At 65.8% G+C, this 56,865-nt stretch carries 52 protein-coding genes (2 of these 52 running past the window's edge); 20 read left to right on the forward strand and 32 right to left on the reverse strand.

Annotated features, from left to right (window positions below):
- Positions 1–683, forward strand: the 3' end of a protein-coding gene (locus AC1DV8_RS13345) for a glycoside hydrolase family 38 N-terminal domain-containing protein (RefSeq protein WP_477157770.1). It extends 1,942 nt beyond the left edge of the window; the window shows 683 of its 2,625 coding nt (coding positions 1,943–2,625); its start codon lies off the left edge, out of view; it ends in the stop codon at positions 681–683.
- Between the two features lie 25 nt (positions 684–708).
- Positions 709–3,345 (forward strand): glycoside hydrolase family 38 N-terminal domain-containing protein, encoded by a 2,637-nt coding sequence (locus AC1DV8_RS13350; protein ID WP_477157771.1) that lies wholly within the window; start codon positions 709–711, stop codon positions 3,343–3,345.
- A gap of 16 nt (positions 3,346–3,361) precedes the next feature.
- On the opposite strand, the gene AC1DV8_RS13355 is transcribed toward AC1DV8_RS13350, so the two are convergent.
- Positions 3,362–4,381, reverse strand: coding sequence for a hypothetical protein (locus AC1DV8_RS13355; RefSeq protein ID WP_477157772.1), 1,020 nt, complete (start codon positions 4,379–4,381; stop codon positions 3,362–3,364).
- A 213-nt stretch (positions 4,382–4,594) separates the two neighbouring features.
- On the opposite strand from AC1DV8_RS13355, the gene AC1DV8_RS13360 reads away from it, so the two are divergent.
- Both AC1DV8_RS13360 and AC1DV8_RS13365 read left to right on the forward strand, forming a co-directional pair.
- On the forward strand, positions 4,595–5,518 hold the full coding sequence (locus tag AC1DV8_RS13360; protein WP_477157773.1) for a dihydrodipicolinate synthase family protein: 924 nt from the start codon (positions 4,595–4,597) through the stop codon (positions 5,516–5,518).
- A gap of 42 nt (positions 5,519–5,560) precedes the next feature.
- Entirely contained in the window at positions 5,561–6,880 is a 1,320-nt protein-coding gene (locus AC1DV8_RS13365) for a mandelate racemase/muconate lactonizing enzyme family protein (RefSeq protein WP_477157774.1), read from the forward strand.
- A 147-nt stretch (positions 6,881–7,027) separates the two neighbouring features.
- Here the strand turns inward: AC1DV8_RS13365 and AC1DV8_RS13370 are convergent, their stop codons facing one another.
- The 9 genes from AC1DV8_RS13370 to AC1DV8_RS13410 form a co-directional block, all read right to left on the reverse strand.
- Positions 7,028–8,086: a LacI family DNA-binding transcriptional regulator gene (locus AC1DV8_RS13370; protein ID WP_477157775.1), complete on the reverse strand. Its 1,059-nt coding sequence runs from the start codon at positions 8,084–8,086 to the stop codon at positions 7,028–7,030.
- Positions 8,087–8,110: 24 nt separating this feature from the next.
- On the reverse strand, positions 8,111–9,862 hold the full coding sequence (locus tag AC1DV8_RS13375; protein ID WP_477157776.1) for a glycoside hydrolase family 36 protein: 1,752 nt from the start codon (positions 9,860–9,862) through the stop codon (positions 8,111–8,113).
- 18 nt (positions 9,863–9,880) lie between these two features.
- Positions 9,881–10,720, reverse strand: coding sequence for a carbohydrate ABC transporter permease (locus tag AC1DV8_RS13380; protein WP_477157777.1), 840 nt, complete (start codon positions 10,718–10,720; stop codon positions 9,881–9,883).
- On the reverse strand, positions 10,717–11,622 hold the full coding sequence (locus AC1DV8_RS13385) for a carbohydrate ABC transporter permease (protein ID WP_477157778.1): 906 nt from the start codon (positions 11,620–11,622) through the stop codon (positions 10,717–10,719). The genes AC1DV8_RS13380 and AC1DV8_RS13385 overlap by 4 nt, the downstream gene beginning before the upstream one ends.
- A 103-nt stretch (positions 11,623–11,725) precedes the next feature.
- Positions 11,726–12,973 carry an ABC transporter substrate-binding protein gene (locus AC1DV8_RS13390; protein ID WP_477150697.1) on the reverse strand — a complete coding sequence of 416 codons (1,248 nt, stop codon included), beginning with the start codon at positions 12,971–12,973 and terminating at the stop codon, positions 11,726–11,728.
- A 359-nt stretch (positions 12,974–13,332) separates the two neighbouring features.
- Positions 13,333–16,515 (reverse strand): alpha-mannosidase, encoded by a 3,183-nt coding sequence (locus AC1DV8_RS13395; RefSeq protein WP_477157779.1) that lies wholly within the window; start codon positions 16,513–16,515, stop codon positions 13,333–13,335.
- A gap of 4 nt (positions 16,516–16,519) precedes the next feature.
- Complete coding sequence (locus AC1DV8_RS13400; RefSeq protein ID WP_477150695.1) at positions 16,520–17,332, reverse strand: carbohydrate ABC transporter permease; 813 nt, start codon at positions 17,330–17,332, stop codon at positions 16,520–16,522.
- On the reverse strand, positions 17,332–18,219 hold the full coding sequence (locus AC1DV8_RS13405) for a carbohydrate ABC transporter permease (protein WP_477157780.1): 888 nt from the start codon (positions 18,217–18,219) through the stop codon (positions 17,332–17,334). The genes AC1DV8_RS13400 and AC1DV8_RS13405 overlap by 1 nt, the downstream gene beginning before the upstream one ends.
- Before the next feature lie 91 nt (positions 18,220–18,310).
- Positions 18,311–19,630 (reverse strand): extracellular solute-binding protein, encoded by a 1,320-nt coding sequence (locus AC1DV8_RS13410; protein ID WP_477157781.1) that lies wholly within the window; start codon positions 19,628–19,630, stop codon positions 18,311–18,313.
- A 283-nt stretch (positions 19,631–19,913) separates the two neighbouring features.
- Here AC1DV8_RS13410 and AC1DV8_RS13415 point away from each other — a divergent pair, with 283 nt between their 5' ends.
- Positions 19,914–20,945, forward strand: coding sequence for a LacI family transcriptional regulator (locus tag AC1DV8_RS13415; protein WP_477157782.1), 1,032 nt, complete (start codon positions 19,914–19,916; stop codon positions 20,943–20,945).
- Here AC1DV8_RS13415 and AC1DV8_RS13420 read toward each other — a convergent pair.
- The 3 genes from AC1DV8_RS13420 to AC1DV8_RS13430 all read right to left on the reverse strand — a co-directional run bounded on the left by AC1DV8_RS13420 (position 20,942) and on the right by AC1DV8_RS13430 (position 24,028).
- Entirely contained in the window at positions 20,942–21,739 is a 798-nt protein-coding gene (locus AC1DV8_RS13420) for an alpha/beta fold hydrolase (protein ID WP_477157783.1), read from the reverse strand. The genes AC1DV8_RS13415 and AC1DV8_RS13420 overlap by 4 nt on opposite strands.
- 125 nt (positions 21,740–21,864) lie before the next feature.
- On the reverse strand, positions 21,865–23,004 hold the full coding sequence (locus AC1DV8_RS13425; RefSeq protein ID WP_477157784.1) for an alpha-D-ribose 1-methylphosphonate 5-triphosphate diphosphatase: 1,140 nt from the start codon (positions 23,002–23,004) through the stop codon (positions 21,865–21,867).
- 100 nt (positions 23,005–23,104) lie between these two features.
- A complete protein-coding gene (locus tag AC1DV8_RS13430) occupies positions 23,105–24,028 on the reverse strand; it encodes a helix-turn-helix domain-containing protein (protein WP_477157785.1) in 924 nt (307 codons plus the stop codon).
- Positions 24,029–24,195: 167 nt separating this feature from the next.
- Here AC1DV8_RS13430 and AC1DV8_RS13435 point away from each other — a divergent pair, with 167 nt between their 5' ends.
- From AC1DV8_RS13435 to melA, 4 genes are all read left to right on the forward strand, one after another.
- Entirely contained in the window at positions 24,196–25,449 is a 1,254-nt protein-coding gene (locus AC1DV8_RS13435; RefSeq protein WP_477157786.1) for an ABC transporter substrate-binding protein, read from the forward strand.
- A gap of 90 nt (positions 25,450–25,539) precedes the next feature.
- Positions 25,540–26,430, forward strand: a complete 891-nt coding sequence (locus AC1DV8_RS13440) for a carbohydrate ABC transporter permease (RefSeq protein ID WP_477157787.1) — start codon at positions 25,540–25,542, stop codon at positions 26,428–26,430.
- Complete coding sequence (locus AC1DV8_RS13445; protein WP_477157788.1) at positions 26,427–27,302, forward strand: carbohydrate ABC transporter permease; 876 nt, start codon at positions 26,427–26,429, stop codon at positions 27,300–27,302. Before AC1DV8_RS13440 ends, AC1DV8_RS13445 begins: the two co-directional genes overlap by 4 nt.
- A 53-nt stretch (positions 27,303–27,355) precedes the next feature.
- A complete protein-coding gene (gene melA / locus AC1DV8_RS13450; RefSeq protein ID WP_477157789.1) occupies positions 27,356–28,672 on the forward strand; it encodes an alpha-galactosidase in 1,317 nt (438 codons plus the stop codon).
- Positions 28,673–28,825: 153 nt separating this feature from the next.
- Here melA and AC1DV8_RS13455 read toward each other — a convergent pair whose 3' ends face one another.
- From AC1DV8_RS13455 to AC1DV8_RS13540, 18 genes are all read right to left on the reverse strand, one after another.
- Positions 28,826–29,152 (reverse strand): NIPSNAP family protein, encoded by a 327-nt coding sequence (locus tag AC1DV8_RS13455; RefSeq protein ID WP_477150684.1) that lies wholly within the window; start codon positions 29,150–29,152, stop codon positions 28,826–28,828.
- Positions 29,153–29,250: 98 nt separating this feature from the next.
- On the reverse strand, positions 29,251–29,955 hold the full coding sequence (locus AC1DV8_RS13460) for a ChuX/HutX family heme-like substrate-binding protein (protein ID WP_477157790.1): 705 nt from the start codon (positions 29,953–29,955) through the stop codon (positions 29,251–29,253).
- A gap of 10 nt (positions 29,956–29,965) precedes the next feature.
- The gene (locus tag AC1DV8_RS13465; protein WP_477157791.1) at positions 29,966–31,675 is read right to left on the reverse strand and encodes an ABC transporter ATP-binding protein/permease; all 1,710 of its coding nucleotides are present in this window, start codon (positions 31,673–31,675) and stop codon (positions 29,966–29,968) included.
- A gap of 62 nt (positions 31,676–31,737) precedes the next feature.
- Positions 31,738–34,035, reverse strand: a complete 2,298-nt coding sequence (locus AC1DV8_RS13470) for a TonB-dependent hemoglobin/transferrin/lactoferrin family receptor (protein ID WP_477157792.1) — start codon at positions 34,033–34,035, stop codon at positions 31,738–31,740.
- A gap of 135 nt (positions 34,036–34,170) precedes the next feature.
- Positions 34,171–34,686 (reverse strand): invasion associated locus B family protein, encoded by a 516-nt coding sequence (locus AC1DV8_RS13475; RefSeq protein WP_477157793.1) that lies wholly within the window; start codon positions 34,684–34,686, stop codon positions 34,171–34,173.
- Positions 34,683–35,480, reverse strand: coding sequence for a HugZ family pyridoxamine 5'-phosphate oxidase (locus AC1DV8_RS13480; RefSeq protein WP_477157794.1), 798 nt, complete (start codon positions 35,478–35,480; stop codon positions 34,683–34,685). Before AC1DV8_RS13480 ends, AC1DV8_RS13475 begins: the two co-directional genes overlap by 4 nt.
- Positions 35,481–35,488: 8 nt before the next feature.
- Entirely contained in the window at positions 35,489–36,577 is a 1,089-nt protein-coding gene (locus AC1DV8_RS13485) for an energy transducer TonB family protein (protein ID WP_477157795.1), read from the reverse strand.
- Between the two features lies 1 nt (position 36,578).
- Entirely contained in the window at positions 36,579–37,013 is a 435-nt protein-coding gene (locus AC1DV8_RS13490) for an ExbD/TolR family protein (protein WP_477157796.1), read from the reverse strand.
- Positions 37,013–37,729, reverse strand: coding sequence for a protein TolQ (tolQ, locus tag AC1DV8_RS13495; RefSeq protein WP_477157797.1), 717 nt, complete (start codon positions 37,727–37,729; stop codon positions 37,013–37,015). The genes AC1DV8_RS13490 and tolQ overlap by 1 nt, the downstream gene beginning before the upstream one ends.
- Positions 37,730–37,805: 76 nt before the next feature.
- On the reverse strand, positions 37,806–37,973 hold the full coding sequence (hemP, locus tag AC1DV8_RS13500; RefSeq protein WP_477157798.1) for a hemin uptake protein HemP: 168 nt from the start codon (positions 37,971–37,973) through the stop codon (positions 37,806–37,808).
- 169 nt (positions 37,974–38,142) lie between these two features.
- Positions 38,143–39,216 (reverse strand): VWA domain-containing protein, encoded by a 1,074-nt coding sequence (locus AC1DV8_RS13505; protein ID WP_477157799.1) that lies wholly within the window; start codon positions 39,214–39,216, stop codon positions 38,143–38,145.
- Between the two features lie 20 nt (positions 39,217–39,236).
- Positions 39,237–40,169, reverse strand: a complete 933-nt coding sequence (locus AC1DV8_RS13510; RefSeq protein WP_477157800.1) for a DUF58 domain-containing protein — start codon at positions 40,167–40,169, stop codon at positions 39,237–39,239.
- Entirely contained in the window at positions 40,144–41,163 is a 1,020-nt protein-coding gene (locus tag AC1DV8_RS13515) for an AAA family ATPase (protein WP_477157801.1), read from the reverse strand. Before AC1DV8_RS13515 ends, AC1DV8_RS13510 begins: the two co-directional genes overlap by 26 nt.
- Positions 41,164–41,188: 25 nt before the next feature.
- Positions 41,189–42,019 (reverse strand): S1C family serine protease, encoded by an 831-nt coding sequence (locus tag AC1DV8_RS13520; protein ID WP_477157802.1) that lies wholly within the window; start codon positions 42,017–42,019, stop codon positions 41,189–41,191.
- A 311-nt stretch (positions 42,020–42,330) separates the two neighbouring features.
- Positions 42,331–43,560 (reverse strand): OpgC family protein, encoded by a 1,230-nt coding sequence (locus AC1DV8_RS13525; RefSeq protein ID WP_477150670.1) that lies wholly within the window; start codon positions 43,558–43,560, stop codon positions 42,331–42,333.
- Positions 43,553–45,295, reverse strand: coding sequence for a glucans biosynthesis glucosyltransferase MdoH (gene mdoH, locus AC1DV8_RS13530; RefSeq protein ID WP_477157803.1), 1,743 nt, complete (start codon positions 45,293–45,295; stop codon positions 43,553–43,555). The genes AC1DV8_RS13525 and mdoH overlap by 8 nt, the downstream gene beginning before the upstream one ends.
- Positions 45,296–45,338: 43 nt before the next feature.
- Entirely contained in the window at positions 45,339–45,482 is a 144-nt protein-coding gene (locus AC1DV8_RS13535) for a hypothetical protein (RefSeq protein ID WP_477150668.1), read from the reverse strand.
- The gene (locus AC1DV8_RS13540; protein ID WP_477157804.1) at positions 45,479–47,074 is read right to left on the reverse strand and encodes an OpgD/OpgG family glucan biosynthesis protein; all 1,596 of its coding nucleotides are present in this window, start codon (positions 47,072–47,074) and stop codon (positions 45,479–45,481) included. The genes AC1DV8_RS13535 and AC1DV8_RS13540 overlap by 4 nt, the downstream gene beginning before the upstream one ends.
- Positions 47,075–47,232: 158 nt before the next feature.
- On the opposite strand from AC1DV8_RS13540, the gene AC1DV8_RS13545 reads away from it, so the two are divergent.
- From AC1DV8_RS13545 to AC1DV8_RS13595, 11 genes are all read left to right on the forward strand, one after another.
- Positions 47,233–48,393 (forward strand): hypothetical protein, encoded by a 1,161-nt coding sequence (locus AC1DV8_RS13545; protein ID WP_477157805.1) that lies wholly within the window; start codon positions 47,233–47,235, stop codon positions 48,391–48,393.
- Positions 48,386–48,976, forward strand: coding sequence for a hypothetical protein (locus tag AC1DV8_RS13550; protein WP_477157806.1), 591 nt, complete (start codon positions 48,386–48,388; stop codon positions 48,974–48,976). Before AC1DV8_RS13545 ends, AC1DV8_RS13550 begins: the two co-directional genes overlap by 8 nt.
- A gap of 79 nt (positions 48,977–49,055) precedes the next feature.
- A complete protein-coding gene (locus AC1DV8_RS13555) occupies positions 49,056–49,604 on the forward strand; it encodes an SRPBCC domain-containing protein (RefSeq protein WP_477157807.1) in 549 nt (182 codons plus the stop codon).
- Positions 49,605–49,609: 5 nt separating this feature from the next.
- Positions 49,610–50,419 carry an alpha/beta fold hydrolase gene (locus tag AC1DV8_RS13560; RefSeq protein WP_477157808.1) on the forward strand — a complete coding sequence of 270 codons (810 nt, stop codon included), beginning with the start codon at positions 49,610–49,612 and terminating at the stop codon, positions 50,417–50,419.
- A gap of 12 nt (positions 50,420–50,431) precedes the next feature.
- A complete protein-coding gene (locus tag AC1DV8_RS13565) occupies positions 50,432–50,776 on the forward strand; it encodes an ArsR/SmtB family transcription factor (protein WP_477150662.1) in 345 nt (114 codons plus the stop codon).
- 26 nt (positions 50,777–50,802) lie between these two features.
- Positions 50,803–51,477 carry an SRPBCC domain-containing protein gene (locus tag AC1DV8_RS13570; RefSeq protein WP_477157809.1) on the forward strand — a complete coding sequence of 225 codons (675 nt, stop codon included), beginning with the start codon at positions 50,803–50,805 and terminating at the stop codon, positions 51,475–51,477.
- Complete coding sequence (locus AC1DV8_RS13575) at positions 51,474–51,974, forward strand: SRPBCC domain-containing protein (RefSeq protein WP_477157810.1); 501 nt, start codon at positions 51,474–51,476, stop codon at positions 51,972–51,974. The genes AC1DV8_RS13570 and AC1DV8_RS13575 overlap by 4 nt, the downstream gene beginning before the upstream one ends.
- On the forward strand, positions 51,971–52,405 hold the full coding sequence (locus AC1DV8_RS13580; protein WP_477157811.1) for a YdeI/OmpD-associated family protein: 435 nt from the start codon (positions 51,971–51,973) through the stop codon (positions 52,403–52,405). Before AC1DV8_RS13575 ends, AC1DV8_RS13580 begins: the two co-directional genes overlap by 4 nt.
- 247 nt (positions 52,406–52,652) lie before the next feature.
- Positions 52,653–53,453 (forward strand): alpha/beta fold hydrolase, encoded by an 801-nt coding sequence (locus tag AC1DV8_RS13585; protein ID WP_477157812.1) that lies wholly within the window; start codon positions 52,653–52,655, stop codon positions 53,451–53,453.
- Between the two features lie 197 nt (positions 53,454–53,650).
- Positions 53,651–55,474 carry a DNA helicase RecQ gene (gene recQ / locus AC1DV8_RS13590; RefSeq protein WP_477157813.1) on the forward strand — a complete coding sequence of 608 codons (1,824 nt, stop codon included), beginning with the start codon at positions 53,651–53,653 and terminating at the stop codon, positions 55,472–55,474.
- 40 nt (positions 55,475–55,514) lie between these two features.
- On the forward strand, positions 55,515–56,288 hold the full coding sequence (locus tag AC1DV8_RS13595) for an N-acetyltransferase family protein (protein ID WP_477150656.1): 774 nt from the start codon (positions 55,515–55,517) through the stop codon (positions 56,286–56,288).
- Between the two features lies 1 nt (position 56,289).
- Here AC1DV8_RS13595 and hrpB read toward each other — a convergent pair whose 3' ends face one another.
- On the reverse strand, positions 56,290–56,865 hold the final stretch of the coding sequence (hrpB, locus tag AC1DV8_RS13600; protein WP_477157814.1) for an ATP-dependent helicase HrpB. 1,869 nt of this gene lie beyond the right edge of the window; the window shows 576 of its 2,445 coding nt (coding positions 1,870–2,445); its start codon lies off the right edge, out of view; the stop codon is at positions 56,290–56,292.

Consider the following 56,865-nt stretch of genomic DNA (forward strand, 5'->3'; position numbering starts at 1 on the left):
GCGGCTGGGACGTCGACTACGAAACCGGCGGCGCGGTGGTGAAGCTCGATGACGAGCAACTGCCCTACGCCAGCCGCCACTACATCACCACGCAGCGCTTCATCCGCATCGGCGACAGCCAGCGCGAGTTGACCGTCGCCTGCCCGGATGTGCCGCTCTGGCAGATCGGCGGCTTCACCTTCGGCCGCTTCGGCGATCCCGATGGCCGCGTCGTGCGCGAGAACCCGACGCTGCTCGCCTGGCTCACCAACAACTACTGGAGCACCAACTTCCAGGCCGACCAGGGCGGCGAAACCCGCTTCCGCTTCTGGTTGCTCCCCGGCGCACGGCAGGAGCTCGGCAATTCGGTGCAAGGCGCGCTGGCCCGGGTCCAGCCGCTGGCGGCCCACGTCTACGCCGAACGCGGCGCGGTGAAGTCGACGGCAGCCAGCCTACTCAACCCCGACCTCGGCCCGCTGCTGCTGACCCGCATCGAGGCCGACGGCAACGGCGTGGCACTGACCCTGCTCAACCCGGGCGGCGATACGGTTGAAGCGAGGATCGGCGCCGGCACGCTTGTCCCCGCCAAGGCCAATCGCACGACACTCTCCGGCGAAGTGCTGGAAGCACTGCCCGCCAATGGCGAAGTCCGGCTGAAGGTCGCCCCACGCGCCTGGACCCGCGTCGCCATCTACCCCGCATAAGCCGGCCTGCCGACGGAGGAACGCCATGAGCAAGATCAAGACGATCTACATCTGCAACCACGCCCACACCGATATCGGGTTCACCGACTATCAGGAGCTGGCGCTGCGCCAGCACGGCGAGTTCGTCGGCCAGGCTCTCGACCTGATCGAAGCGACCGATGCCTATCCGGCCGAGGCGCAGTATCGCTGGACCGTCGAGACCACCGGCCCCTTCCTCAAGTACCTGCGGCAAGCGAGCAAGTCCGAGATCGCCCGCTTCCGCCACTGGCACGAGCAGGGCCGCATCGATATCGCCGGCATGCAGTACAACATGACGCCGCTGCTCAATATCGAGCAGATGCACCGCTCGCTCTATCCGCTCCGGGCCCTGCGCGACGAGTTCGGCTTCCATGTCGAGGCGGCGATGCAGGACGACGTCAATGGCGTCTCCTGGCTCTATGCCGACCTGCTGCACGACCTCGGCATCACGTTCTACACCGCCGCCATCAACCCGATCCGCGGCGCGCGACCGAAGCCGTTCCCCGGCGCCTTCCGTTGGGAAGGTCCGAGCGGCAAAAAGGTGCTGGCCTGGAACGGCTACCACTACCTCTTCGGCCGCAGCCAGGCCGGCCTCGGCAACTGGGATTTGGTCGATCGGCTGCTGCCGCGCTGGATCGACGAACTCGAGAACGACGACAGCTACCCGTTCGATTTCCTCTACTGCGAATCCACCCACCCAGTGCGAGTCGACAACGGTCCTCCCGACGCGCGCATGCCGGATTTCGTCCGGCGGTGGAATGACGAACGCAAGAACGTTCAGATGCAGTTCATCACCGTGACGGACTTCGGGCGACTATTGGACAGCAAGTATGACCAATCCATCGGCACCCAGCGCGGCGACTGGACCGATCACTGGGCCGACGGCGTCGGTTCCTCCGCCTTCGAAGTCGGTGTCAACCGCGCCGCCCACGAGATCGTCGGCATCGGCGAAGCGCTCGAGGCTTGGCGCCGCAGCAAAGGGCAGGGCGAGTGGAACGCCGATCGCGCCGCCGCCATCTACGAGTCGATGACGCTCTTCGACGAGCACACCTGGGGCGCCTATTCCTCCGTGGAGGCGCCACACTCGCTGTTCAGCCAGGCGCAATGGAACCGCAAGGCCGGCTTCGCCTATACCGCCGCCATGGAAGGCCACGGCTCGGTCGCCAAGGCCGCCAACGCGCTGGCCGCACCGCTCGGCACCAAGGGCCCGGAAGGCATCTTCAACCTCGGCAATCTCGATCCCAAAGAGGCCTTCAAGCCGTCGGGGATCGATGAGCTGCTGGTGTTCAACACGCTACCCTGGGAGCGCAAGGTCATCGTCGAGGAGCCCGAACCGCGCGGCGGCGCTGCCCCGGTCGGCATGCTCGACACCTTCTTCAATCGCCGCAGCACCTGGGGCGGGCCACGTCCTATTCCCGAGATCCGCCGCGTTGCCGGCACCATCCCGCCGATGGGGTATGCCTTCCTCGACCTGAAAAAGGGCGTTCCCTCCAGCGACCTCAAGGCCGACGGCGATACCATCGAGAACCGGCACTACCGCATCCGCATCGACGCCAAAACCGGCGCCATCGCCGAGCTGTTCGACAAGGCGCAGGGCCACGATTTCGCCGGCAAATACCAAGGCTGGGGCCCGGGCGAGTACGTCTACGAGACCGTGGACTCGCCTGAAGACCGGCTCGCCATCGCCGATATCAGCTTCGACAAGCCGGAGTTCTTCACCGGCCACACGGACACGCCGTGGAAGCGTGAGACGGCGACGAAGGTGACCCTTGATCCTGCGGTGATTTTCGAAGGCCGCGCCTCGATCACCGTGCACATCGCAGCCCCCGGCGTCTCCGCCGCCAGCGCAGTCTACGCACTCGATGCCGATACGAAGTGCGTGGTGGTCGACTGGAGCATCGACAAGCTCGAGCATGCCAACGCCGAGGCGGTGTTCGTCGCCTTCCCGTTCAAGCTCGACGCACACAACTTCCTGCTCGATCTCAACGGCATCCCGTCGGTGCCCAACACGGACCAGCTCGATGGCGGCGCCAAGGACTGGTACCCGGTCGGGCGCTGGGTCGATGTCAGCGACAGCAAGCGCGGTGTAACCGTCGTGCCGCTTGATGCCCCCCTTGTGCATCTGGGCGGGATCACCACCGGCAAGTGGGACCGCACGCTCCAGCCCGAAGGCCCCACCATCATGAGCTGGGCCCTCAACAACCACTGGCTGGTGAACTTCAAGTCGGCGCAGTCGGGCCGCATCCCGCTACGTTATCGACTGACCACCCACGAAGGCCCCGCGGATGCGGCCACTGCCGCCCGCTTCGCAGCCCAAGTCGCCGTGCCGCCGGTGGCGATGCGCGACATCAAGCCCACTGGCAAGACCAGCGACAGCTTCTTCGGCACGGATGAGAAGTCGCCGGTGCTGGTGACGTGCAAGCCAGGCGAGGACAATGGCTGGGTGGCGCTGCGGCTGCAGAACCTCTCGGACAAGCCCGTGAAGCAGACCGTGACCTTCACCGGCAATCCGGCGGCCGCACGAAGTGCCGACCCCATCGAGCATCCGGGCCATGCGCTGGAACTGAAGGGCAAGGCACTGACGGTCGAACTAGCACCACGCGAGATCCGAACGGTGCTGGTACGCTTCGCTCCGCAGGGCTGATGACCACCCGCCGCGGTCAGACGATATCGGCGGGCTCCACAGCGATCCGATAACACGTTATGAACCGCTCGCCGGCAGTGAACCGGCGGGCGGTTTTCGTTCCGCGCCGCGAGATCGGATTATCGGCTGTCGATATCTGCGGGCCCAGATCGAACGCCGAGCAGATCGGCTCGAACCCCAGCGCCAGGTGCCGGCCATTCCACGGCGCCATCTGCCGACCGCGATTGGACATCCACAGCAACGCGCTCGGATAGTGCTCGGGGTTCCACTCGAGCCTAACCCGATAGCCCTCGGCACTGTTCCACAGGGACGCCGTGCCGGTCATATCAAGCAGCTGCAGGATTTCCTCGGTCGCCTGCGGCAGTGGTACGTGGCTGACATCGAGCCGGGTGCCATCGCGCAGCAGCACGTTGTGCCAGGGCGTGAGAAACTGACCCTGCTCGAAGATCGAGGTGTCGTCGACCGGACCGGGAAAGGTGGCGCCGGTGATGTTGCTGCCCACCTCGATGTGCATCGCACCGGGTTTCGCGGGCAGCCGGAACGACGGGTGGAGCCCCAGCGGCAGGGTGCAGTCAGCGCGCACATCGATGGTGAGTTCGAAATCGAGCGCGGTGGTCATGGGGTCTGGCGTGACCCGGCGATGGAGCGTCCGGATCGGGTGACTGTCCGGATACGCGATGCTCAGCGCAATGCCGCCGTAGCCGCCCGCCTCGAACGTCCAGTCGTGGTTAGAGCTGAACCCATGCGGATCGGTATCGACCGTCGGGCTGGCTGTCGCCCCGGGCCATTCGCCCTTCGCCGGGCGATCTCCATCCACTCCGAATGGCACACACGGCCACTCACCGCGCAACCGCTTCAGGATACCGGGCAATGCCTCGCCGCCCGGTTCGTTTGCCCATGGCGCGATCTGGAACGGGGCCACCTGGCGGCCGTCAGGCAGAACGAACAGCGTCGGCCCGATCATCCCGCCGAGGCTCTCGACGCTGACCACGCCATGCGCCCAGACCAGCGATCGTGTTTCGCCGAGCTTGGTCATCGTTTCCCCCGTTTCTCTTTGCCGAGACAGTGGCGCATCGAGGCAATGGCGACAACCGAAGAGTGAGGTTTTTTAGCCGCTTAGGCGCCCAAATCACTGGAACCGGAGACGATCGCGGATGAGCAAATGGTCGACTGGTCACTGCTGAAAGCGGCCGGTACCATCCGCTCCTGCCGCTCGCCGGCGCATGATCCCCCAACGAGGCAAACACCCATGGATCGCAGCACTTTCCGCGGCATCTTCGTCATCGTCACGACGCCGTTCACCGATGATGTCAGGCTGGATGAGGCAGCGCTGGAGCGGACCATGGATTTCTGCCTCGCGGCGGGCGTGCACGGGGTCGTCGCCAATGCGCTGGCCAGCGAGGGCGGCTACCTCAGCGAACCCGAGCGCAGACGGGCCGCCGAGGTCGTCGTCGGCAAGGCCGAGGGCAAGGTGCCGGCGATCGTCGCCGTTTCGGCGCCGCACTACCTGCTCGCCGCGGACTATGCGCGCCATGCCGAGAGCATCGGCGCCGATGCGGTGATGTCGCTGCCGCCGACGCTCCACCCGTCGAGCCCCGCCGACATCAAGGCGCACTACCGCGCCATCGGTGCTGCGACCTCGCTGCCACTGGTGATCCAGAACGTCGCGGGGCAGGGCGCCTCGGCGATGGGCGCGGCGCTGATCGCCGAACTGGTCAACGACATCCCGACGGCCCGCTTCGTCAAGGAAGAGTCGGGCTATCCGGCGCAGACCGTGGGCGAAATCATCCGGCTCTGCGGCGACAAGCTCGAAGGCGTTATGGGCGGCAAGGCTGGGAAGACCCTGATGGAGGAGGTCCGCCACGGTGTGTCCGGCACCATGCCCGCCTGCGAGATCGCCGATGTGCACGTGGCGCTGTGGAAGGCCATCGAGGCCAAGGATGACAAGCGCGCCCGGGACATCTTCCAGCGCCTGCTGCCGCTGCTCGATATGGAGAGCAACTACGGCATGCTGCTGATGAAGGAAGTGCTGAAAATGCGGGGCGTGATCCCGCACGCGGCGGTCCGGCAGTCCGGTTTCCGGGCGCTTGACGATGCCGCTCGGGAGGAGGCGGCGGCCATCATGGACGGGTTGCGGGACCTGATGCTGCCCGCTTACCCGCACCGCCGCTAGCAACAGACTGAACAGAAAAGCAGTGTTAAGCGAGGAGGAATCGTGACTGAAATCCAACTGGGGCGCATGGAAGACGCGGTCAGCACCCACTCGAGCCCATCGGAACTGCGCATCACCGACATGCGCCTCGCCGTCGTGGCGGCGAATTACGACTATCCGATCCTGAGGATCGACACCAACCAGGGCGTCTACGGCCTCGGTGAGGTGCGCGACGCCGGCCATGCGTCGAACGCGCTGCAGTTCAAGTCGATGCTGATCGGGCAGAACCCCTGCCACGTCGACATGATCTTCCGCACCATCAAGCGCTTCGGCAACTGGGGACGCGAGGGCGGCGGCGTCTCGGGCATCGAGATCGCGCTGATGGACCTGATCGGCAAGGTCTACGGCGTGCCGTGCTACCAGTTGCTCGGCGGCAAGCACCGCGACAAGGTCCGCCTCTACGGCGATACCCCGACGCCCGACGATCCGACCCCGGAGGATTTCGTCGACGCCGTGCTGGGCCGCCGTGGTCGCGGCCTGACCTGGATCAAGTTCGACCTGCGTCCGTCACTGTTCGAGACCGGCGACAGCCCGCTGATCGGCAACGAGGCCAGGTACGATTTCGCTTATGAAGAGGGCAGGCCGTTCAAGGCTCCGATGCATGGCCGCGGCGTAAAGCTGACCGAGGCCACCATCGAGCGTGCCGCCCATGTGGTCGGCGAAGTGCGCACGGCGGTAGGCGCCGACGTGCAGATCTGCGTCGATCACTTCGGCGAGGGCTACCTCACCTCCGACGAGGTGATCCGGCTTGGGAAGGCACTTGAGAAGTTCGATCTCGCCTGGATGGAGGACCCAGTGTCGCGCTTCGACATCCCGGGCCACAAGAAGATCGCCGATGCCCTGCTGACCCCGATCGCCGCTGGTGAGGACCTCTATCTCCGCGACGGTTTCCGTGAGGCCATCCGCACGCGCGCCTTCGACATCGTCCATCCGGACCTCTTGACCTCCGGCGGACTGATGGAAACCAAGCGCATCTCCGACGATGCGGAAGAAGAGGGCATTCCGACCGCGCTTCATTGCGCCGGCTCGCCCATCGGCTTCATGGCCAACATCCACACAGCGGCCTCGATCTCGAGCTTCCTCGCCTGTGAGCACCACGGCCTCGACCTGCCGTTCTGGGAAAGCCTCGTCACCGGCCTCGCGCCCGACTACATGGCCGATGGCTACGTCACCGTGCCGGACAAGCCGGGCCTAGGCGTTGACCTCAATCTCGAGGCGATCGAAGCGAATCTACGTACGCCCGGCACGATGTTCCTCCCCACCGACGAGTGGAACACGCCCAAGCTCGGCTTCTGGCGGCCCGACGACCGATGGCCGGAATGAGCCGATGAGGTTCACGGATAGTTTTGCGCTGAGGCGATCTGTCCGCTGGACTCCCGGACGTCATGCGTCTATCAGGACCGCGTTGTCGGGCTTCGCCGCCCGATGACTGAGGCCCAGCTGGAGTTCCACCTCCTAGTCTGGGCCTCTCTATTTCTGGCTCACCGGTCCAGTTGACCCCCGCAGCCGGATCTCCGGCTCGATCAGTACTTCAGTCAGCGGCAGCGCGCGGTTGCCGATCAGCGCCATGATAGCGCGCGTCGTGTTCTCGGCGATCCGCTCGATCGGCTGCCGTACGGTGGTGAGCGGTGGATCGGTGAAATCGAGGATGTAGGAATCGTTGTAGCCGATGACCGAGATATCGGCCGGCACCCGCAGCCCGCTGCGGTGGATCGAGCGGATGGCGCCCAGCGCCATCTCGTCGCTGGAGGCGACGATGGCGCTGACGCCGAGCGCCAGGAGATCCTCCGCCGCGTGCCGCCCGCCCTCGATGCCGTAATACTGGCGGACCACGAAGTCCTCGGAGTTGAACAGCTCGCGCCGGTCCATTGCCTGCACGAACCCCTCGACGCGGCGATCGGCCGGCGTGTTGCCGAACGGGCCGGCGCACATGCCGATGCGGCGGTGGCCCAGGTCGTAGAGATGGCCGACGGCGATCTCGGCGGCGCGCCAGTCGTCGGTCGAGAAGGTCGGGGTCGGGGTATCGGGGAAGCCGCCATTGACGCCGATGAACGGCACCCCGCGCGACATCAGCAACTGCCGGGCCACCGGGTCGGAATGGCGCGTCGTGTTGCTCGACGACAGGAACACCACCGCCGCGACGCCGGCATCGAGCAAGGACTCGATGTAGTCGCGCTCCTGGTTGACGCCTGGGCACACCACCACCCGTAGACCATACGGGGTGATCTGGGTTTCGATCTGGTCGCACATCGCCCCGAAGATCGGGTCGATCAGATTGGGCACGAGGAGGATCACCACCTCGCCGTGCAGCGTGCGCTCGTAGCCGATCTTGCGCAGCGCCTGCTCGACCGCCTCGCGGGTCGCAGCGGAAACGCCGTACTTGCGGTTGAGCACACGGCTGACCGTCGCCTCACTCACCCCCGCCACTTCGGCGATGGCGGCGAGGCTGACATTGCCCGCAGGCGAGCGCGGGCGCTGCCGCGGTGGCGGCTCTTCCACGGGGCCCTTGTTATCCGGCAAGCGTGTCATGCCTCGTTACGCATCCGTTCCGATTCAGCCCTCTTTGACATCGAGCGTGGCGATCCCCGACACCGGAATGGCGAGTTCGCTGAGCCCGGGCTTCGCCTCGATGAGGGACCGCCCGGCCAGATCGCCCGTGACGCTCCGTGCCTCTCCATCAACACGTCTCGCGCCGCCAGTCCAGCGCACGACGACAGTAGCCTCCGCAGTCGCGTTGAGAACGGTGACCCCGTCAATGCCGGTGAGGTCGATCTCCACGACCATCGGCTGGTAGACGCCGACGACGAGCTTGTTCTGGTGTCGGGCCTGGATCACCGGGTAGTTCTCCGACGGCAGTCCGGCACTCAGCGCCCCAAACAGCACAGTTTCGCGTGTCCGCATCCAGCTCGACAGCACCGCGCGGACCGCCCGGCGCTGTTCTTCAGGTAGGGTGGAAAGCTCCATGGATAGCTGCGGCACGCCGAAATAGGCATTGAGCAACTGCCGCGCCGCGGGTTCGGCGCCGGCACGCGGATCCCACAGCACCGGGTCGGCATGCACCACCTGGCCGGCGGCGATCATTCGCGTGTCGACGATCGAGCGGCGGTTGAGGATGGCGTCGCCCGGGCAGTCGCCGGCGCGCAGCAGGTTGCCGTAAGGGGCGGTGGCCGGGCCGATATAGCTCTGGCGGAACTCGATCAGCACCTCGCTGAGCCCGGCGAGCCGCAGGCCCTCCTTCAGCTGCACCAGCGTCGCGTGGATGGCCTGTCCGACGTCCTTGATGTCGCCAGTCGTCTCGGTGCCCTGGTACACCACGGCGCTATCGAGGAAGTCGATCTTCAGCCCATCGATGCCGTAGTCGCGCACCAGCCGCACGCAGGTCTCGACGAAATGCTCGCGCGATTGCCGGTGGCGTGGATCTAGCACCGAGGCCTTGAGCCCTTCCGAGTAGTGTGGTGCGTAGGGTTTCAGCCACGCGGCCGCGGCACTCTTCGGCCCCAGCATCAACGGCGCCACCCACAGCATGACCGAAAGGCCGAGGCCGCGAAGACCAGCCACGTGAGCCCAGAGGTCGGGGAATTTGTCGGTGTCGGGAATCCAGTCCCCGCAACCCGCATACCAGCGGCCCGAGCCGAACTTCTGCCAGCCATCGTCGATGATCACCGCGCGGCACTCGAGCTCGCGAGACAGCGCCGCCTCGCGCATCACCTTTTCGGCGTCGACCGCCTGCGAGTAGGTGTACCAGGTGCTGTAGACCGGCACCGTGCCGACATGCGGCACCGGGAGCGCCGCGCCGACATCCTCGCGCAGCCAGTCGCGGATCAGGCCGATGGTCTCGCCGTGGTCGAGCCCCGGCGGCGCTAGCGCCAGCCGCACCGTGCCCGGCCCCTTGGGATCGTGCTCGTAGTAGACGACAAAGCTCTTGTGCTCCTCGGAGATGCCGAAGCGCAGCACGCTTTCCTCGATCTGTTCGCTGAAGCCGAACGCGAGGATGCTCCGCCCGACCCGGTCGTAGAGGCAGCCGAGCGGGCTCGACGAGATGATGCTGGTCTTGTCGGTCCCCCGCCAATCTGGCGGCAGGGTGCGAAAGTGCCCGGCATTGGGATACCAGTACCCCTCGGCATCGCCGAGCGGCAGCTCGAGCGCGAAGCGGATCGGCCCGCCATCGCCGGTGATGGTGACCACGTCGAGTTTACCCACCCGCTCGCGGGCGGACAGGCGGCAGCCGGTGCCGATCGACACCTCCATGTGCGGGATGTCGAATTCAACGCGCGTCAACAGCGACGCATAGCCTTCCAGCAGCACGGTGCCAGTCTCCTAGGATTATTGTTTCACCGCCCCGGCAAGAATGCCGGCGACGAAATGACGTTGGAGGAAGAGGAACAACCCGAGCACCGGCAGCACCGACACCATGGTGCCTGCCAGCAACTGGCCGTAATCGGTGTCGCTGACGCCCTGCAGCGTCGCGAGCGCTACCGGTACCGTGTAGGCGTCCGAAGTGCGCAGCACGATCAGCGGGTAGACGAAGTCGTTCCATTGGCTGAGGAACATGAAGATGCCCAGTGCCGCGAGCGCAGGCCGCATGGTCGGCAGCACGATCTGGAAGAAGATGCGGAACTCGCCGGCGCCGTCGACACGCGCCGCCTGGATCATCTCGTCGGGCACCGACTGCATGGTCTGCCGCATCAGGAAGATGCCGAACGGCAGCGCCAGGTGGGGCAGGATCAGCGCCTGGTAGGTGTTGAGCCAGTTGAGCTGCACCATGATCTGGAACAGCGGCACCAACGTCACCTGCGAGGGCAGCGCCAGCACCACCAGCACTGAACCGAACAGCAGCCCCTGGCCGGGGAAGCGGAACTTGGCGAAGGCATAGCCCGCCATGGTGCAGATGGCGCCGCCGAACAGCGCGTAGAGCAGGGCGATAAGCACCGAGTTCTGCAGCGCCGCGCCGAAACCGGCCTCGGAGAAGAGGTTGGTGAGATTGGTGAGCAGTTGATCGCCCGGCATCAGGTTGGGCGGGTTGGAAAAGATGTCGCGCGTACGGTGCGTGCTGGCGACGATCAACCAGTAGAACGGCATCAGCATCAGCAGCGCACCGATGGTGACCACGACGGTGACGGCAAGGCTCGCGGCACGGGCCTCGGGGGTCTTCACGGTCCTCATGCCTGCTTCTCCCGCAAGAGCCGGAACTGGATCAGCGCGAGGATGCCGATGATGCCGGTGAGCACGTAGCCGATGGCCGAGGCGTAGCCGAAATCGAAGTACTTGAAGCCGTTCTGGTAGAGGTACATGCCGATGGTCAGGGTGGCGTTGTTGGGCCCGCCATTGGTCAGCACATAGGGCTCGTCGAAGAGCTGCAGCGTGCCGATGGTGGAGAGCACCACGGTGAGGGTGATGGCCGGCCGCAACCCCGGCAGCGTGATGTGCCAGAAGCGCTGCCACGCGCTCGCGCCATCGATCTCGGCAGCCTCGTACAGCTCGCCGGGGATCGACTGCAACTGCGCCAGGTAAATCACCGCGCTGTTGCCGGTGTAGTGCCAGGTCAGCGCGATGATGATCGAGATCTTGGCCCAGAACGGGTCGGCGAGCCATGGGATGCGCGGCAGACCGACGGACTCGAGTGCGAAGTTGACCAGCCCGTAGTGGTTGTTGAGCAGCGTCGAGAACAGGATGCCGTAGGCGACGAGCCCCATCACGATCGGCACGAAATAGGCGGTGCGCCAGATCGCACGCCACTTCAGGAGCGCGGAGCTGAAGGCCACTGCCAGCGCGATGGCGAGGCCCAGCATGATCGGCACCTGGATCACGAGGATCAGCACGGTGTTGCCGAGCGCCTTGTAGAAGATCGGATCTTGCAGCAGCCGCATGTAGTTGTCGGCGCCGACGAAATTGGTCTGCCCGCGGGTGATCTTGGTCAGGCTCAGCCAGAACGCATAGGCGTAGGGGTACACCTTGAACGCCAGGAACAGCACGATGACCGGGAGCAGGAAGAGGTATGGGGTGGCGCGAGGCGAAGCGCCACGCCAGCGCCGGCGGGGTCCCGGCTGCGAAGTCGATGCCGTCATTTTCTGGTTCTCACAGCCGGGAGGCGGTGGCAGGGAGGGAAGACGCCCTGCCACCGACGCGCTCTGGAGGGAGCGCGTTGACTCTTGAACGAGGGTGGGAGCCCTAGTTCGCGACCTTGCGACCGGTCTGCTGCGCAACCAGGGCCGCAGCCTCATCGAGCACCTTCTTGGGGTCGGCGCCGCTCAGCAGCACCTGCGTCTGGGCGTCGTCATAGGCCTTCAGCGCCCGGGCATAATCGGTGGTGTAGTTCACCGTCGGCGTCTTCTGGCCCAGCTCGTCGATGAAGAACTGGTTGATCTTTGCGCCGCCGAAATACTCGTTCGGCTGAACGAACCCCTCGCTCTCGAGCATCGGCTTGAAGCCCGGGAACATGCCGCCGCCCTCGTAGACCAGCTGCTGGCCTTCGAGTGTGCCCAGCGCGAACTTCACGAATTCCCAAGCCGCCTCCTTGTTCGGGCTCGAGCCCGAAACGGTGAGGTAGCTGCCACCCGAGATGGCTGCCGTCAGCCCGCCCGGCTCGACCGCCGGCGGCAGGCGCAGGCCCCACTTGCCAGCCAGTGCGGGTGCCTCCTTCGAGAACACCCCGGCCGCCCACGAGGCGGCCGGAATGACCGCAATGGGGATCTCGCCCTTCACCTGCAGCAGGAAGTTGTTCCAGCCACCGGGGACGTCGGCGACGAGCCCGGCGTCGTTGGCCTGCTTCAGCAGCGTCAGCGAGCGCACCCCGGCGGGGCCGTTCATGGTGATGTCGCCGGCGGCGTTGAAGTAGAACTGGTCCTGCAGCGCGGTCAGCAGCTGCCAGAGGTTGGCGGAGTCCGCGACGGTCGCCGCCTTGTCGAGCGAGATCAGCGAGGCGCCGGTGGCTTCCTTGATCTTCGGCCCTGCCGCCAGCAGGTCGTCCCAGGTCTTGATCGAGTCGATGTCGACCCCGGCCTGCTCGAACAGGTCCTTGCGATAGAAGAAGCCCGAGGTGTTGACCTCGTAGGGAATGCCGTAGACGGCGCCATCGGCACCCGAGCCGCTGGCCCACATGCCCGACGGGAACTGCGCTTCGAGTTCGCCAGCGCCCAGCTCGCTCAGGTTGGCGAGGCCGTTCGGGAACGTCTCGATGTAGTTGCCCATGTAGTCGATGCCGATGTTCATCACATCGGGCAGGCCCGCGCCGCCGGCCGCCATGCCGGTGGTAATCTTGTCCCAGATCGCCGGATTGCCGACGTCCTCGACCTTGATGGTGACGCCGGGGTGCAGCGCCGTGAAGGCGGGGATGGCCGCCGCGATGCCCTTGGCTGGGGTGGTCCAGCTCCACACCGTGATGGTGCCCGACAGGTCTTGGGCGGAAGTCACCGTCACCAGAGCCGCCAGAGCAGTCGTGGTGGCGAGGGCAACCCGCGCGGTGCGCCCAGCCGCCGCAAACAAACGTCCTACCGTGTTGTTCAGTTTTTCCTCCTCAGGATTCCTCAGTCCTGATCGGTGCCGTTCGGCTGGTGGCCAGGCTTCGCTGGCTGATTTTTCGTCCCGCCGTCGGGTCCGATCGTGGCCGAACGCTAACAGCCATGTTTTGATCTTGCAATGCTTTGTTGCAAATTTGCAGAAACGGCTGCAACCGACGCTGGGTGTGCGAGCGTCGGGGCCGCCAAAGCATCAGGGCCACCGGCGAGTTCATCGCCGGTGGCCCTGTGGTGGTGACTTCAGGGAACGAGGAGGGCTGATCAGCCGGCGTCTACTTCCAGAAGCAGCGTCGCGATCTCGAACGGACGCAACTGCAAGGTCACGCTGTTGCCGGTGACCTTTACGGGCTCGCCGCCTTCTTCCATCAGGTTCACGAGCTTTGCCGACTTGATCGGAACGCCGAAGCTGATCGTCGTATTGGCGCGGGCATTGGCGTGTTCGAACACGCGCAGCACCAGCGCATCGCTCTTCTCCGCCTTCTTCACCGTCTCCAGCGTCACGTTCGGCTTGTCCACCGAGGCGAAGGAGAAGCTGGTGCTTTCCCCGGCATTCGAAGCGCGCGCAGACGTATCGCCAACGACCGCGACCGGGTTGTTGAAGCGCTCGGCTGCGACCGGTACGTCGGCGAGGTCACTTACGCCGTCATGCACCAGGAGGGCATACTTGATGCGGTGCTCGCCGCGGTCCGATGCCGGGTCCGGGAAGGTCGCGCCGCGCAGCAGGGTGATGCGCACCAGTTGCTCCACCGCGTCGTAGCCGTACTTGCTGTCGTTGAGCAGCGCGGCGCCAAAATCCGGCTCGCTGATATCGACCCAGCGATGCATGCTCGCCTCGAACCGCGCCCGGTCCCAGCTGGTGTTGCGGTGCGTCGCGCGCTTCACATGGCCGAACTGGATCTCCGAGCGGATCTCCGAGATGTTGAGGTCGAACGGGAACTCGGCCTTGAGCACCGTCTGGCGCTCCTGCCAGTCGACGAAGGTATCGAACTCCACCTGCTTTGCGCCGGCTTCGAGCGACACGACCTGCACCACCTTCGAACTCAGGTACTGCCGCTCGATGCGGAGCGCGGCGCGGTACGGGCCGGTTTCCACCACCTCGATCCTCGCCTTGCTGGCCGAGAGCAGCCAGAACTGCTCCTCGAAATAGCGATCGATGTCCCAGGCGTCCCAGTTGAGCGGCTTGTCCTCGTAGGCGACGAGCCGGTTGGCGCTCTCGCCCTTGGCGATCAACTCGCGGTTGTGCTGCTTGTCGAACACCGAGCTGATCTCGCCATTCCCATCGAAAGCGACGCGGACGAACTCGTTCTCGAGATGCTTGGTCGAAGCCGAAAGGCTCGACTTCGGGGCGCTGCCGCCGGTCACCAGCGAGGCAGAAGCCCAGCCGAGCGCCGGGAGGTTCGCCGGCGCCGCAAGCGTCGACCTGCCATCGGCGCTGATGAGCTTCTGCAACGGCAGTGCCGCACCGCCCTGCGCCAACGCCGAACCATCGGCCGCCCCGTCCACCCGCACCAGCGCCTTGTCGCGCGTATGGCCGGTGAAGTTGAACAGCTGCAGGCCGCCCTTGCCGGTCGGTGCGACGGCCTTCGCCGCGCTGTGCCAGGGGCCGTTGCCCGATGCGAGGGTCGAGAACAGACCGGCGTACTCGGCGTCGCTGTCGACATAGACCTCGGCGATCGAGGTGCCGGGCAGGATGTCGTGGAACTGGTTGATCAGCACCAACTCCCAGAACTCGTTGAGCTTCTCGGCCGGGTAGGGCGCCCCGCTCCGCATCGCCATGGCGCTGAGGAATTCGAGCTCGCGCAACACACGTTCGGCGCGCCGGTTGTTGGCCTTGTTCTTCGCCACATTGGTCAGCGTACCGCGATGGTATTGCAGGTAGAGCTCGCCGTTCCAGGTCGGGAAGCGCTTGGCGTTCTCGTCCATGCGCTTGCTGAGCCGCTTGAGGAACGGACCGATGCCTTCGAGCTTCACCTTCGGCGCGCCGGGAATGCCGCGTTCGAGCCGGGTGCCGCGCTCGATCATGGCGCGGGTCGGCCCGCCACCGCCATCGCCATAGCCGTAGCAGACCAGCACTTCGTCGTTCACCGACTTGGGCTCATAGCGCTTCCATGCGCCCATCACTTCGGAGACCGAGAGGTCGGAATTGTAGGTGGTGAAGATCTGCTCGCTGTCGAACTTCTGCGCCGTGATCAGCTGCGCCTTGGTCTCGGTCCCGTCGATGCCACGCCAGAAGAACGTGTCGTAGGGATGCCGGTCGGTATCGTTCCAGCTGAGCTTCGACGTGATGAAATACTCGAGCCCGGAGCGCTCGAGGATCTGCGGCATGTTGGCCGAGTAACCGAACGTATCGGGCAGCCACACGGTCTTCGGCACCACGCCGAAATGCTCGAGGTGGAAGCGGCGGCCGCGCATGATCTGGCGAACCATGGATTCGCCCGAGACGATGTTCGCGTCGGGCTCCACCCACATGGCGCCTTCGATCTCGAACTGGCCGTTCTTCACCTTGTCGAGTAGGCCGGCCCAGATCTCGGGATAGTCGGTCTTCAGGAAATTGAAGAGCACCGACTGGTTGTACATGAAGACGAACTGCGGGTACTCGGCCATCAGGTTGAGCACGGTGGCGAAGCTGCGGCCGGTCTTGTCGCGCGTGTGCATCACCCGCCACAGCCAGCCGACATCGAGATGGGTGTGCCCCACCGCCGAAATCGTCGGCTGCACTTCGGTATCGACCAGCTTGTAGATCTTCTCGGCGATCTTCTCGGCCGCCGGCAGCGAGGCCTCGAACTCGGGCGTCACGCCACCGCGCCGGTCCAGCGCGCGCAGCGACTGCTCGACGAGGTTGAGCACAGCGTGGCGGCGGCCGTCGTTCTGCGGCAGGCGGGTCGCTACTTCGAGCGGCGTCTGCAGGTCGAAGTACAGCTTCTCGGCGCGCGCATGCCGCACCATCAGCTCGACCTTGAAGCCGACCAACGGCCGGTCGAAGAAGGTGAAGGCATTGACGAGAAGGACGCGCTTCGTCCCCGGCACCGCATCGCGGGCGATCACCAGTTCGTTGTGGTTGCCGTCGAGCGCCTGGGCGATCTTGCCGTCAAGATAGGCGAGGCATTGCGGATCAGTCGAGCCCGGCCGGTCCTGCCACTGCGAGGTGAAGCGCAAGACGAACGTCTTGCCGCGCGCTGCCTCGGGCACCGTCACTTCGGCGGCGAACCAGGTGTGGCCCTGGTGCTTGGCCCAGACGGTGGTCGGCGTGAAGTTCGGCCACTGCCGCCAGTCGGCGGCGAGCGCCGCGGGCGTTTCGATGTCGTCAGGCTGGTAGCGCCAGGCGAAGGCACCTTCGATCGGCGTCAGGATCTTCTCGTGAAGGTCGCGGCAGAGCCGGAACAGCTTCTCCTCGAGCTTGATGTCGTCATCAAGCAGACCGAGCTTGGTGGCGAGACTATTCATCGTTCTATCCTTTGACACCGACGCCGGCGAAACCCGTGTTCATGTTTCGCCGCAACAGGAAGTACACGCCGACCGCCGGCGCTGCGTAAATGATGGAGAAGGCCGCGAGGAAGCCGTAGTCGATGGCCCCCTGCTGGCCGAAGGCCGAGTAGAGGCCGACCGACATCGGGAAACCGGCCTCCGTCCGCGTGAAGATCAGCGGCAGCAGGAACTCGTTCCAGGCGCCGGTGAAGGTGAAGAACCAGACCACAGCGAGCCCGGCCCGCGACATCGGCAGCACCACGTGCCAGATGATGTGCCAGAGGCTCGCACCGTCGACATACGCCGCCTCTTCGAGCTCGATCGGCACCGTGTCGAAGAAGGTCTTCAAGAGCAGCAGCGTGAACGGCAGGTTGAGGATGGTGAGCGCGACGATGACGCCGTAGGAGTTCAGCAGCCCGAGCCGCTGCGCGGTGAAATAGAGCGGCACGATCACGCCGGCCGAGGGCAGCATGCGCAGCAGCACCAAGAGCCACAGGAAGGCGTTCTTGCCCGGGATGGTCATGCGGGCGAGCGGGTAGGCCGCCGCCGCCGCGACGACCACCGACAGCGTTGCAGTGCCGGCGGCGAGGATCAGCGAGTTGAGGAATTGCCGGCCGGCACTGCCGCTGATCGCCCGGATGAAGTTGTCGAAACCAAGCGCTGCCGGCATGCGCAAGGCGCCATTGGCCGTCGGATCGAAGGCGTTTGTGAACAGCCAGAAGAACGGGCTGACCCAGATCAGCGCCAGGAAACTCAGCGCCAGCGCCATGCCGCGGGAAGGGGCGGTACGTTCCATTACTTGGGCTCCCGGAGCAGGCGGACATAGAAGATTGAGAGCAGGCCGACCACGGCCAGCATGGCCACCGAGATGGCGCTGCCATAGCCGATCTTGCCGACCTTGAAGCTCTGTTCGTACATCAGGATCGCCAGCACCTGGGTCTGCCGGCCGGGGCCGCCGCCGGTCATCGCGTAGATCAGCGGGAAGTAGGTGAAGGTCCAGATGGTGATGAACAGCATGTTGGTCGCGATGTGCGGCCGGATGATCGGCAGGATCACCTGCCAGGTCCGCTGCCACAGCGTCGCGCCATCGACCTTGGCCGCTTCGACGATCTCGCGGCCGACGGAGTCGAGCGCTGCGATGAACAGCAGGTAGCTCCAGGCCGTGCCCTTCCAGACATTGGCGATGATCACCACCTGCAGGGCGAAATCGTTGATGAAATTGACCGGTGCGAGACCGGACGGGGTGACGACGAGGCCGTTGATCAGGCCGGTCGGGGAGGTGGTCGCCGACCACAGGAACGCCGCGACAATGTCGGGCAGCAGCCAGCCGAGCATGATCGAGACCTCGACCACCGTGCGCAGCAGCCCATGCTGGGTGCGCAGCGCCGAGGCGAGGACGAACCCCATCACGGTCTGGCCCACAATGGCCGAAAAGAAGGTGAAGGTGACGGTGGTGCCGAGCGCCTCGAGGAAGCCGCGGCGGGTAAACAGACGCTCGTAATTGTCGAGCCCGACCCAGCTCCAGTTGACCGACTTGCGGCCCACCAGTTCGAGATCGGTGAAGCTGAAGGCGAAGGCCCAGCCGGTGAAGTAGATCAGCGCGCCGATGAGGATGATTGCCGGCAGCAATCCGAGGAGCAGTAACCAGCCATTGGAGGCCAGCCAGGGACTTATCTGGCGCATGTAGCGTGATCCGATATACCAGGGCCTACGAAAAGGGCGGCGCGGGKTGGGAGTACCGCGCCGCCCCGGGAGGAGCGGGTGGGGGCCGCTCTTATTCGTAGGTGATGACGTTCTCTTCGCCGAACTCGTCGATCAGCGCCGCCTTGTACTCGGCGATCGCATCGTCAACGGACGAGCCGTCGAGGATCGCGGCCGTCATTTCCTGCACCAGCTTGGAGACCACCTGGTAGCCCGGGTAGGTGTCGCGGCCGGTCGTGTCGGCGGCCATGGCGGTTGCTTTGGCGAGGTACGCGTCAGCCGTGTATTCCGGCGATTCCGAGATATCGGTACGGACAGCCATGCGCTTGTTCTTCACCGTCCAGTCGCCGAAATTGCCCTTGTCGAAGATGGTCGTCAGCAGCTTTTCGGCAGCGGCTTTATCCGCAGCCTTGGCATTGACGCCGATGGCCCAGCCACCCGAGATATTGGTGGTGGTCTTGGCGCCGGGCTCGCCCGAACCGGGCCACGGGGTCCACGCAACGATCTTGTCGCGCTCCTCGGTCGAGGGCAGGTTCACGCCGTTGCAGTCCCACAGGCACGCATATTCCCATGAGCCCGAGGCAAGGATGCCCATCTTGTTGCCGGTCATTTCGGCACGGACGGCAGCGCCGATATCGGTGGCGTAGTTGATCGCCTTACCGGCCAGCTTCTGGTCCTGGTAGACCTTCTTGTAGAGCTCGAGCGTGCGGCGCAGGGCCGGGCTGTCGCCCACCCACTTGCCAGCGTCCCAGTCGCGCAGCCGGTTGCGACCAGCTTCCGGAACGTCGGCGCCGAGCAGCGCCATGTAGAAGCCCTGCATGGTGGCGGCTTCTCCCTGCTTGGTGCCGGCGGGGATCAGGAAAGCGTTCTCGACGCCGGTCTTGTCCTTGATGGCCTGCGCAGCGGCGAGCACGTCGTCCCAGGTCTTGGGCGCCCACGGAGTAGCGATGCCGGCCTGCTTGAACAGCTCCAGATTGTACCACAGCATGCGCACGTCGGTGTCGGTGGGCAGCGCGTAGACATGGCCGTCATAGGACACCACGTCGAGCAGGCCCTTCATGTACGAACCGTACTGGTCCCAGGTCGTCGCCAGCTCGTCGAGCGGCTGCACATAGCCGGCGGAGGCGAGCTCGGACACCACGAAGCTGTCCATCTGGATCACGTCGGCAGCGGTGCCGGCCGACAGATCGAGCGCCACGCGCTCCACGTAGCCGTCGCCCGGCAGCTTGATCGCCTCGACCTTCTCCCCGGTCGCGGCCTCGTAGTTGGCGATGCCGGGCTCGACCAGCGAGGCCAGCCACTCGGCGTACATGATGCTCACCGCCTGTGCGGGGGCCGTGGCGGCCAGCAGGGCAAGCGCTGCCGCAGACGCCAAGAGAGTCCGTTTAAGCATGAATTCCTCCTCCAAATGTTTGGCGTCGCATCCCTCATGCGCGGGCTGCGCGGCACCTCCTGAGTGCGCGGTGAGCTAAGCGCATTTATTGCAACGTTGCAACGATTGATGCAGAATTGTCGGAGTGACGTACATCAGAATGAATTATCTATGATAGTTCAGATAGTTAGCGAAAGCCGTTCAGCGGAAATCTGGGGATTGATCAATTGTATCGATGCAATTTTCTGTGGTTCCCGGCATCCCGCTGCCGGTGTATGACGGGTCCGGGGCTGAAGAAACCACGATGACGAAATCCAAGCCACGTGCTGCTGGCGGCACCCGCCAGCGGGCGACGCTCAAGACCATCTCGGAGCTGACTGGGCTCAGCCTCTCGACGGTGTCGCTGTCGCTGCGCGGCGGCGCGTCGTTGAAGGAGGAAACGCGCCTCAAGGTTGCCGAGGCGGCGCGCGCCGTGGGCTATGTGCCGGACCGGGCAGGGGTGCGCCTCAGGACCGGCAAAACCAACGTCATCGCGTTGGTGCTCGACGGCTCGGACGAGGCGATCGACTTCTCCCGCCATATGATCCGCGGCATCGGCGACGCCATCGGCGGCACCCGCTATCATCTGACGGTGATGCCGGAGTTCGACCGCAATCGCTCAGTGGAGACGGTGCGCTACATCCTCGAGAACCGTACGGCCGACGGGGTGATCATCACCCACACCGGCGCCCGAGATCGCCGCGTCCAGCTGATGATGGACCATGACTTTCCGTTCGTAAGTCATGGAAGGACCGAGTTCTTCACCCCGCACGCCTTCCACGATTTTCACTCCGAGGCGTTCACCGAGCTGGCGGTGGAGCGGCTGGCCGCCACCGGCGCTCGCGACATCATGATCTCGGTCGGCGATGGGACCACCAACAACTACCACAACATCGTCCGCACCTTCGAGCGCGCCACCACCCGCTTCGGCGTCAACGGCCGCGTCGTGGTGCAGGACAGCATCCGTCCCGCCTCGGCCGAAATGCGCCAGTTCGGCCGAGATCTCGCGGACAAGCCGGATCGGCCCGACGGCATCATCTGCGACAGCGAAACCCGCGCCATCTCGATGCTGTGCGGCCTCGAAGATGGCGGCGTGCTGCTCGGCCGCGACATCCGCTTCATCTGCAAGCAGACCTCGGACATCCTGTCGACCGTCTTCCCCAACGTCGATACCATCGAGGAAGACGTTTACGCGGCGGGGCTGGAGCTCACGCGCTTGCTGCTCCGCCGCATCGACGGCGAGCCCGCCGAGTCGCTGCAGACGCTGAGCGAGCCCGTCGCCCACTGGCGCAGCTAGAGCCGGTCGAGGAACTTCAGCACGGCCTCGTTGAACAGCTCCGGCCGCTGCAGTGGAGCGAAGTGGGTGACCCCGGGAAGGATCGCGAGCTCGGCGCCGGGAATACTGCGGGCGAGATACTCGGCATGCTCGGGCTTGATGAACTCGTCGCCGGCGCTCTGCACGATCGTCACCGCGACCCGTATCCGCGCGAGATCGTCAGCCCTGTAATTCGGCTGCGTCCGCTGCATCAGCCCTACTGCATCGGCGAAGCTGCTGAACTGATCGGGTGTTGCCGACAGCCGTGCATAGTCCTTCACGTGCCGGCCGAAGCAGCGGTCGATTACCGGCGTCGCCTCGAACGGCAGGGTGCCGCTCGGATCCATGTTGCAGGCAAAGAAAAACACGCCGCTGATCCGCTCCGGCTGCTGGTCGGCCATGATCAAGCCGATGCAGGCACCGTCGCTCCAGCCGACGATGGCCGCCTTCTTGAGCCCCAGTGCGTCCATTACCGCGAACACGTCCGACGCCATCAGCTCGTAGCTGTAGGGCCGCTCATCGCGCGAGCTGTGGCCATGGCCGCGGCTGTCGACCACCACCACCTGATGGCCGGCATCGACCAGCGGCTGCACCTGGTGGCCCCAGTTGCCGGAGTGGCCCATGCCGCCATGCAGCAGGATCACCGCATCGCCGGCACCGAAGCTCGCGTGCCAGATATGCGCGCCGTCATTGTCGACATAGGCGGAGGTTCCACCCGGCGGCAGCTCGGCTCCGCTGGCCTCAAAGATAATCAGTTCGTCGTCGGTGAAGGCCATGTCGATACCCAATCCCTGCTAGCGCGTGATGCACTAGTCGATGCCTCCGGCGTGGATTCGACATTCCGGACACACGAAAACGCGCCGCCAGTTGGACGGGGTTCCGACAAGCCGTCAAGCGCCGCTCAGAGATAGGCGCGGCCGGCCACCCAGGTGCCGCGGATCACCGGCTGCCCGCCTACCAGACGGACCCGCAACAGGTCGGCGCGGAGGCCCGGCTTGAGGCGGCCACGGTCACTCATGCCGATCGAGTCGGCTGGGTTAGCGGTGACCTTGGCGACCGCTTCATGTAGCGGCATGCCGCGGTCGGCGAGGATGAACGGCGCGTGCAGCAGGCTCGCCGGCACATAGTCCGAGGTGAGCAGGTCGAGCAGCCCAGCATCGGCGAGGCTGGCGGCGCTGGCATTGCCCGAGTGCGAGCGGCCGAGCACCACGTTCGGCGCGCCCATGACGATCTGCATGCCGAACTCGCGGGCCCGCCGTGCCGCTTCCAGCGTCGTCGGGAACTCGCTGATGGCGATGCCGTCCGCGTAGGATTCCTCGACATCGGCCACGGTGGTGTCGTCGTGGCTGGCGATGCGGATGTTGCGCGCCCGCCCTAGCGCGCCGATGGCCGCACGGCCCGGCACGACGTACTTGGTCTGGTCATCCCGCCGCCCGGCCAGGTACTCGGCGAACTCCTCGTCGGTCCACACCTGCGAGTTCTTCTTGCGGCGGAATTCGCGATAGAGGTGTGTATTGTGCCACTGCCGCTGGCCCGGCGTGTGATCCATCACGCTGAGCAGCCGTAGCGCCGGGTTGTCGATATGGCGCTCGACGATGCCGAGCAGTGCGGGGTCCGACAGCTCGCAGCGGAAATGCAGGTAGTGGTCGGCCTTCACCAACCCTGCTTCCCGCGCCTCGGTGAGCCCGGTGATCGCCGCGTCCAGCATCGCCGTGCGCGCCCCGCCGCTGTCGTAGTCGCCCAGCGACAGCGCATCGAGCACCGTGGTGACGCCGGCGCCGAGCATCTGCCAGTCATGCGCCAGCACCGCCGTCAGCGTCGACGGCCACCGCACGCCCGGCCTCGGCTGGAAGTGATGCTCCATGTTGTCGGTATGGAGATCGATCAGACCGGGCAGCAGGTAATCGCCCTCGAAGTCGATCTCGTCGCCGCCAGTTGCCGCATCACCAATCGCCGTGATCTGCCCGTCCGCGATGCTCAGCGCCCCCTCGACAACGGCATCTTCGAGCACAAGGCGAGCGTTCTTGAGGGTCGTGTTCACGGCAATGATCCAAATTATGTGGGTGGCGCCGTAGCGACTCATGCTGTCGCGGGCTGACGAAAATCGATGCGTGATATGACATGCCCATGACGAATTGACGTCAACCCGCAGGCCGCGCCGGCTCCCGCTTTGCCGTGCTCCGCCCCTGCTGGAATTCCAGCCGATAGTGCCGCGGCGTCTTGCCCAGCCGCTTCTGGAACGCGTCGTAGAGCCGGGCCAGCGAGGTGTAGCCGCACTCGAACGCCACCTCGGCGATCTCCATGTCGGTATCGACCAGCAGCCGCATCGCATGCTGTAGCCGATGGCGGCGGATGTACTCGCCGATCGACATCCCCAGCACCTTCTGAAACGCCGCCCCGGCATTGGTGGCATGGAGCCCCGATGCCGCAACCACGTCGCGGACGCTTACCGGGCTATCGAGATGATCGTGGATGAACCGCGTCATCCGCTCGGCCATCGCCACCGCCCGATGCCCAGACGGCGACATCGCCGGGGCAGGGGCCCGGCCGCCCGCTCGCGCGATCGATTGCGACCACGACAGCCGCCGCACCCGCAACCGCACCTCTTCCTCGAGGATATGGCGCTGCGCCGTGTCGGCATACTGCCACTCGCGGGTCCAGCGCGCGAACATGTGCCGATCGCCCTCGTCATGCTCATGGCTGTAGAACACCTCGCCGTCGAGGATAGCCTGACGGAAGCCCGGCTCGAGCGGCATGCTGAGGAAGAACGACAGCGGCATGTAGGCGCAACTGAGCCGCTGTTCGTCGTCCACTGCCACCACCTGGTGCGGCGTCGCCGCCCAGAAGATGGCGAGCTCTCCGGCATTGAGCACCAGCCGCCGGCCGTTGATCAGGTAGGTGAGCTGGCCGGACCACAGGTAGTTGAGCTCGATATGGTCGTGCCAATGGCTCTCGGGCATGGCGTCGGCGAGATGCGTTTCGACGCAGAACTCGTGGCGCAGGATTTCTTCGTTGTTGTCGGACATCGGCACGTCGCTGGGAGTGGTGCGCAGTGCATTCGCCATGGCTTCCCTCCTCCCGTGAGGCAACGACAACCGTCACAATCGCTACTTTTCCGGAAGAATAACACCGAAATTTCGGAAGATTACGCGCCCGCTTTGCCGGACAGTACCCCTACAGCCGGACGGCGAGAGGGAAAGCGCCCTCCGGCAAACAGATGGAGGGTAGCATCATGAAGGCACTGCTTTCGGCCACCGCATTCACCGCGCTCGCGTTGTCGGCCACGGCGGGCCTCGCCGAGACCAACCTCACCTACATGATGTGGGGCGATCCGCCCGAGATCGCCGTGTGGGAGGCGATCGTCGACAAGTTCGAGGCCGCCAATCCCGACATCAAGGTGAAGGTCGAGGTCTCCGACTGGGACAGCTACTGGGACAAGCTGCGGGTGACCACCGTCGGCGGCAACCCGCCCGACGTCTTCGCCATGGATGCGCCGCTCTACCCCGACTGGCAGTCGCGCGGCAGCCTGCTCGATCTGTCGCCCTATCTCGCGGCGGCGCCCGAGACACTGAACGGCGTCTATCCCGGCCCGCTCGCAGCCTATCAGTTGAGCGCCGGCACCTTCGGCCTGCCGCGCGATTTCCAGACCATCGTGCTGTTCTACAACAAGGCAATGTTCGACGCGGCCGGCGTTGCCTATCCCGACGACAGCTGGACCCTCGACGATCTCCGCGCCGCGGCGAAGAAACTGACCATCGACAAGGACGGCGACGGCCAGACCGACCAGTGGGGCCTCGGCACGGAGCTCTGGGACATGGAGCCGATGTGGGGCCCGGTGGTCTACAGCTATGGCGGCGCGCCGATCAGCGACGACTACAAGACGACTCTGCTCGGTGAGGCCCCCGCGGTTGAAGCCTGGAAGTTCCTCGCCGATTTCCGCCTCAACGACAGTTCGGTGATGAGCCAGGAGGACCTCGAGAGCTACGGCAGCGACGGCTTCCTCGCCGGCGTCGCGGCGATGACCTTTTCCGGCCACTGGGTGGTGCCGGCCTATTCCGATCTAGCTTTCGACTGGGACGTCGCGCCGTTCCCCAAGGGCCCGGCCGGCCGCGCCACGCTGGTCAACAGCGCCGGCATCGTCATCAGCTCCAAGACCGCACATCCCGACGAAGCTTGGAAGTTCGTGCAGTTCGTCATCAGCGAGAAGGGGCAGAGCAAGCTCACCGAGCTCGGCTTCGCCATTCCGGTGATCGACAAGGTGGCCAGCAGCCCGGTGTTCCTCGAGCAGAAGGCGCGCGGCAGCCACAAGGTGTTCCTCGATGCGCTGGAATACGCCCACACCAAGCCGAGCTTCCGCGGCTACGAGGAATGGTCGGCCGCTGTCGGCGACACCCTCGCGCTGGTCTGGAACGGCGAGATGACCATCGACGACGCGCTGGCCGAGATTGTCCCGAACGCCGACGCGGCGCTCGCCAACAACCAGTAATCCCGCCAGGGGACCCGGGCGATCTCCACCGGCTTGCCGGACGCCCGGGTTGGTCTCACGATGCTGATGGGCAAGCAAGGGCAGGGCAGCATGACGCAGATCGGAGTATCGCCACGCGGTGCCGAGCGGTTCTGGGTCATCGTGTTGTTGCTGCCCACGCTGCTTGGGCTGGCGCTCGGCGCCTTCGGCTCGATCGCCGCCACCATCGGCATCAGTCTCTTCGAGTGGGACCTGTTGAGCCCTGCCAAATGGGTCGGCGTCGAGAACTACCTGGCGCTGCCCGAGAATCGCAATTTCCTCAAGGCGCTCGGCAATACCGCGGCGTTCTCCGTCATCTACGTGCCGGCGACGCTCTGCATATCGCTGGTGGTGGCGGTGCTGCTTAACCAGCGAATCCGCGGCGTCAGCCTGTTCCGGCTGATCTATTTCATCCCGGTGGTCACCTCGCCCACTGCCGTCGGCCTCGTCTGGACCTGGATCTATTCGAAGGACAAGGGCGTGCTGAACGCCATCATCACCACCCTCGGCGGCGATCCAGTGCATTGGCTCGGCTCGGACATGGCGCTCTACTCGGTGGTGATCGTCAACGTCTGGGGCGCCATCGGCGAGGGGATGATCATCTTCCTCGGCGGCCTGCAGGCCATCCCGCGCGATGTCTACGAGGCGGCGACCATCGACGGCGCTAGCCGCTTCCAGCAGTTCCTCGCCGTCACCGTGCCCATGCTGCTGCCCTCGATCTTCTTTCAGGCAGTGCTCTGCACCATCCACGCCTTCCAGGCCTTCGACTACGTCTACATCCTCACCCAGACCGGCAACGGCGGCTCGAGCCTCCCCATGCTGGTGTTCAACATCTACCGCGAGGGCTTCAACTACTTCCGCATGGGCAATGCCTCGGCCCAGTCCGTGGTGCTGGCGGTGATCGTCCTCGGCCTGACGCTCATCTACTCGCGGCTCAACAAGCGCTGGGGGCAGCACCAATGAGCGTCGTCACCGCGTCCGCCCCGGTCACCGAGCTGCCAACCACGGCGTTCCTCGCCAAGCACCTGCGCGAGAACATCTGGTTCTACCTGGTGCTGATGGCCGGCGGCCTCCTGATGGTCGCACCCTTCGTCTGGATGGTGTCGACAGCGCTGAAGCCGGCTGCCGACCAGTTCACCCGCGACCTGATCCCGCGGCGGATCACCTTCGAGAACTTCGGCAAGGCCTGGGAGCTGATGGAGTTCCAGCACCTCGTCTGGAACTCGTTCCGCATCGCCGCGCTCTCGACCATCGGCCAGGTGGTCACCTGCTCGATGGGCGCCTTCGTCTTCGCCATCGTCCGCTTCAGGGGCCGCGACCTCTTGTTCCTCGTCCTGCTCGCGACGTTGATGGTGCCCTACCAGATGACCGTCATCCCGCAGTTCCTCATTTTCAAGACCTTCGGTCTCTACGGCACCGACGTGCCGCTTTACCTGCCGAGCTTCCTCGGCGGTGCCTTCGGTGTGTTCCTCCTCCGCCAGTACTTCCGCACTATCCCGATCGAGCTGCTCGAAGCGGCGCGGCTCGATGGCGCCAGCCTGTTCCGCATTTACTTCTCGATCTACCTGCCGCTGGCCAAGCCCGCGTTGGCTGCGCTCGCCATCTTCGCCTTCATGAGCTCGTGGAACGATCTGTTCAGCGCGCTGATCTATCTGCCATCGGATCTCGAAAAGACCACGCTGCCGGTGGGGCTGGCGCTGTTCCAGCGGCTCTATCGCGCGCAATGGGCGCTGATGATGGCGGCGGTGATCATTTCGATCGCCCCGATCATCGTGGCGTTCTTCTTCGCCCAGAAGCAGTTCATCCAGGGGTTCGCCGCGACCGGCATCAAGTAGCCCCCGACCTCCCCCGCAACCGCTCAGCATCGCTTCGCGATGAAGGAAAACTCATGCTCAAAATCTGTCTCATCGGCGCCGGCAGCACCGTCTTCGCCCAGTCGATCCTCGGCGATGTTCTGTCGAACCCCGCGCTCCAGAACGCCACCATCAGCCTCCACGACATCGACGAGACCCGGCTCTCGACCTCGGTGGTCGTCGCCAACCGCATTGGCCAGACGCTGGGGCTGGCCAACCTCAAGGTCGAGGCCACGGCCAACCGCCGCGATGCGCTGCAGGGCGCCGATTTCGTCATCTTGATGATGCAGGTGGGCGGCTACAAGCCGGCGACCGTCACCGATTTCAAGGTGCCCGACAGTTTCGGGCTCAACCAGACGATCGGCGATACCCTCGGCATCGGCGGCATCTTCCGCGGGCTGCGCACCATCCCGGTGCTGTTCGACATCTGCCGCGATATGGAAGCGGTGTGTCCGCACGCGACGCTGCTGCAATACGTCAACCCGATGGCCATCAACTGCTGGGCCATCAAGGAGAAATTCCCCCACATCAAGACCGTCGGTCTCTGCCACTCGGTGCAGGAAACCTCGCATCAGCTGGCCGAACTTCTGGGCGAGAACCCGGCCGATCTCAGCTATCTCTGTGCCGGCATCAACCACGTCGCCTTCTACCTGAAGTTCGGCAGGGTGCTGCCGGATGGCGAGTTCGAGGACCTCTATCCGCGCCTCAAGGCCATCGCCCAGAACGGCCCGATCCCCGACGACGACCGGGTGCGCTTCGACATGCTGAAACGCGTCGGCCACTTCGTCACCGAGTCGAGCGTCCACTTCTCGGAGTACAATTCCTGGTTCATCAAGCGTGGCCGCCAGGATCTGCTCGACCAGTACAACCTGCGCCTCGGCGAATATCTCTACCGCTGCGAGGATCAGATCGCCGAATGGCACCAGCTGCGCCGCGACCTCGAGGGCGATGCTCCGCTGGAGGTGGAGCAGTCCAACGAGTACGCCGCCGGCATCATCCGCTCGATGACATCAGGCGAGAGTGGCCTGATCTATGGCAACGTCCCCAATCGCGGACTGATCAGCAACCTGCCCGAGGATGCGGTGGTTGAGGTGCCGTGCCACGTCGACCGCAACGGCATCCAGCCCACCCGCATCGGCCGCATCCCGGATCATCTGGCCTCGATCATGCAGCTCTCGATCAATGTGCAGCGGCAGACCGTAGCCGCGGCGGTGACGGGCAAGCGCGAGCACATCTACCACGCGGCGATGCTCGATCCGCACACGGCGGCTGAGCTATCGCTGGACGAGATCTGGAGCCTGGTGGATCGGCTGATCGAGGCGCATGGCAACTGGTTGCCGGCTTATCGGTAGGCTGGTGCGGCTGGTGCGGGCTGACCCCACCCCTGTCCCTCCCCCCAAAGAATGGGGAGGGAGACGAAAACACCAGCATCTCGGTTGCGTCCCCCTCCCCCCTGTTCAGGGGGAGGGGACAGGGGTGGGGGTCGGCTCGCACCGGCCGCGCCATCACTTCACGCTCGAAAACCCCGTCGGCGTCAGAAACTGGCTCGACACATTGGCGAGCAGCGGACCATCCGCTTCCGATGCGTCCCGCGCGGCATGCCATTCCGGATCGGCCACGAACGCCGCCCACTTGGTCTCCCGCTCGGCCATCGAGTTCCAGCGCAGCATGTACGTCAGATCGTTGTTCGAATTGCCGATCACGGTCGTCCAGAACCCGGCCTGCTCGATGCCGTGCCGTTCCCAAATGCCCAGCGTGTGGTCCTTGAACCGCCGCATCAGGTTGGGCAAGCGCCCCGGCAGGCAGGTGTAGACGCGCAACTCGTAGATCATGCTGGCTCCCCTGAGCGTAGTGACGGCCGGTGGGCCGTCGGGCCCGCCTCAATAGGATGATCCGTCCCGGAACGGCAATCGCGCTTTGGGCTAACCCGTCAGTTGACGCGCAGCAGCGTCAGGCCCAGCGGCTCGCCGTCGGCGTTGAATGCCTCGCGCTCGCCGGTCACCGAATCCCGGTGCCACTCGGCCACTGCACCAGCCTTGAGGTGCAGGTGGAAATCCGAGCGCATCACGTTGATGAAGCCCATGGCCGGCTTCACCGTCTCGATGGTGCCGCGCCAGAACTGCTGGAAGCCGGGGCGGCGGAAGCCGATCACCACCGGCGATTGCGCCGCCTGCGCGTCCTCAAGTGGCAAACGGCCGGGATCGGTCTCGCTGGCCTCGATGCGCTCACCCGGCGGCGTATCGGGCTTCGCCTCGATCGCCGTGCCTACGCCGAGCGGCGCCACCGCGGCGTCGAACGGCTCGATCCCATCGAAGCCGACGATGCCGCAGATGTAGCTGCCATCGGCGCGGTTGAGGTCGATGCGTGGATACGCCTTGTCCCTCATCACGCTGGTGCGGTCGACGATGATCTCGGCGATACCAGCCAGCTCGATCCGGCTCTCGTGCTCGGCCCCGCCGATCACCGCCCAGCCGTCCTCGAAGCTGACGGTCTCGACCGCGCCGATCCGCTCGTGCGTCGCGCCGAGGTGCCGCGCTGTCACCATCAGCTTGCCGATGGCGGGGAGGGTGGCGAGCACGTCGCGGGCGCTGGCCTCGAGGCGGGTGCGGGGCAGGGTGGTCGGTTTGTCGAGCATTGAACTATCCTTAGGCAAGTACGGGTTCGAGGAGCGTGGCAGGCGTCGGAGCGGTGCCCAGTTCGATGATGCGCGGCGTTCCCAGGCCCTGCGGCTTGCGGTGCGCGACGATGACGAAGGCGGTGTCAGGCAACTCGCGGCGGAGCATCTCGAACAGCCCGGTCTCCGAGGTCACGTCGATGGCGCTGGTGGGCTCGTCGAGATAGGCGAAGGCCGGCCGCTGCAGCAGCAGCCGGGCCAGCGCCAGGCGCTGCAACTCGCCGCCGGAGAGATCGCCGCTGGCCGTCTCGTCGTCGACGAACATCACATCGAGCCGATGTCCGAGCCCCACCGCCTCGAGCGCCGCCTTCAGCTGCTCCAGCGTGAAGGCCTCCGGGCTGGAAGGATAGGCCACCGCATCGAGGATTGAGCCGAGCGGCACATAAGCCTGCTGCGGCAGGAACAGCGCCGGTCCGGCAGGCAGCACGATCCGGCCCTGGGCATGCGGCCAGAGCCTTGCAATCGCCTTGACGAGCGTGGTCTTGCCCAGCCCCGACGGGCCCGCGACCCACACGGTCTCGCCGCGCTCGACCCTGAGCGAGCCCACATCGAGCAGCGGCCGGCCATCCGGCAGCCTGAGGCTGAGCCCGGAAACACTGAGCGGACCATCGCCCCGCTGCACGATGGCCTCGCCCGCCGCGCCGCTGTCGGTCGCCCGCAGGAACCCGTCAAGGCGCGACGATGCGGCCACAAGGTCCGCGAGGTCGCGGTAGGAGAAGATGAACCACGACAGCGTGGTGACGACGCTGGAGAAGGCGGAGCTGACTTCCATCAGCCCGCCGAAGTTGACCGCCCCGGCGAGGAACGACGGCAGCGCCACGAATAGCGGGATGCGCAGCACCGTGTGCTGGTAGGGGTAGGTGAAGCAGCTGAGGATCAGCTCGCGGTTGATCAGCCTGCGCCAGTTGCCCATGATCGCCCCGAAGCGGCTGTCCAGCGTCCGCCGCTCGGCTTCCTCGCCATTGAGCAGCGCGATCTCGTCCACATTGGAGCGCATCCGCGCCAGCGCAAAGCGGAAGTCCGCCTCGCGGCGCTGCTGCTCGACATAGAGCTTCTTGAGCGGGCTGCCGAGCACATGCGTCAGCAGCGAGCAGAGCGCGACGTAGACGAATGCGGCGACGAGCATGTAGCGCGGGATCTCGAAGTCGATGCCGATGAAGGCCAGCGACAGCGGGAAGGACGAGAGCTGCCAGAGCAGCGCCACGTAGGAGAAGATCGCAACGATGTTAGTGATGAGGTCGAGCGCCTCGCTCAGCATGCCGTTGATGAACAGCCGGCAGTCATCGGCGATGCGCTGGTCCGGGTTGTCCAACCCCGCACCGCTGTCGCCTATGCCGAGATAGGCCTTGTCGGCGAGCCATTGGTCGCGCACCGCCTCGGTGAGCGAGCGGCGCCAGCGGATCAGCACCAGCTTGTTGAGATATTGCGCGCTGAGCTCGCGGATCGAGTTGAGCAGCACGATGATGCCGAACACCCCGATCTGGGTCAGCGCAGCGCCGGCATCTACCGCTTCCAGCGCCGAGTAGAAATCCTTGGTCCAGGAGATGATGCGGAGCGTTGCGTAGACCCCGCCCAGCTTCAGCGCCACCACGGCGACGAACAGCGCCAGCCCGAGTTTTCCGCCCCGCCCGCCGATGCAGAGCTTCAACAACCGCCAGAACTGACCAAGGACGCGGGTCATGCGAAATCTCCGAAAAAGAAGGCGGGAGAGCCGTGGACGGGGCCCTCCCGCGGAGTAGGTGCTTAGAACGTGACCTTGGCGCCGATCTTGAAGGTACGGCCCGGTGCAACCTGCAGTTCGAGCGGGTTCTGGTTGGCAACTGCCGACGAGGCCGGCGTGTTGGCGTACCCAGTCAGCGTGTTGGGGAAGTAGCGGGTATCGAGGGTGTTCTGGATGCCCGCGGTGAGCTCGATATTGTCGGTCGGCTCCCACTTGGCGTAGGCGTCGAACACCGAGTAGCCATCCGGCTTGAAGGCATTGGGATCGCTCCGCTCGGTAACCCCGGCGGCGAACGTGCCGATGACCTCGAACTCGAGCCCCTGGTCGGGCATCTCGTAGCGCAGCCCTGCAACGACGGTCAGCGGAATGGCACCGTCGAACGGCACCTCAGCAGCGCCGTCGTTGATCTGCACGCCCTTCGAATAGGTGAGGGCGCCGGACGCAAAGAGGTTCTCGTAGACCTCGAACTCGGCGCTCGCCTCGATGCCCCAGAGCTTCACCGTGTCGAGGTTGTCGTAGGTGACGACGTTCGCCGGCTGGCCGGCCACCGGTGCAAAGCTGCGGATGAAGTCGGTGTACTCGCTGTAGAAGCCACCTACCGACAGCCAGCCCCGCTCGAACTCGCCGCGGATACCCGCCTCGTAGCTCGCCACCGCCTCCGGCTTCAGGTCCGGGTTCGGGATCACCTGGTTGCCGGTGAACGGGTCGTTGACCGAAACGAACAGCTGCTGGCTCGTCGGCATCTTGAACCCTTCGCCATAGCCGGCATAAGCCGACCAGCTGTCGTCGAGCTCGTAGACCGCGCCGATCCGCTTGATCAGCCGCACGCTCTCCTGCACCTCGGGTTCGAACCCGGGCAGCGGCACGTAGTCCTCATCGCCGGTCGGATCGATCGAATAGGTGGCGAGCCGCACGCCGGGAGTAAGCGTCAGGCGCTCATCGAGCAGCTTGATCTCGTCCTGCAGGTAGATGTCGGCCCGCACCGTCTCAACTTCGGGGAAGTTGAACCCCTGGTTGGGGGTGATGGTAGTGACGCCGGTATCCGAGCGGTACGTGTAGTTGGTCCCTTCGTACTGCGTCATCGTCATATCGCCGTCGAAGCCGTAGGTCAGCGTGTGTGAGGTGTCGCCCCAGCCGAACGACGAAGTCAGCTGCAGATCGCCCTCGAGGAAGGTTTCGCCGTAGTCGCGGATCTGGTGCTGGTCCTGGACGCGGTTCGAATAGGTGCGCCGCTGGTCCGACGTCTTGAGTTGCCGCTGCGGCGAGTACGAGACGTTCCACTTGACCGTGTCGAGCCAGTCCGCGCCGACCTGCCACTCATGTTCGAGCGCCAGCCGATAACGGGTCATGTCGACCTGGCGGATATAGCTCTCGGAGTTGTAGGCCGTCGTGGTGGGCGCACCCTGCGTCGAGCCCGAATCCCAGATCTGGTCGATCACCGTGTTCTCGTCGAACAGCTCGAACGTACCGGTGAACTTGTGCGCGTCGCTCGGCGTCCAGACCGCCTTCAGCAGGCCATTGTAGATGCTCGTGTCGGCCGGGAAGAGCACGTTGCAGCGGAAATAGGCTGGGCGCGTGCATCCCCAGATGCCGCCGTCCGGATCCGCGTTGGAGAGCTTTGGCTCTTCGGCACTCATGTGCCCGAAGCTCGCCAGCACCTCGAGGTCGCCGAAATCGTAGGCCCCCGTCACCTGCTTGCGAAAGCTGTTGTCGTAGCTGTCCCAGCCGGTCTTGATCTCAACCGCCCACGGCTTGTTCTGCCCTTCGAGCAGGTCGGCCGGATCGCGCGTCCGGAACGACACCGTGCCGCCCAGCGCGTCGGAGCCGGTCAGCACCGAGTTCGGCCCCCGCACCAGTTCGACCGCCTTCATGTTCCACGGATCGAGGAAATCGCGGCTGCCGTCGGTGATCATTTCCTGCACGCGGCTGCCGTCGACCAGCATCTGCACGCGGTTGCCGCCGACCCCGCGGATGTTGAATGCGGTGAGCTGGCTGAACGGATTGGTGAGCGAGGTCTGCCGCGTCACCGCGATGCCCGGCTCATACCGCACCAGGTCCTGGATATCGCGGACCACGTGCTTTTCCAGCGTTTTGGCATCGATCACCGCGATGTTCTGCGGCACGTCGAGCACGTTCTTGCTGCCGCGCGAAGCGACGACCACGATGCGCTTGAGGATGGTGCTTTGCGCCTCGGTCAGCTCCTGCGCCGCGACCGGCTGCGGAATGGCGCAGAGCAGCGTCAGGGTGCTGACGCCGACGAGATGCCAAGGTGACACAAATGCGCGCGCGAAAATGCTCGCGCCATGCGGCCGATAAGACATGCCTGCCCCCGAAAGAAACCGAAGATGTTGGCTGGCTGTCGGCGCGCCGCTCGCCGCGTGGCTTGCTGTTCATGGCCCGATCGGGCCATCCGTTCACGCTCTATTAAAGGTGAGTATATGAGTCAAGATTAAATGCTACTGCGCCAGCTCCGCCGTGCGATTGTAGGCGGCAGTGAAGCCCGCGAGCGACAGTGTCACCGTCACCGGCTGGCCGTCGTCGACCTTCACACCCGTGACTTCGAGCGTCGTTCCGACCTTCATGGCGCTGAGCGCCACCTCGTCGAAATCGAGCGGCACAAGGCACCCGGTCTGCACGCAGGTGAGGAAGGGCCGCGCCTGGCCCAATTGCTGGCCGTCGATGCCGAGCTGCACGCCCGCATCGAGCCGTAGCCCGAACGCCGTCAGCAGCATCCCCTCGGCCTTGTTGCCCGCGGGTGCCGCAAGCTCCACCGCCACCAGCGCGCTGCCGGTCTGCGGGTTGCCTGCCGCTTGGGAGAAGGCGCAATCCTTGCCGGCTTCGACCAGCGTGCAGTTCACCGTCCAGCTGCCATGCGCCTCGTTGAGCGCCGAGGCGCCGCCCGGGAGCGTCGCCTGCTGCGCCAGCGCCGGCGATGCCATCAGCATCAGCGCGGCGGAGATCAGATGCTTCACGAAGCAACCCTCGCGTCCTTGAGCGGCCGGTTCAGGGCCCGGCGAGCTTCGCCGGCCATTCTCACCAGCGTCGTGTGCATGTCCTTGGACGAGGTGAGCTCGGTCTCGAACCAGACGCGGCGGATATCGTCTCCATCGGCGAGGTCCATGCCCTCGGCATCGACGCCGATCAGCCGCCACTTGCCGGCCGGCGCCTTGGCAAAGTGTTCGGCATAGAGCCCGACGGCCTCGCCGTGATCGTCGTTCATGTGCTCGACGGCGCCCGGCTCAGTCATCGCCAGCTCCGGATTGGCCGGGTTGGCGTTAAGCAGGTGCTCGCGGGTCAACGCATAGGCGCGCCCGAAGCCGGCATTGAACGAGGCGCTCTTCGGCTCGAGCCGGAAGTAGCGGAAATCGCCGAGGCCCGAGTAGAGCTTGGCCTTCTGCTGGTGGATCAGGTAGCGTGTGTCGAGCCGCACGTGTTCCTCGCTGTCGCGCTCCACTTCGCGGGCCTCACAGGCGATAGTGACGCGGGCATGCGCCAGCGGATCGCCCTTCCCGGGATAGCCGATCAGCAGCGAGCAGCGCGGATCGGCGAGGAGCGCGCCGGTATGGGCGGCGAGCTTCGAGATCAGGATGATCGGCGCGCCGTCGAAATCGGTCGAGACGCCGACTCGGGTGGCGATCGGCCAGCCGGTGCCCGGCTCGAGCGTCGCAATCGAGCCCGACCGCGCCGTGCGGATCAGCGTCTTGGCCTCGCGTACCGCATCGGCGGTGGTCTCGAGCAGCACGTCCTTCTTCTTTTCTTCGGTCATTATCGAACTCACTTCTTGAAATAGAGCGGCACCGTGAACGACCACGTCGATCGCCCCGCTGCCTCGGGAATGGGAGGGAAGGGCGCAGCGCGGTCGACTGCCGCCAGCGCGGCATTGTCGAGCGCATCGTTCCCCGAACTGCGGGCAAGCGCGACTTTCACCACCTTACCACTGGCGCCGACCGTAAAGCTCACCAAAGCCTCGCCATCGTCGCCCTTTGCCTTGGACGGATATTTCGCCGCGCGGGTCACCTTGGACTGCACCAGGCCGGGGTACTTGCTGGCGGCGGCGCTGCCGCCATCATTCTTCTTGCCGGCGCCGCCGCCGGATTTCTTGGCGGCGCTGTCGGCATCGGCCGCGCCACCGTTCCCGAGGCTCGCCTGCTTCGATGGCGGCTTTTTCTCGGTCGGCTCTTTCTTCGGCTGTTCCTTCAGCGGCTCAACCTTGGCCTCGACCGGCTTGCGCACGATCCGCGGCTTCGGGATCGGTGCCACCTGCAACTCTTCCTCGACCACCGGCGTAAGGCTCGCCGTCTCCGGCGGTTCCGCCACCTCGACCGGCTTCGTCAGCGCCGGCGGAATCTGCTGGATCGGCGGCTCCGGCGTCAGCTCGCCGATCGTTGCCGTGCGCACCGCCTCGAGCGGATCGGACAGCGACGGGACAACGCTATCGGCGACGATCGTTGCGGTCGCAACCTGCGGCATCACCGCCTCTGCGGGTGCCATCGAATCCACCGCCGTCAGCACCTCCGCTGACGCAATCTCTTCGCTCTCCGACGGCTCGACCTGCGCCACCTCGACTGGCGCCGCCACAGCTACGACGGCCTTGGCCGGCATAGCTTCAGCCGCCTCGACCGGCTCGGTTTCCGTCTCCGGCACTTCCTCCGCCTCGACCTCGCCGCCGGCCGAAACCAGCGTCTCCGTCGCCTCGGTGATTTCCTCGGTCGGGTTGGCCGTGACGGCGTCCATCGAGATGATGTCGACGCTCACCGACTCTGCCGCCGTCTCGTCCACCGCCGGCTCTAGATTGAGGAGCAGGAACGCCCCCGCGATCAGGCCGACATGGATGCTGACGGAGGCGAGGGCGGCTTTCCTCATCCTATTGCTCGCGCTGTTGGGTGATCAGCCCGATGCGGGCGTATCCGGCGCGGCTCAAATCGCCCATCACCTGCATGATCAAGCCGTAATCGGCGGTGGCATCGCCACGGATGTAGAGCCTCGGCTGCGTGCCAGCCTCGCCCGCTGCCGCGCCGACCGAGTCGAGGAGCGTTTCGAGCGTGATCTCGTCCTCGCCGAGGTAAATCTGGCCCTCCGGCGTCACCGAAATGGTCAGCGGCTCCGACCCCTCGACCTTCATCTCCGGCGCATTCGTCTGCGGCAGGTCGATCGGCACACCCGAGGTGAGCAGCGGCGCCGTCACCATGAACACGATCAGCAGCACCAGCATCACGTCGACCAGCGGCGTCATGTTGATCTCGTTGATCGCGCCACGCCGGCCGCGTTTGCCGCGCGTGCTCTGCAGCGACATGCTCATCAGGCGTTCCCCCGCGCATCGAGCTGCCGCGACAACAGCACCGAGACCCGGTCGGCGAATGCTTCGAGCCGGCCGATCAGCCGCCCGGCGTCACCGCTGAGCTTGTTGTAGGCAATCACCGCCGGAATGGCGGCGAGCAGCCCAAGCGCCGTGGCGAACAGCGCCTCGGCGATGCCAGGCGCCACCACGGCAAGGCCGGTGGATTTTGCCGCCGCGATCGAGGTGAAGGCGTTCATGATGCCCCACACCGTGCCGAATAGCCCGACGAATGGCGCGGCGCTCCCCACCGTCGCCAGGAGCGACAGGCTGCGGTCGAGCTTCTCGCTCTCCGCCGCCACCGTGGTGTCGAGCACGATGCGTAGCCGCGCCTGCAGGCCGCCAGAATTGGCGGCGTTCTCGGCATGGCTGCCGTTCCACTCCTCCATCGCCGCGGCGAACAGCGCACCAAGCCCGGTGCGCGGGCCATCCTTCAGCCGCGCGTAGATCTGCGTCAGCGGCTCGCCCGAGGCGAAGATCCTGTCGAATGCCTCCATCTCGCGCTTGGCGCGGGCATAGGCGGCGGCCTTGGCGAAGATCACCGCCCAGCAGGCGATCGAGGCGAACAGCAGCCCCAGCATCACCGACTTCACCACCCAGTCCGCCTGCAAGAACAGCGCGAACATCGACATGTCGTGTGCTGCCGCCACCGGCTCCAGGGCTTCGACCACCGTTTCCATCAGACGCCGAACTCCGCGAGGTGGCGGCGCGACAGCGTGGTGAAGAAGCATGCAATCGTGAAGCGCATGGCGGCTCCTATTTGTTGAGGACGAGTTTGCCTTGGCGTGTGATGCGGAGCCGGTAGGTCGAGCCCTGGTGCACGATGCCGATCTCGGTCGCGCTACCGAACAGCTGCTCCGTGGTGAAGCTCGGCTGGCCGGCGGGTAGTTCCGGCTTTTCCGCCGTATCGGGCGAAGCGGTCATGTCCCGCAAATCCTCAACTCGCATCGTGGCCATCCCGGCCGTCTGCCAAAAACATTAAAACATGACTGTGATTATCATAATTATGCGGACGCGCAAGCGCCACAATTTCGCCGGCCGTCGCGGACGGCAGCGGGTGCTGGTTGCGATCGGCGGTGACGGCTCAGTCCGGCTAGGCGACGCGGCCGAACCACAGCATCGACAGGCCTGCCGCGGCGATGGCGAGCAGCGCACCCACCCCGGCGAACAGGAAGGCGATCTCGGTTAGCTTCTTCTCGCTGATCAGCCGGGTGGAGAGCGAGTTGTAGACCCCGGCAAGGTCGGCGGCGCTCTTCGCCTCGTAGTACTCGCCTTCGGTAGCATCGGCGATCGCCTGCAGCGTGGTGGCGTCGAGCTGCGCCCGCATCGAGCGGCCGCCGAAATCCACCACATCGCCAGTCGCCGAGCCGAAGCCGACGGTGAACACCCGCACGCCATAGTCCCCGGCAAGGCGACCCGCAGCGATCGGGTCGGGGCCCGTGGTCGTCGCGCCGTCGGTGAGAAGGATCACTACCGCGCTGTCGTAGGAGCCGGGCTCGACCGGCATGTGCTTTTCCAGCGGTCCGGTCGCGCTCAAGAGGCCATCCGGCTCGCCCGCGGCGCCGAGCGTGCGGCCGAAGCTCGGTAGCCCGAGCTGGTCGCGCTGGTCGCCATCCGTGTCGAAGCTCTCGTCGGGGAAGATGGTCGCCAGTGCCACCAGCACGCCCGAACCCACCGCCGTTCCGCGCCTCAGGTCGAAGCTGTTGATCGCCTGGTACAGCGCTTCGCGGTCGATGGTCGGGGCCTGGACCAGCACCGCGGCCGAGGCGAAAGCGACAATTCCAATCTGCACATCGGCCGGCTGGTTCTTGATGAAGGCCTTCGCCGCCTCCTGCGCCGCCACGATGCGCGACGGCTCGACATCGCGGGCCCGCATCGAGCCCGAGACATCCATCGAGAGGATCACGGTGGCGCGCGATGACGCCAGTTCCACCACCGCAGCCGGGCGGGCCACGGCGACGATCAGCACGGTGATCGCCCCAAGCAACAGCGCCGGGGGCACGTGCCGGCGCCAGCCGACCCCTTTGCCCATCGCCTGCTTGACTATGGCGAGGTTGGCGTAGCGCAGGGCCGATTTCTTCCGGCGCCGCATCAGCCAGATGTAGGCGCCGATCAACAGCGGCACCAACACCAGCAACCAGAGCATGTCCATCCAGATGAAGGTCATGTCGTCACCCGTCGTCTAAGTTACGCGCCCGCCATCGCGGGCAGATTGCCGCCTCCGCCGAGTCGCGACTGCACCTTGCGCATATTGGCAAAGCGCAGCAGCGCATCGACCAGATCGTCGGAAGTCGAGAGTTCGAGTACATCGAGGCCGGCAGCGGCAAACGCCTCCATCTGCGCCTCTTCGTTGCGTTGCGCCGCTGCGACAAAGCGGCGGCGGAAGCCCTTGTCGACGGTGTCGACGAACAGCTGTTCGCCCGTCTCCGCGTCCTGGAACAGCAGCATGCCGACATCGGGCAGCGCCATGTCGAGCGGATCGAGCAACCGCACCGCCACCGCCTCGTGGCGCCGGCTCAGCTGGAACAGCCCGCGCTCCCAGCCCGGCTTCGAGATGAAATCGGAGACCACGAAGCAGATCGAACGCCGCTTGATCACCGAGGCCGCCCGCGCGAGGAAGGCGTTGAGATCGGTCTGGGGCGAGCGCAGCAGCCGCGGATTGGCGAACACCTTGTCGACGAGGTGCAACACATGCCGCCTGCCGGTATGCGGCGGGACGATGAAATCCGATTGGCCATTGAACAGGATCGCCCCGACCTTGTTGCCCTGTCGCGTCAGCAGCCGGGTCAGCACGGCGGTGAACTCGGTGAGCATCTGGCGCTTGGTCACCTGGTCCGAGCCGAAATCCACCGAGGGGCTGAGATCGAGCAGGAACCAGGCGGTGACGTCGCGGTCCTCGTTGTAGATTCGCACATGCGGCACCTGCGTGCGCGCCGTGACGTTCCAGTCGATGTGCCGGACGTCATCGTAGGTCTGGTATTCGCGCAGGTCCGCGAAATCGAGGCCGAAGCCGCGGAACAGCGTACGGTAGTCACCCTGCAGCAAGCCGTCGAGCTTGCGGATCACTGTCCATTCGAGGCGGCCGAGGAGCTTCTCAGCCTGCTGCGGCGATGCGGACATGCGCCTCCAGGGGTTTCTCGGGTGCGGGAACGGCTTTGAGAATCTGGCCGACGATCTGGTCGGGCGTGATCGACTCCGAGATCGCCTCGTAGGAGAGGACGATCCGGTGCCGCAGCACGTCCGGGGTGACATCGAGCACGTCCTCGGGCAGCACGTATTCACGGCCGCGGAGGAAGGCGAGGGCGCGGCCGGCTTCGATCATGTTGATGGAAGCGCGCGGACTGGCACCATAGGTGAGGAACCGCTCCATCTCGCCGAGCCCCGCCGACGCGGGGTTGCGCGTGGCGCTCACCACCTTCACCGCGAACTGGATCAGCGACGGATCGACGAACAGCTGCCGGCATTTCGCCTGCAGCCCGACCAGTTGCTCGGTGGTCGCCACGCGCGCCACCGCCTGCATGAGGCCGGTGACCCGCGAGACGATGACGAACTCCTCCTCTTCGCTCGGATAGCCGACGAGGACCTTCATCATGAACCGATCGACTTGCGCCTCGGGTAGGGGATACGTGCCCTCGGTCTCGATCGGGTTCTGCGTCGCCATGACGACGAACGGATTGGGCACCTTGTGGGTCTCGCCCGCGATGGTGACCTGCCGCTCCTGCATCACCTCGAGCAGCGCGCTCTGCACCTTGGCCGGAGCGCGGTTGATTTCGTCGGCCAGCAGCAGGTTGCAGAACACCGGTCCCAGCGAGGTCGAGAAGTCACCGGATTTCTGGCTGTAGATGCGTGTGCCGACGAGGTCGGATGGGACGAGATCAGGGGTGAACTGCACCCGCTTGAAGCTGCCCTGGATGACGTCGGCCAGCGTGTTGACCGTCAGCGTCTTCGCGAGGCCTGGCACGCCCTCGACCAGCAGGTGCCCCTTGGCAAGCAGCGCCACCAGCACCCGTTCGAGAAAATGGTCCTGCCCGACCACGACTTTCTTCACCTCGTACAGCACCTGCTCCATCAGCGAAGCGACGGCGGCGCCTGAGTCTTTCGATGTGTCGTCCATTTTCTCCGTCGGGGTTCGAGTACAGTTACAGCGGGTTTTCTCCTGCCGCCGCGGCGGCGTTCTCGATCGGCACGGCAAAGCCGATGCCGGCAAAGGTGCGAAGTCCGGATGGGTTGAGGATGGCGGTGACGATACCCACCACTTCGCCATCGGCATTGACCAGCGGCCCGCCGGAATTGCCCGGGTTGGCGGCCGCGTCGAACTGGATGAGGTTCTGCAGCTTGGGCTGGCCTTCTTCCGCCAGCACCCGGCCGAGCCCGGACACCACGCCGGCCGAAGCCGAGGGACCGATGCCGAACGGGAAGCCCACCGCCACCACCGCGTCGCCAGGACTGAGTCCGGCACTCGGGGCGAGCGTTGCCGGCTGCAGGTCATCGGGCAGCACACGGGGGCGGATGATGGCGAGGTCGCTATCGGCCCGGGCGCCGACGATCATCGCCTCGGACTCGGTGCCATCCCAGAACTGCACGCGCAGGTTCTTGGCCGCCCCGGCGACGTGGAGATTTGTGAGGATCGTGCCCATGTCGTCGATGACGACGCCGGTGCCGACCGCGGTGAAGCGCTCGTGGAAGTCCTCTTCCACCTTGCCTTCCGCCGGCAGCTCAGCCTTCTCGCTCTCCGGCTTGGCGCCTGACGGATTGTCCGTGGCATCCTCGTAGCCATCGACCCGAACCACCGAGCGGATAACCGTCGCATAGGCGACCGACTCGATCGATGCACCGGGCGGCCGCTCGTCCACCACCTTGTTGACGGCGGTCATGAACTGCCAGTCGCTGATGCGCTGTGGGTCGGGGGCAATCAGGTCGTAGGCGCCAATCAGCAGCAGCGTGACCAGCGCGCCGAGTCCGACCAGCACCGGACCCTGATGCTGCTGATAGAGCTTGCTCCACCACGCAGCGAGGCGGCGCCGAAGCGTCGGACCGGTCGTTTCATCTGGGAGATCGACATAGACGGGACTTACGCCATCCGGCGCGACCCAAGCTGAACCCGCCGTGGTCCGCGGCCTTTGTGACCGGCTATAGAGTGGTCGCCGTCGGGTCACCAAACGCTCCCGCGCTCGAGTGGGCTGGCCCCTCCCTCGACTAGTAGGCTAGTCCCAGCCGCGACCGCGCGGCAAGGCGCAAGCTTGCAACTGTTGTGGGCGCTCTCAGAAATGTGACAGTTGTGTCAGGATGCTGCGCGGGTCGCCGCGCGCGTCATCTCCTGCGTGCGGGTCAGCACATAGGCGAGCCCCACGAGCGCCAGCAACCCGCCGCCGAGCAGCAGCGTGTCGAGCAGCAGGCCGCCCTTGGTGCCGGTCTTCACGGCCTGGAGGAACAGGCTCAACACAGTGCCGGTCGCGAACACCGCAAGTCCTTGCCGGCCCATCAGCCGCAGCGGAGCGGCGAAACGCGATTGCGCGACCCGGTACATCACGCCCAGCGACGCCAGCACATAGAACAGCGCCAGCGCATGCAACAGCCGGGGCAGCGCGAGGAAGGTCTTGTCGAACCAGGTGACGTAGAACGGCAGCCCGAGTCGGCTGAGGAAGCCGAGCATGTTTCGCCCCGCATCGCCCAGCGGCGGCACCTTCACCCACAGCAGCACCACGAGGAGGAACGCCGCGCAGAGCCCGAACAGCAGCGGACTTTTCGGCACGAAACGGCGCCCCTGCTTCATCGCCATTCCCGACAGCAGGCCGACGACGAACAGGATCTGCCAAGAGAACGGATTGAAGAACCAGCCGCCCTGCGTGGGGAAGTTCGGCAGGTTCAGCCGGAACTGCCCCGCCAGCACCCACAGCGCGATCGAGCCGAGCATGGTCTGCACCGGCCAGCGCAGGCCGAGCCCGATGATCAGCGGCGTCGCCAGCAACAGCATGATGTAGAGCGGCAGGATGTTGAGATAGCCCAGCTGATGCGTCATCAGCGGGAGCCCGATCATGGTCTGCAGCGGGAAGCCGAAGATCGGCGCTATGTTGTTCTTCTCCAGTACCTCGTCGAGCCCGAAATACAGCGCCGCCGATGCAAAGATCGCGAGCGCGATCAGGGTGATGCTCAGATGCACGAAATAGAGCTGCCGCGCCCGCGCCCAGACCTTGGCGATCGCCGGCCATAGCGGACCGCTGGCGAAGCGGCCGGAATAGGCGAGCCCCGCTGCCAGCCCGGACATGAACACGAACGCTTCGGCGGCATCAGAGAAGCCGAAGTTTCGGCTGGTCAGGGTCTCGTAGAAAGTGCCGGGCACGTGGTTGATGAAGATCATCACCAGCGCCAGGCCGCGGAACATGTCGAGCCGCGGGTCACGTCCCACCGGCGGCGTCGCGGCGATCTCGCGGTCGAGCGCTGGCAGGCCGACCAGCGCCTTGAGGCGCTCGAGCAGCGGCGCGCGCTTCAGCGTGGCGAGGGTCTCAGGCATGGACAGGCGTCGTTCCGGCAATGGCGGGTTCGGCAGGGGCAGGGCCCTGCTGCGTCCAGCTCAGGAAAATGCGCTGCTGCTCGATGATGACGGGCGCCGGCGCGCTTTCGGACGGGGTGGTGAAGAGGATCGGCTTGCGGCTGGTGACGCCGCGCGAGGTCGCGGCGATCAGCAACGGTGCACCGATCGCGGGCAGCGCCACGGGCAACAGCCAGGGCACCAGCTCGCTGGCAAAGGCCGAGGCGATGGCCAGCACGACCGCGCCGGCGACGGTGACCCACCAACTCGCGGCGAACGCTGTCGAAAAGCTCACCCGGCCCTCGTCCCGGTTTGTCGCCGGCCAGCCGCCATCGAGCCCGAGGAGGATCTCGATCACCGCCTTGCTCTGGAAGCACAGCATGATCGGCGCGAGGAGGGTCGAAAGCAGCACCTCGCTGATCACCGACAGCGCCGCCCTGATCGTGCCCCCGAAACCCTGGTTGCGGCGGCCGAGCGTCGAGCGGGCGAGGATCAGGAACTTCGGCAGCAGCAGCGCCACGGCCACCGCGACGGCGAGCACCCAGATGCCGGTCTCGTTGTCGCGCCACCAGTAGCGGCTGGGCAACGCCGCGGCGAGAATGCTCGCTGCCAGCAGCGCCAGCCACAGCGGTGAGGCGGCATAGGCCATGATGCCCTGCACAAACGTGAACCGGCTCCAGAACTTCAGCTCCGGCGCGGCCAGTACCCGGCGGTGCTGCAGGTTGCCTTGGCACCAGCGGCGGTCGCGCTTGGCATATTCGATCAGGTTCTCCGGGCCTTCCTCGTAAGAGCCGCCCAGATACGGATCGACCTCGACCTTCCAGCCGGCCCGCGACAACAGCGCCGCCTCGACATAGTCGTGGCTGAGGATGTGCCCGCCCGCCGGCGGCTTGCCCGAGAGCACCGGTAGCCCGCAACTCGCGGCGAAGGCCGAAACGCGGACGATGGCGTTGTGCCCCCAATACGGCCCTTCCTCGCCCTGCATCAGCGCCGTGCCGCGCGCAAAATAGGGTGAGAGGTATGCCGACGAGAATTGCATCAGCCGGCCGAACAGGCTTTGCGCATGGATCACCTGCGGCACTGTCTGCAGCAGCCCGAGCCGCTGATCGTCGTCCATCCGCTTCGCCATCGCGGCGATGGTGGCGCCATCCATCAGGCTGTCGGCATCGAGGATCAATGCATAGTCATAGGCGCCGCCCGAGCGCGAGATGAAGTCCTCGATATTGCCGGCCTTCTTGCCGATGTTCCGCTCGCGCCGACGGTAGAACACCCGGCCTTCGGCTTGCGGCTCATGCAGCAACTGCTCGAACCAGATGACCTCGTCGGCCGCGACTTCCGGCGAATTGGTGTCTGACAGCACGGCGAAATGGAACCGATCGGCGATGCCGAGCGCGACGAGGCTGCGGTTCATCGCAGCGACGCGCGAGAAGCTGGCGGCGGCGTCCTCGTTGTAGACCGGCATCAGGATCGCGGTCATGCCGTCGGGCCGCGCCACTGCCGTCGGCACCCGCTTCGGCGGAGCCAGCACGCCGAGAATACCGGCGACGCCTCCCCACACCAGCCAGAACCCGACCAGCGTGAACAGCACAGTGCGCAGCACGTCCAGCGCACTGGTGCCGTCGGCACCGATGAACTGCACGTACAGCCAACCGCCGCCAAGGCTCAGCAGCGCCGACGCCGCGAGCGCCAGCGAGCGGGTGAGACGGGCTTGCGCCATCTGTCAGGAACCGGGGGAAAGCATGGGGTGAGGCTCCCTGCCGTCAGAACCGCGGCAACGCCGCGGCGAACGCCTGGCGCAACACCATGAAAATCGAGCCCCGCCGACGCTCCAGCACCTGCTTGGGCATCGCGAGGGGGGCATCAGGAAGCGCGCCCGAGAAGTCACCAGAACGGTCGTGCCTCATGCTTGTCCCCTCCACTGGTAAAGCCAGGTTTCGCTGAGCGTCCGGCCCGTGCTGACGATATTGGCCTTGAGTTCCACCGGGCCTTGCCCGTCGATCATCACGTCGAGCGCCAGCCGCCACACGCCGTTGGCATCGACCTTCGACAGCGCCGTCGAGGTAATCTCGCCGCCGGCGGCGGTCGCCACCACGTCGAGCTTGGCTTCGGCCGGCATCTCCACGAGTTCGCCGCCGGTGAAGTCGATGACGAACTTCCTCAGCTTCACGTCGTTCGCGACGCCCGACACGCCGCCCTGGCCGGCGCGTGTCTCGACCACATGCGCCAGCGGCGCATCGGCCTTGGGCAAGAGGTCGCCCCAGATCAGCCGGTAGTGGAACTCGCGTTCGTCGCCGGCCTTGATCGGATCGGCCGGGATCCAGAACGCCACGATATTGTCCTCGGCTTCCAGCCGCGACGGCGCCTCGATCAGCCGCACGCTGCCCTGGCCCCAGTCGCCGACCGGTTCCACCCGTGCGGACGGACGGCGCTCGTAATGCGCACCGGCATCCTGGTACGTCTCGAAGCTGCGGTCGCGCTGGTAGAGCCCGAACGCCCGCGGGTTGTTCTCCCACAGGTACGAGTTGCCCAGCTGCGCCGTGTTGTTGAGCGCCCGCCAGAACACTTCGCCGCCGTCGCGCTCGACGATCAGGCCGTTGCTGTCATGCACCTGCGGCCGGAAGTCATCGAAGCCGGCGCGGTTGGCCTCCGCGAACAGGAACATCGAGGTCAGCGGCGCGATGCCGATCTCGCCGATGTCGGCGCGGAAGAACAGCCGGGCAGTGATGTCGATCGCCGTTTCCTGTGCCGCGTCGCTGGCCGGTGTGATCTCGAAACGGTAGGCGCCGGTGACGCTCGGACCCTCGAGGCTCGCATAGGCGACCAGCGGCTTGCCTTCGGTCGGACGTTCCAGCCAGAACGCCGAAAAGCGCGGGAACTCCTCCGGCCCTGCCTGCCACGAGTCGATGGCGAGGCCACGGGCGCTGAGCCCGTAGATATTGCCGCGTCCCAGTGCCCGGAAGTAGCTCGAGCCGAGGAACGAGACCAGCTCGTCCATCTTGTCGGGTTCGTTCACCGGGTAGTTGATGCGCATGCCGGCGATGCCGGGGAATGCCTCGGCAGCGGCCTCTTCGCCCATCGCCGCGTCATAGAACATGAAATCGGCGTTGGAGAAGCCGAACGGCGTCGCCTGGCCGTCGACCACCTCGAACACGCCCACCGGCTCCTTGAACAGCCAGCCCATCGGGAAGGCGTGCACCTGGAAGCCGGAATTGTTGTCGAGCCAGCGCGCGTGCTGCGCGTCGAACTGGATCTTGCGGTAGCCGTCGTAGTCGAGCCCCGCGAACAGCTTTGGCAGTTCCGGCACCGCCGCATTGAACGGCTCGGCCGCCTTCGCCCGCATGCGTTCGGTCAGCACTTCATAGTCGAAGGCCTCCGCTGCGCTCTCCTGAGCGAAGGCGACGCGGGTGAGGGAGGTGGTGGACAGGAGCGCAGCCGTGGCAACGGCGGCTCGGAGAAAGGCTCGCCGACCGAGCCGATGGTGAGAAATAGAATACATGCACAGTCGCTATGGAGGGATCGGGACACCAAACACGAATTCCGCAACGCCGTTGAGCGCCGAAAGTTGTCGCATAGGAGCTATGCACCGACGGAATGGATATGATTTCGCCGCATTGCGTTACGAGTTCTGGCAGTTTCCCTGCCCGGATTTAGCCGATGAGCGACGCCGTCGCGTTGCGCCCCGCGCGAACGCTACCCCTAGGCCTTGTATTGGTGCTCATCCCGCTCGCCTTTGCGATCGCCGGGTTGGCGATCCGCTACCTGGCCTTTGCAGCCACCGTCCATGACGCATCGCTCGCCAATTTCGCCCAGGGCATGTGCCGGTGGGATTGCGCCTGGTACGTGAAGCTGTCGCAGACCGGCTACGATCCGTTCCCGGTGCCGACGATGATCAATGCCGGCAACTGGGCCTTCTTCCCGCTCTATCCGATCCTCGTCGCCATCGTCCGCACCCTGACCGGGCTCGAGACCATCGTCGCCGCTACCGGCCTCTCGATCCTCCTCTGCATCGTCTCGGCCCGCGTCGCCTGGCCGCTGCTCGGCAGGGACCTGCGCGCCTACACCCTGTTCGCGGCCTTCCTCCTCGCCGGGCCGTTCTCGATCTGGTTCACCACCTTCTACACCGAGGTGCTGTTCCTGCTGCTGACCCTCTGCGTCTTCGCGGCGCTGCAGAAGAAGCAGTTCTTGCTCGCCGGCCTCTTCGCCGCGCTGCTCTCCGCCACCCGCATCGTCGGCGTGTTCATCGTCTTCGCCATCCTCATCCAGATCTGGCAGTCGCACCGCGCCGCCGGCGGCAGCTGGCGCGATTTCGTACCGGCCGTGCTGAAGCAACCCACGCATCTGCTCGCGCTGTTCGTCGCGCCGCTCGGCCTCTTCGCCTACATGGCCTACCTCCACTTCCACATCGGCGACGCCCTGGCCTTCAGCCATGTGCAGCGCGCATGGTCGCGGCCATCCGGCAACCCCTTGGTGTTTGTCTGGAACGCGCTGACCAGCTTCCCCAAGGAGGGCTGGATCCCCACTCCATCGCAGCAGCTCGCCGTGGCGACGATCATCGGCTACGTCCTCTCCATCATTCTGCTGGTGAAGAAGCGCTACGGCATGGCCGTCTATGCGCTGATCTGCCTGACCCTGCCGCTGTTCGCCGGCATGGCCTCGGTGCTCCGCTTCACCGCCGCGCTGGCGCCGATGCCGCTAATGCTGACCGAACTGCTGGCCCGCCGCCGCTGGCTGTTCGCCATCGCGCTGCTTGGCCTCCTCGCCGCCGGCTACTTCACCACGATCGGCTGGCTCACGGGGTATCTCAGCCTTGTCTAACCCCCTTCGCCTCGGCGCCTATCTGCTCGTCGGCCTACTCGCGCTGTTCGAGCTCGTCGTGCTCTGGCTGATGCTGCACCCCAACGTCACGCCCGATTACCGCGCCTACTACATCGACAAGACCACCACCTGCCTTAACCAGCCGGTCATCGGCACCTACACCCTCGGCACCGTGGTCCCCTTCACCCCCGAGGGCAGGGATGCCGCCAAGCTGATCCGCGTCTGCGGTTGGGAGCGACCCACCGGCGACGGCACCCACACTGTCGGCACCAGCGCCCGCCTGCGCTTCGCCTATGCCGAGCCGGCCAACGGCCTGACCCTGAAACTCAGCATGGTCCCCGTGCAGAAGGACGGCCAGCTCACCACCCAGCGCGTCGAGATCGTCGCCAACGGCACCCTGCTGGATACCGTGACACTCGATGCTCCCACGCCGCAGGATGTCTCCCTGCCGATCCCGGCTCCCGCCGACGGCAAGCTCGAGCTCGAACTGCGCTTCCCCGACGCAGTGCAGATGGGACCCACGGATCCGGACAACCGGCTGCGCTCGATCAAGCTGCTTTCCGCCGCTCTCCTCCCCGCCTGAACTTTCCTTAACCGATCGGTTGACAACCATCATTGGGAGGAGTATTCAACCAGTAAGTTATCAACTGAAGGGTTGAGCAATGGACTGCGTTGAACTCACCGGTGCCCCACCGACCAAGGTGTCGACCATCACCACTCCGGCCAATGATCCGGTGATCGTGATCGCCCGCAGCTTCGAGGCGCCGCGCACCCTGGTCTGGCGCTGCTACACCGAGCCTAAGCACCTCGTACATTTCTGGGGCCCCAAGGGCGCCACCAATCCAGTCAGTGAAGTCGACCTCCGCGTCGGCGGTGCCTGGCGGCAGGTGATGCGCTTCGCCTCCGGCAATGAGTACGGCTATACCAGCGCCTATCTCGAGATCTCCCCGGTCGACCGGCTGGTCTGGCGCGATGCCCCCGACAGCTACCGCTTCGGCGACGACCTGCCGCCCGCGGTCATGGTCACCGAGATGCTCCTTAGCGAGCAGGGCGGCCGCACCAGCGTCACCGTAACCGTCCGCTTCACCTCGCTGCTTGCCCGCGACGAGGCCGTCAAGCAGGGCTTCGCCACCACGGTCAGCCAGGGCAGCGACAAGCTCGATCTTTACCTCTTCACCCTCGGCGCCACCGCGGCGTTCCAGCAGGAGTAATCGCCATGAACACCTTCACCTCCAGGGACGGCACGAAGATCGCCTACGACGTGCGCGGTTCCGGTCCCGCCGTCATCCTCATCGATGGCGCCTGGTGCGGCCGCAACATGGGCCCCATGCCCAAGCTCGCGCCGCTGCTCGCTCCGCACTTCACCGTCTACAACTATGACCGGCGTAGCCGCGGCGACAGCGACCTCTCGACTGACTATTCGCCCGACCGCGAATACGAGGATCTTGCCGCGCTGATCGACATCGCCGGCGGCTCCGCCAGCCTCTACGGCACCTCGTCCGGCGCCGCGCTGGCCCTGTTCGCCACCGCCCGCGGCCTGCCGGTCGATCGCCTCGCCCTGTTCGAGCCTCCCTTCACCGACGTGCCCGGTGGCAAGCCGATGCCCAAGGGCTACCAGGCGGAAGTCGAGCGTCTCGTCGCCGGAGATCGCCGGGCGGACCTCGCCAAGTTCTTCATGGTCAAGATGATCGGCATGCCCGCGATCATGATGCCGCTGATGCGGCTCAACCCCGCGTGGAAGGCGATGCTGCACAACGCCCCCAGCCTGCCGCACGACACCGCTGTCATGGAGGGCTACGGCTTCCCCACCGACGTCGCTCGCTCCATTCGCGTGCCGACCATCGTCATGAGTGGCGACAAGACCTTCAAGCAATTGAAGGAGCCGGTGCGCCTCGCTCGCGAGACCATCCCCGGCGCCCGCTTCGCCTCGCTGCCCGGCCAGAGCCACGACGCGGCAGCCGAGATCGTTGCCCCCGTGCTGATCGACTTCTTTACCGGCGCCGACGCCATCCGCTTCGCCGCCTGAGGACCAACGAGAATGACCGACCACCTGTCCACCACGCTCTCCGCACTCGCCGACCCGACCCGCCGCGGCATCCTCGCCCGGCTGTCGCTGGGCGAGGCGACGGTCAGTGAGCTGGCCGAACCTTACGACATGTCGATGGCCGCCGTGTCCAAGCACCTGAAGGTGCTGGAAAAGGCCGGCCTGATCTCCCGCGGCAAGGAAGCCCAGTGGCGTCCCTGCAAGCTCGAGGCGGCCCCCATGGCGGAGGTCGCGGACTGGGTCGAGAACTACCGCCGCTTCTGGGAAGAGAGCCTCGATCGCCTCGGCGATTACCTGGCCGAACTACAGAAGGGCGACCCCGGCGGCTCCCGGAACTAGCCCGGGGCCGTCAGGCCGAAACAACAATGCAGCGACCCAAGGTCATAGCGCTCTCGGACTACCGCCGGCAGCGCGACGGCGAAGCCTTGCGCCAACGGCAAAGGCAACGCGCCGGAACGGAACACTGGTTCGTACTTTACTGGCGGTACTGGCAAGAAAGCCTAGATCGCCTCGACGCCTACCTGATGAAACTCAAGGAGCTGAAAATGGCACTCGACAACCTCAAGATCGAAGCCCCGGCGAACGAGCCCATCGTCATTGCCACTCGTGATTTCGCCGCCCCGCGCGCCCTCGTCTGGAAGGTCATGACCCAGCCGGAGCACGTTGCCCGCTGGTGGGGTACTGAGGGCCAAAAGAACATCATCACCTCGTTCGATGTCCGCCCCGGCGGCAAGTGGCGCGTCGAGTCCCACGACCCCAGCGGCAACGTCTACATCTTCATCGGCGAGTACCGCGAGGTGAACGAGCCGGAGAAGTTCGTCTGGACCTTCGGTATGGAGAACATGTTCGTCGGCAAGGTTGTGGTCGAGACCCACACCTTCGAGGAAGACGGCGCGATCACGCATTACAAATCAGTCTCCAACTACGACAACATCGGAGATCGCGACGGCATGGTCGCCTCGGGCATGGAGGTCGGGATGCGCCACGGCTTCATGGTCATGGACCAGCTCCTCGCCGAGCTGCAGGAAACCGCGAAATGATCGACTCGCTTGCCGCCACGCCCTCCGATCGCCGGCTCGAACTCGAGCGCGAGTTCGATGCCCCGCGCGAGCTGGTCTGGATGGCCTTCGCCGATCCCTATCATCTCAGCCAGTGGTGGGGCCCGAAGGGCTACACCAATCCGGTCTGCGAGATCGATCTGCGCGTCGGCGGCAAGTGGCACAACGTGATGCGGGCGCCCGACGGCAAGGAGCTGCCGACCGACAGCGTCTTCATCGAGGTGACGCCGCCCGAGCGGATCGTTTACCGCAACGCAGCGGCCGATCCGAAGATCTTCGGCGACAACCCGCCGCCGAGCTTCGTCCGCGTCATCACCCTCGACGACATCGGCAACGGCCGCACCCGGCTGACGCTCAACGCCTATTTCGACACTGCCGACCAGAAGGACGCCGTCGTTCGCCGTGGCTTCCGCGAAGGCACCGAACAGAGCTTCGACAAGCTCGCTGCACACCTCGCCACCGTTGGAGAACCCAGATGAAGTTCACCACCACCATCCTGCAGTCCGGCAACAACACCGGCATCATCGTGCCATCGGCGGTGCGCGACGAGCTCGGCGGCGGCAAGAACCCGCTGGTCGTCGTCACCCTCGCCGGCCACACCTGGCGCAGCAAGGTCGCCACCATGGGCGACAGGCTGCTGGTCGGCGTCAGCGCTGAGATCCGCGGCATCACCGGCGTAAAAGGCAGCGAGACCCACGAGGTCGAGCTGACCCTCGACGACCAGCCCCGCATCGTCGAAGCCCCCGGCGACCTGCAGGCCGCCCTCGACGCCGACCCCGTCGCGCTGGCCGCCTGGAACAAGCTGGCCCCCAGCCACAAGAAGGCCCACGTCACCGCCATCGAAGGCGCCAAGGCCCCCGACACCCGCCTCCGCCGCGTGCAAAAGGCCATCGAAATGCTGACGACCTAAGCCACCAGCCTCTCCCCGATCCTCCCCCGCGTGGCGGGGGAGGGGGACCAGCAGAGCTGGTGGAGGGGGCGGCCAAAACCTCAGTGATCACCCTCCACCAACCCGCACTCCCGCGGGACCGGCGGAGCCATATCCAACCCGGAGACTTCCAATGCTACGCCGAACTGTCCTTGCCATCGCCGTCCTCGCCAGCTTTGCTCTCGCGTCGCCGGCTACTTCATCGATTGCCCAACAAGGAGTTGCTCCCATGCCCACCCCCACCAAGTCCGGCTACGTTCCCGTCAACGGCGGCAAGGTCTACTACGCCACCTATGGCAGCGGATCCCCGCTGGTTCTTCTGCACGGCGGCCTGATGACGATCGAGACTTTCGGCCCCGTCCTCCCCGCCCTCGCCAAAACCCACGAGGTGATCGCAATCGAGGCGCAGGGCCACGGCCGCACCGGCCCGCTCGACCGCCCGATGAGCTTCGACAACATGGCCGCCGATGTCGCCGAGGTCATTAAGTCGCTCGGCTACGACAAGGTCGACGTCGTCGGCTACTCGATGGGCGGCACCATCGGCCTCCGCCTCGCGCTCGCTCACCCCGAGCTGGTCAAGCGGCTGGTCATCGCGTCGGCCCCCTTCGCCTTTGCCGGCTGGCACGACTACAATCAGCAGGGCATGCGCGGGCTCAACGCGAGCCTCGCCGAAGGCATGAAGGGCACGCCGCTCTACGAAGCCTTCGCAGCCGTGAACGCCGACCCCGCGACCAATTTCCCCAAGCTGCTCGACCAGATGCAGTACATGGGCAAGGACTATGACTTCTCGGCCGAAATCCCCAACCTCAAGGTCCCCACCCAGCTGGTCTACGGCGACTGGGACGCCGTCCGCACCAGCCACGCCGCGAAGTTCTTCGAGCTGCTCGGCGGCGGCCTGCAGGATGCCCTGTGGGATAGCTCGGGCATGAACCAGAACCGCCTCGCCATCCTCCCCGGCGTCACCCACTACACCATGATGACCTCACCCAAGCTCGCCGAAACCGCCCTCGCGTTCATCGACGTGAAGTGACGGAAAGGCCGGCGGGTGAGGCACCGTCCCTGCCCACCCACCGGCCCCCAACCTCCCCCTCGACGGGGGAAGCAAGCGTAGCTTGTGAGCGCAGCGAACTAGCGAAGCTCGGAGGGGGTGCGCGATGAGCGACGGCGCCCCCTCACATTCTTAACAAACCCTTGACCCCACCCCCCGGGTCCCGGCTCTATGCCGCCATGCTTGAGTCGCTCTTCGACACGCCGGCGCGCGACCCCGCTGAAATCCTGCGTACCGTATTCGGTCACCAGAGTTTTCGGGGCCAGCAGGAGGACGTTGTCCGCCACGTTACCGGTGGCGGCGATGCGGTGGTGTTGTTCCCCACCGGCGCCGGCAAGTCGATGTGCTACCAGCTGCCGGCCCTGGCGCGCCCTGGCGTCGGCATCGTCGTCTCGCCGCTCATCGCCCTGATGCGCGATCAGGTCGAGGCGCTGAAGCAGGCCGGCGTCAACGCCGCGACGCTCAACTCATCGATCTCGTCCGAGGAATCCTCCCGCACCTTCCGCGATCTCAAGTCCGGCAAGCTCGACCTGCTCTATGTCGCGCCCGAGCGCTTGGTGCTTCCCGGCTTCAAGTCGATGATGCAGGGCGTACCGATCTCGCTCATCGCCATCGACGAGGCGCATTGCGTTTCGCAGTGGGGCCACGACTTCCGCCCCGAATATCGCGAACTCGCCTCGATCGCCGCCGATTATCCCGGCGTGCCGCGCATCGCGCTCACCGCCACTGCCGACCCAACCACCCGCGACGATATCATCGAGCGGCTCGGCCTCACCGACGCCCGCATCTTCACGACCAGCTTCGATCGCCACAACATCAGCTACTCGATCGTCGAGCGCGACAACGCCCGCTCGCAGCTGAAGAGCTTCCTCGCCCGCCACAACGGCAGCTCCGGCATCGTCTACTGCCTCAGCCGCGCCAAGGTCGACACCACAGCCGAATGGCTGAACAAGGAGGGCATCCGCGCGCTGCCCTATCACGCCGGCATGAACGCCCGCGACCGCGCTGCCAACCAGGACGCTTTCCTGAAAGAGGACAGCCTCTGCCTCGTCGCCACCGTGGCGTTCGGCATGGGCATCGATAAGCCCGACGTCCGCTACGTCGCCCACATGGATCTCCCGTCATCGATTGAGGCCTACTACCAGGAGACCGGCCGCGCCGGCCGCGACGGACTGCCGGCCGAAGCCTGGATGTGCTACGGCATGGCCGACGTGGCGCAGCGCCGCCGCATGATCGACGAGGGCAACGCCCCCGACGAAGTGAAGCGCGTCGAGCGCCTGAAGCTCACCGCGCTGCTCGCCGTCTGCGAAACCCCGGAATGCCGCCGCAAGGCCATCCTCGCCCACTTCGGCGAAGCGCATCCCGGCCAGTGCAACAACTGCGACACCTGCCTCGTGCCGGTCGAAACCTGGGACGGCTCGGACGCCGCCATCAAGGCCATGGCCGCGGTCTACCGTACCGGCCAGCGCTTCGGCGCGGGCCACATCATCGATGTGCTGATGGGCAAGGTCACCGACAAGGTCACCCAGTTCAGTCATCAGGACCAGCCGGTGTTCGGGCAGGGCAGGGACCTCGACCAGCGCTCCTGGCAATCGGTGCTCCGCCAGCTAACTGCCATGGGCCTGATCATCGTCGACCACGCCTTCGGCGCCCTGCGCCTCACCGAGGAATCCCGCCCCGTCTTCAAGGGCGAGCGCAAGATCACCCTCCGCCGCGACCGCCCGCGCAAAGCCACCGAAACTCGCCGTGCCCTGCAGAACGCCGTGGCGCTACCGCCCGCGGCTCAGTCCCTCTTCGAGGCGTTGCGTTCAGAACGCGCCGCCATCGCCAAATCCCAGGGAGTGCCGCCCTACGTCGTGTTCCACGACACGACGCTCCGCGCCATGGCCCTGGAACGCCCGCAGACGATGACAGAGCTGGGCACCATCAACGGCATCGGCGAGAGCAAGCTGAAGCGCTACGGGGCGGAGTTTTTGGCGGTGTTGCGAACGGCCGGGCCGTAAGGTCTGTTGTTAGTGTGCCGGTTCTGCTGAGGAGGAGCCTGTGCAGGCCAGATGCTTCGAGTGCGGTACCCTAATCGAGGCCGCAACTGCCGATGCCGTCGAGGACGCCTTCGTCGCGCATGGCACCGAGGTGCATGCGTGGTCCTACCCCGAGCAGGCGGTCCGCAACTATGCCCGCAACTTCGCCGAAGCGGTGGACCGGCTCGGCGGCGACACCGAGCGGCTGCCCGAGATCGGGGAGGTGTCCGTGCATGCGGTCACCACCGACCGCATCGACGACTGGCTGCGCTACTTCGATCACGACGCCTTCGCCGGTAATCCGGACTGGGCCTCCTGCTATTGCCTCGAACCGCATATTCCGGCGCCACCCGAAATGCCGGAGCGCCCGTGGCGCCAGTCCCGAGCAACCCTCGCCGAACGCTTCCGCGGTGGCGGCACCTTCGGCTATCTCGCCTACGTCGATGGCCGGCCAGCCGGTTGGGTCAACGCCTCGCTGCGCGCCGACTATGGCCTCTATCGCGATGTCGATCCGGCGGGGCCGGAGCCAGCCCGGGTCATCGGCGTCTCGTGCTTCGTCATCGCCCCGCCATATCGGCGGCACGGCATTGCGTCTGCTCTGCTCGATCGCGTGATTGCCGACGCGGCCGAACGCGGCGCCGGCTGGGTCGAGGCCTACCCGCACAATACCCCGGAGCAGAACGACGCCGGCCACTTCCGCGGCCCGCGTTCGCTCTACGAAACCCGCGGCTTCGAGCCGACGGTGGTGAGAGAGCGCTATACTGTGCTGCGCTTGGCGGTCGCGCCCGGGCGCTAGCTCAAGTCCCCCGCGGCTTAGCCCGCGCCGTGGCCGCCGCATCCAGCGGATTCTCCGGCCAATAGTGCCGCGGGTATCGCCCCTTCAAGTCCTTCGCCACGTCCTTCCAGCTCCCGCGCCAGAACCCCGGCAGGTCGCGCGTCGTCTGGATTGGCCGATGCGCGGGGCTCAGCAGCACCAAAAGCAGCGGCACCTTCCCACCTGCAACACTCGGATGCCGGTCCAGCCCGAAGAGCTCCTGCACCCGCACCTCCAGGGCAGGCCCGTTCTCCGCCCCGTAGTCGATCGGCAGATGCGATCCCGATGGTGCGCTGAAATGCGATGGCAGCAACCGTTCGATCTCCTGCCGCCGCGCCCACGGCAGCAGCCCCTCGAGCGCCCCGCCCAGGTCGTCCGCCCCGATCTCCGCCAGCGCCGTCTTGCCGGTGATCGAAGGCACCAGCCAGCCCATATCCACCGCCAGCCCCGCATCCGAGAGGTCCGGCCATTCCTCGCCCAGCGTCGCCCGCAGATAGCTCGCCCGCTCACGCAGCGCCTTCTGCTCCTTGGTCCACGGCAACATGCCGACCCCAAGCCC

Source organism: Devosia sp. P3_B2 (assembly GCF_056402875.1).

Excerpts from the sequence above, each read along its gene's own strand:
- AC1DV8_RS13485 (WP_477157795.1), bottom strand. The coding sequence starts at position 36,577 with ATGAGGAAAGCCGCCCTCGCCTCCGTCAGCATCCATGTCGGCCTGATC.
- tolQ (WP_477157797.1), bottom strand. The coding sequence starts at position 37,729 with ATGGAAACGGTGGTCGAAGCCCTGGAGCCGGTGGCGGCAGCACACGAC.
- AC1DV8_RS13445 (WP_477157788.1), top strand. The coding sequence starts at position 26,427 with ATGAGCGTCGTCACCGCGTCCGCCCCGGTCACCGAGCTGCCAACCACG.
- AC1DV8_RS13385 (WP_477157778.1), bottom strand. The coding sequence starts at position 11,622 with ATGACGGCATCGACTTCGCAGCCGGGACCCCGCCGGCGCTGGCGTGGC.
- AC1DV8_RS13415 (WP_477157782.1), top strand. The coding sequence starts at position 19,914 with ATGACGAAATCCAAGCCACGTGCTGCTGGCGGCACCCGCCAGCGGGCG.
- AC1DV8_RS13535 (WP_477150668.1), bottom strand. The coding sequence starts at position 45,482 with ATGAGGCACGACCGTTCTGGTGACTTCTCGGGCGCGCTTCCTGATGCC.
- AC1DV8_RS13490 (WP_477157796.1), bottom strand. The coding sequence starts at position 37,013 with ATGAGCATGTCGCTGCAGAGCACGCGCGGCAAACGCGGCCGGCGTGGC.
- AC1DV8_RS13395 (WP_477157779.1), bottom strand. The coding sequence starts at position 16,515 with ATGAATAGTCTCGCCACCAAGCTCGGTCTGCTTGATGACGACATCAAG.
- AC1DV8_RS13575 (WP_477157810.1), top strand. The coding sequence starts at position 51,474 with ATGATCGACTCGCTTGCCGCCACGCCCTCCGATCGCCGGCTCGAACTC.
- AC1DV8_RS13405 (WP_477157780.1), bottom strand. The coding sequence starts at position 18,219 with ATGCGCCAGATAAGTCCCTGGCTGGCCTCCAATGGCTGGTTACTGCTC.
- AC1DV8_RS13400 (WP_477150695.1), bottom strand. The coding sequence starts at position 17,332 with ATGGAACGTACCGCCCCTTCCCGCGGCATGGCGCTGGCGCTGAGTTTC.
- AC1DV8_RS13465 (WP_477157791.1), bottom strand. The coding sequence starts at position 31,675 with ATGACCCGCGTCCTTGGTCAGTTCTGGCGGTTGTTGAAGCTCTGCATC.
- AC1DV8_RS13410 (WP_477157781.1), bottom strand. The coding sequence starts at position 19,630 with ATGCTTAAACGGACTCTCTTGGCGTCTGCGGCAGCGCTTGCCCTGCTG.
- AC1DV8_RS13560 (WP_477157808.1), top strand. The coding sequence starts at position 49,610 with ATGAACACCTTCACCTCCAGGGACGGCACGAAGATCGCCTACGACGTG.
- AC1DV8_RS13380 (WP_477157777.1), bottom strand. The coding sequence starts at position 10,720 with ATGAGGACCGTGAAGACCCCCGAGGCCCGTGCCGCGAGCCTTGCCGTC.
- AC1DV8_RS13555 (WP_477157807.1), top strand. The coding sequence starts at position 49,056 with ATGGACTGCGTTGAACTCACCGGTGCCCCACCGACCAAGGTGTCGACC.
- hemP (WP_477157798.1), bottom strand. The coding sequence starts at position 37,973 with ATGACCGCTTCGCCCGATACGGCGGAAAAGCCGGAACTACCCGCCGGC.
- AC1DV8_RS13460 (WP_477157790.1), bottom strand. The coding sequence starts at position 29,955 with ATGCTCGACAAACCGACCACCCTGCCCCGCACCCGCCTCGAGGCCAGC.
- AC1DV8_RS13585 (WP_477157812.1), top strand. The coding sequence starts at position 52,653 with ATGCCCACCCCCACCAAGTCCGGCTACGTTCCCGTCAACGGCGGCAAG.
- AC1DV8_RS13420 (WP_477157783.1), bottom strand. The coding sequence starts at position 21,739 with ATGGCCTTCACCGACGACGAACTGATTATCTTTGAGGCCAGCGGAGCC.
- AC1DV8_RS13355 (WP_477157772.1), bottom strand. The coding sequence starts at position 4,381 with ATGACCAAGCTCGGCGAAACACGATCGCTGGTCTGGGCGCATGGCGTG.
- AC1DV8_RS13440 (WP_477157787.1), top strand. The coding sequence starts at position 25,540 with ATGACGCAGATCGGAGTATCGCCACGCGGTGCCGAGCGGTTCTGGGTC.
- AC1DV8_RS13580 (WP_477157811.1), top strand. The coding sequence starts at position 51,971 with ATGAAGTTCACCACCACCATCCTGCAGTCCGGCAACAACACCGGCATC.
- AC1DV8_RS13370 (WP_477157775.1), bottom strand. The coding sequence starts at position 8,086 with ATGACACGCTTGCCGGATAACAAGGGCCCCGTGGAAGAGCCGCCACCG.
- AC1DV8_RS13565 (WP_477150662.1), top strand. The coding sequence starts at position 50,432 with ATGACCGACCACCTGTCCACCACGCTCTCCGCACTCGCCGACCCGACC.
- AC1DV8_RS13480 (WP_477157794.1), bottom strand. The coding sequence starts at position 35,480 with ATGACCGAAGAAAAGAAGAAGGACGTGCTGCTCGAGACCACCGCCGAT.
- recQ (WP_477157813.1), top strand. The coding sequence starts at position 53,651 with ATGCTTGAGTCGCTCTTCGACACGCCGGCGCGCGACCCCGCTGAAATC.
- AC1DV8_RS13435 (WP_477157786.1), top strand. The coding sequence starts at position 24,196 with ATGAAGGCACTGCTTTCGGCCACCGCATTCACCGCGCTCGCGTTGTCG.
- AC1DV8_RS13515 (WP_477157801.1), bottom strand. The coding sequence starts at position 41,163 with ATGGACGACACATCGAAAGACTCAGGCGCCGCCGTCGCTTCGCTGATG.
- AC1DV8_RS13505 (WP_477157799.1), bottom strand. The coding sequence starts at position 39,216 with ATGACCTTCATCTGGATGGACATGCTCTGGTTGCTGGTGTTGGTGCCG.
- AC1DV8_RS13525 (WP_477150670.1), bottom strand. The coding sequence starts at position 43,560 with ATGCCTGAGACCCTCGCCACGCTGAAGCGCGCGCCGCTGCTCGAGCGC.
- AC1DV8_RS13470 (WP_477157792.1), bottom strand. The coding sequence starts at position 34,035 with ATGTCTTATCGGCCGCATGGCGCGAGCATTTTCGCGCGCGCATTTGTG.
- AC1DV8_RS13360 (WP_477157773.1), top strand. The coding sequence starts at position 4,595 with ATGGATCGCAGCACTTTCCGCGGCATCTTCGTCATCGTCACGACGCCG.
- AC1DV8_RS13430 (WP_477157785.1), bottom strand. The coding sequence starts at position 24,028 with ATGGCGAATGCACTGCGCACCACTCCCAGCGACGTGCCGATGTCCGAC.
- melA (WP_477157789.1), top strand. The coding sequence starts at position 27,356 with ATGCTCAAAATCTGTCTCATCGGCGCCGGCAGCACCGTCTTCGCCCAG.
- AC1DV8_RS13540 (WP_477157804.1), bottom strand. The coding sequence starts at position 47,074 with ATGTATTCTATTTCTCACCATCGGCTCGGTCGGCGAGCCTTTCTCCGA.
- AC1DV8_RS13545 (WP_477157805.1), top strand. The coding sequence starts at position 47,233 with ATGAGCGACGCCGTCGCGTTGCGCCCCGCGCGAACGCTACCCCTAGGC.
- AC1DV8_RS13350 (WP_477157771.1), top strand. The coding sequence starts at position 709 with ATGAGCAAGATCAAGACGATCTACATCTGCAACCACGCCCACACCGAT.
- AC1DV8_RS13455 (WP_477150684.1), bottom strand. The coding sequence starts at position 29,152 with ATGATCTACGAGTTGCGCGTCTACACCTGCCTGCCGGGGCGCTTGCCC.
- AC1DV8_RS13570 (WP_477157809.1), top strand. The coding sequence starts at position 50,803 with ATGCAGCGACCCAAGGTCATAGCGCTCTCGGACTACCGCCGGCAGCGC.
- AC1DV8_RS13510 (WP_477157800.1), bottom strand. The coding sequence starts at position 40,169 with ATGTCCGCATCGCCGCAGCAGGCTGAGAAGCTCCTCGGCCGCCTCGAA.
- mdoH (WP_477157803.1), bottom strand. The coding sequence starts at position 45,295 with ATGGCGCAAGCCCGTCTCACCCGCTCGCTGGCGCTCGCGGCGTCGGCG.